The sequence below is a fragment of the Brucella oryzae genome (assembly GCF_041929965.1).
Classification (GTDB): Bacteria; Pseudomonadota; Alphaproteobacteria; order Rhizobiales; family Rhizobiaceae; genus Brucella; species Brucella oryzae.
Genome location: NZ_JBHEEO010000008.1, coordinates 115,344 through 173,014, shown reverse-complemented (window position 1 = coordinate 173,014; position 57,671 = coordinate 115,344). Strand labels below are relative to the sequence as shown.

Here is a 57,671-nt window from a genome sequence, read left to right as displayed (position 1 = left end):
CCCGAACTGATCGGCTTTACGGATCGTCGCGGGACACGGTGGAAGATTTCCGCTATTCCACTTGGCGGCTATGTCAAGTTCATCGGTGATGAGAGTGCCACGAGTTCTCCTGTCGGCGTTGACAATACAAGCTTGAATGAAGACGAGCAGCGCAGGGCATTTCATACGCAACCGGTGTGGAAGCGTGCGGCGACCGTTTTTGCTGGCCCTGCTTTCAATATCATCCTGACGATCGTGATCTTCAGCGTCTTCTTCGCGCTTTATGGGCGTCAGATTTCCGATCCGCTGATCGCTGGCGTCCAGCCGGATAGTCCCGCAGCTGAGGCGGGGTTTGAAGCTGGTGATCGCTTTATCAGTGTTGATGGTGAAAAGATCACGACTTTTTCAGATGTGCAGCGCATCGTGTCCGGTCGCGCGGGAGACAAGCTGAATTTCACTGTTGAGCGCGATGGCAAGATGGTGGATATTCAGGCCGTTCCGGCAATTGTCGAGCGGACGGACCCGCTTGGAAACAAGATCAAGCTTGGTGCCATCGGCGTGGAGACTACCGAAGCAGTCGGTAATTTCCGCCGAATTGAGTATGGTCCTCTCGAATCAGTGGGACAAGCCGTCATGGAGACAGGCTATATTATCGGCCGCACGGGAGAGTTCTTCCAGCGTTTCGCGGTTGGGCGTGAGGACAAGTGTCAGCTTGGCGGTCCGGTCAAGATTGCCAATATGGCCGGGAAGGCGGCGAGTCAGGGGTTTGAGTGGCTCGTTCAACTGATGGCGATGTTGTCCGTTGGTATAGGGCTGCTGAACCTGTTTCCGCTGCCGCCGCTGGATGGCGGCCACTTGGTATTTTATGCGATTGAAGCCATAAAGGGCAGTCCGGTGTCAACGGCAGCGCAGGAAATTTTCTACCGTGCAGGATTCCTTCTTGTTATGGGATTCATGGGGTTCGTACTTTTCAACGACCTGTTTGCCTGCTAGATGACTCTCCGGCTGGCTCAGGTGGTGATCTTGGGGATCGGTGCAGGCTGGAGGGTTCCAGTCAGCTAACTGCTATGATACGCATCTTCTCTGATGAGGATCGGGTAAGGTGTTAAACAGAAGTGAAAATTGGGAGTGACTGCCGGAAAAGCTAAGCGATTTGTTTACCATAACGCTTAAATCGCGTGGCGCGGATGCCACGCTGGTTGCTTAAGTAAACAGAATTTAACCGTGACGCTTGCTTGTATGGAAAAACCGGGTATGACGGTTGTATCTGTACGTGCTTTTCTGGGTTAATCGCCCCGGGGACAGAAAGAAACGAAGGTTCGGAAAGCCTATGACGGCAAGTTCTAAATTCTTTGGCGCCGCTTCTGCGCTCGCCATGTCAGTGGCTCTTGTGGCTTCGGGTACTGCTGCACTCTCACTGGCTTCGGTCAATGTAGCTGAAGCGGCTGTCGTTAGCCGTATCGAAGTGCGTGGTAACACTCGCGTCGACGCACAGTCCATCCGTGACAACATTGATATTCGTCCGGGCAAGGCCTTTACCAGCGCTGATATAGATGCTGCGGTGAAGCGTTTGTTCGCGATGGGGTTGTTCTCGGATGTTCGCATCAATCAGTCCGGCAGCACGCTTGTTGTGAATGTTTCCGAGCGTTCGGTGGTCAACAATGTCCTTTTTCAGGGCAACAAGAAGATCAAGGACCCTGATCTGAACCGCGCTGTTCAGCTCAAGCCGCGTTCGCCTTACGATGCTGCGACGATGGAAGCAGACGTTGAGGCTATCAAGGGTGCCTACGCACATATCGGGCGCAGCGATGCGACCGTTAATGCACGTACCGTTGATCTTGGTCAGGGGCGTGTAAACGTCGTCTATGAAATCAACGAAGGTTCGCGCACGAAGATCGCGAATGTCGATTTCGTCGGTAATCAGGCGTTCAGCGCCCGCCGTCTGCGCGATGTGATCTCGACCAAGCGTTCGAATCCACTTTCGTGGCTGACACGTAATGACGTTTATGATGAAGGTCGTCTGCAGGCTGACGAGGAAACGCTCCGTCGTTTCTATTATAATCGCGGCTATGCGGATTTCCGCGTCATTTCATCGAATGCAGTTCTCGATCCTTCAACGAACGAGTACACGATCACCATCACAGTCGATGAAGGTCAGCGTTATACGTTCGGCAATGTAAGCGTTGAGAGCAACGTTGATGGTGTTGACGGGCAGGCTCTGGATCATCTGGTCAAGACCCGTTCGGGTAAGCCTTACAGCGCCAAGGAAATCGAAGATTCAGTTCTTGCGGTTACCGAAAATGTTGCTGGTAGCGGCTATGCTTTCGCAAAGGTTGAGCCGCGCGGTGATCGTGACTTCGAAAACCATACGATCTCAGTCGTTTATAGTGTCGACGAGGGTCCACGCGCTTACATCCAGCGCATTGAAATCCGCGGCAACGATAAGACCCGTGACTTCGTGATTCGTCGCGAGTTCGACATGAATGAAGGCGATGCCTTCAATCAGGTCATGGTGCAGCGTGCGAAGCGTCGTCTCGAAGCGCTTGATTTCTTCCAGACGGTCAATATTTCGACCGCGCCTGGCTCCGAGCCGGATCAGGTTATTCTGGTCGTCGACGTTGTCGAAAAGTCGACAGGTGAATTCTCGATCGGTGGCGGCTATACGACCGGTGGTGAATCGCCGGGTGCGCAGGTTGAAGCTGCTATCACCGAGCGTAACTTCCTTGGGCGCGGCCAGTACATCCGTATCAGCGCGGGTGCCGGTCAGGACGATATGCGCAATTACGGCCTGTCGTTCACCGAACCATATTTCCTCGGGTACCGTCTTTCGGCTGGTTTCGATGTATTCCGTCGCACGTACCGCGTGAATGACGATTACGACGTCGAACAGACCGGCGGCACCATCCGTTTCGGTCTGCCGATCACGGACAATTTCTCGGCAGGTATCGCGTATAATCTGGTTCAGGAAAAGTATGACCTGTTCCGTTCGAACCGAGATGATTTTTATGCCCCTGCTTTGCTTGAGGCAGCTGAACATAGTCCGTGGCTTCGTTCTTCGATCAGCTATTCGCTGACCTATAACTCCATCGACGACATGAAGAACCCGCATGATGGTCTTTATGGCAAGTTCACTCAGGAGTTTGCTGGTCTCGGTGGCGATGCGAAGTATATCAAGACGACCGCCAAGGCTAACTACTACAAGACGCTTTCGCAGGAAGCCGATATTGTCGGTATGCTGGGCGTGGGTGGTGGGTATATCCACGAGTTTGGAGATGACGGCGTTCGCATCTTCGATTTGTTCAAGAACAATTCGGACATTATTCGCGGCTTCAAGTTTAACGGCATCGGCCCTTATCAGGATTCTGACAGCGGTAGACGCTACTGGCTGGGTGGCACGACCTATTTCAACGGTACGGCTGAAGTTCAGTTCCCGATGCCGCTCGTTCCGGAAAGCCTCGGTATTCGTGGTGCTCTGTTTGCGGATGCAGCAACACTTTACGGCAATAATACCCCAGGCGCTCTTGGCGACGACAAGAAACTTCGCGCTTCGGCAGGTGTAAGCTTGATGTGGGCCTCGCCGTTCGGTCCTCTGCGCTTCGATTATGCGTTCCCGATTGCGAAGGCTGATACCGACAAGGTGCAGAACTTCAACTTCGGTGTTTCGACCAAGTTCTAATAGATTTGCCTTTTCCCGGGGTATAACAACCCCGGGAAAGAAAGTGTTTTGATGGCAGATCCTGTTTTTTTCGCGCCTTCGCGTGAACTCACGATTGGCGATATAGCAGATTTTACCGGTGCAAGCCTTCGCGATCCGAAGCTTGCGCCGCGTTCCGTCGCGCGTCTTTCATCGTTAAAGGATGCGACAGACGATTCGCTTGCATTCGTTGAGGGTAAGAAGAATGCCGACGGTCTTTCTTCTATTAATGCTGCGGGCGTTCTCTGCACGGAAGCTCTTGTAAACAGTGTGCCGTCGCATATAGCGGCACTGGTTACGCGTAATCCGCAACGGGATTTCGCATCTGTTGGCCGAATGCTGTTTCCAGCATCCGTCAGACCTGTCAGTTGGTTTGGAGAAACAGGCGTTTCTCCAGCGGCGATTATTCATTCGACTGCGTATATTGAAGATGGCGCAACCGTCGAGGCGGGCGCAGTCCTTGGCAAGGGAGTAACTGTTGGCAGCGGGACGCTGATCGCCTCAACGGCGGTTATTGGCGAAGGCAGCCAGATCGGGCGCAATAGTTATATTGGCCCAGGCGTCACCGTCCAATGCGCTTTCATTGGTAATCAAGTTTCTCTCCATCCGGGTGTCCGGATTGGACAGGATGGTTTCGGTTATGTTCCGGGTCCTGCCGGTTTGGAGAAGGTTCCCCAGCTTGGCCGCGTCATCATTCAAGACAATGTCGAAATTGGCGCCAATACCACGATTGATCGCGGTTCGTTGAATGACACGGTTATCGGCGAAGGCACAAAGATCGATAATCTGGTTCAGATTGCGCATAACGTGCGGATTGGTCGTTTTTGTATCGTGGCCGCACATTGCGGTATTTCCGGCAGTTGTGTCATTGGCGATCAGACAATGCTGGGCGGGCGCGTGGGACTTGCCGATCATTTGATTATCGGTTCGCGTGTGCAGGTTGCCGCAGCGAGCGGTGTTATGAATGACATACCCGATGGGGAACGCTGGGGTGGTATTCCTGCGCGGCCTATCAAGCAGTGGTTTCGCGATATTGCGAACATACGCAGCATCGGGCAATCGAGAAAGGAACAATCCTCTGATGAGTGATGCAAATCAGACAAAGCTGGAAGCAGCAGATATCCAGGATCTTCTGGCAGTGTTGCCGCATCGCTATCCGTTTTTGCTGATCGACCGGATTGTCGACATCGACGGTGATGTCTCTGCGACGGGCATCAAGAATGTGACAATCAACGAGCCGCATTTCACGGGCCACTTCCCTGAAAAGCCGATCATGCCAGGCGTGTTGATCGTCGAAGCCATGGCACAGACAGCTGGTGCTATATCGCTGCTTCAGCGCAAAACCGGACGTCCTGGCGTGGTATATTTCATGACCATAGACAATGCGAAATTCCGTCGTCCGGTTATACCGGGTGATCGACTTCTACTTCACGTAAAGAAGATCAAGCAGCGTGCAAATATCTCGAAATATGAATGCGTTGCAGAAGTTGATGGTGTAAAGGTTGCGGAAGCTGAAGTCGCTGCCATGATCAGCACAGCTGAAGAAAGCCAGTGAGCATCTCAATGAAAGAAACATTCATTCACCCCACCGCTCTGGTAGAGCAGGGTGTGGAACTGGGGCAGGGTGTGTCTGTCGGCCCCTTCTGTCACATTCAGGCTGGCGCCGTCATCGGCGACAATTCGGAATTAATGAGCCACGTCGTGGTAACCGGTGCGACGGCGCTCGGCGCAGGGGGAAAGGTTTATCCACATGCCGTTCTGGGATGTGATCCGCAGAACAACAAGCATAAGGGGGGCCCTACCAAGCTGAATATCGGCGCGAACTGCCTTATCCGCGAAGGCGTAACCATGCACAAGGGGTCGGACAGTGCGCGGGGTTATACTTCGGTAGGCGATAACTGCTCGTTCCTGGCCTATGCGCATGTAGCCCATGACTGCGATATTGGCGATTACGTTACATTCTCCAACAACGTGATGATTGGCGGTCACACAACAATTGGACACCACGCTATTCTGGGAGGCGGTGCGGCTATACATCAGTTTGTGCGCATTGGGCACCACGCTTTCGTTGGCGGTATGGCTGCTGTTGTAAGCGATCTTATCCCTTATGGTATGGCGATTGGTGTGCATGCCCATCTTGGTGGATTGAACATCATCGGCATGAAGCGCTCGGGTATGGAACGTAAAGAGATTCATAATCTCCGTCACGCTGTTCGGATGCTGTTCGATCGCACAAAACCAATTCGGGACCGTGCCAGGGACGTTCTGATTGCCATACCGGACTCTCCGGCTGTCATTGACATGATCGATTTCATCAATGTCGATACCAAGCGTGCCTATTGTACACCTCCGCTCGATGCGGTCCATGGTGGGGCCGGGCATGACAGCGGCGAAGATTGAGCAAATGACGCGTCTCGCAGGTAATGCGGGGCGTGTTGCGATTATCGCCGGCAACGGCCTGCTGCCGATCAATGTGGCCGAAGCCCTCGCAGTTGCAGGGAAGTCGCCTTTCCTCGTACCATTGCGAGGAGAAGCTGACCCGCTACTTTACAAATACGAACATCAGGAAATTTCGATCGTAGAGTTTGCAAAGCTCGTGCGGTCGATGAAGGCTGCCGGTGTGGATCGGGTTGTCCTTGCTGGTGGAGTGACTAACAGACCCCATGTCAGCGACCTGAAGTTTGACTGGCCTACTTTACGTGCGGTGCCATACGTTTTGCGTGCACTGGGGCAAGGCGATGATGCTTTGTTGCGTGCGTTCATTGGGCTGCTGGAATCCTTTGGTTTCAAAGTTGTCGGATCTCATGAGGTCGTCCCTGATTTGCTTTCGCCATCACCGGCTCAAGTTTTGACTCGAAAGGTGCCAGACGCCCGAGAGCGTCGTAATCTTGAACTCGCGATGGAGTCTGCGCTTCGATTGGGCGATCTCGATGTCGGGCAGGGCGCAATTGCAGTTGGTGGGCGTGTCGTGGCGCTTGAAGGAGCTGAAGGAACAGACCAAATGATTGAGCGTGTGCGCGAGTTGCGGGCTGCTGGCCGCATACCGCGCCGCGGCGGCGTGCTGGTCAAGATGGCGAAGCCGCAACAGGATGAGAGGGCAGACCTTCCGACTATTGGTATCTCGACGGTAGATAATGCAGCGCAGGCTGGATTGTTAGGAATAGCGGTTGAGGCGGGCAGGACATTCATTCTAGGCTTTGGAGAAACCATCGCTGCGGCAAACGATAAAGGCCTCTTTATAGAGACGGTCAGTCGCGAGAGAAAGGACAGTAGGAAGTGAGCACTACCAGCCGGCCGTTGAAAATAGCAATCGTGGCCGGTGAAGAATCCGGTGATCTTCTTGGCGCTGATCTGATTGATGCGCTGCGAGACCAGACGGACCGTCTGGTCGATATTGTGGGGGTCGGTGGCGATCACCTTGCAGCCCGGGGGCTGAAATCTTTCTTTGACCCACACGAGATTGCCCTTATGGGATTGGGAGCAATTCTCAAGAATTTGCCGGGCCTGATGCTGCGTATCAGGCAGACAGCGCAGCGCATTGTTGCGGAGAAGCCGGATTGCGTCCTGCTGATCGATAGTCCCGAATTTACACATCGTGTTGCCAGAAAAATCAGGGCTGCAAATCCGTCAATTCCGATCGTGAAATATATCGCGCCGAGTGTGTGGGCGTGGCGACCGCAACGCGCACGGGCGATGAAGGCCTATTTTGATCACGTGCTGACGATCCTTCCGTTTGAAGTCGAGGTCATGCAGCGGTTGAGCGGGCCGGATGCCACCTATGTGGGACACCGTCTATCGAGCTATGAGCCGATAGTGCAGGCACGCGCCGAGCAAAAAGCCCTTGAGGCGCAGCGAACGGACGAATCCCGGAAGACATTGCTTGTTTTGCCGGGTTCTCGTCGCACGGAAATCCAGATGCTCATGGAGCCATTCGGACAGGCGGTCGGCGAACTTGCCGCTCGGGTTGAAAAGCTCGATGTCATTCTGCCCACATTGCCCCGCATTGAGGAAATGGTGCGGGATCTTTCCAAGAACTGGGCCGTCAAACCGCTCATTGTGCCGGGCGATGAAGAAAAATGGAAAGCCTTTTCCAGAGCAGATGCTGCGCTTGCTGCTTCCGGCACGGTTTCGCTGGAACTGGCACTGTCGCGCATTCCAAGTGTGCTTTCCTATAAGGCGGATTGGTTTGCGCGCAAGTTTCTGATGCCGAAGATTACGATCTGGAGTGCGGCCCTGCCCAATATCATCGCCGATGAACCAGTCGTGCCTGAATATTTCAATGAGTTTGTTCGTCCGGGAATGCTTGCCCGCAATCTCGAGCGGCTGATGCGGCCCGGATCGGCGCGCCAGGCGCAACTGGATGGGTTTGACAGGGTGGCTTCGATCATGGCGACGGAGCAGCCGTCCGGCGAGATTGGAGCGCGGGTCATTCTGGAACTGGCAGGCGTTTCCACGCGCTGATTTGTCGATGCGATAAAGACATGAAAAAACCCGGTTGCTTTTGGCAACCGGGGTTTTCTTGTAGCTCTGGTGCTTATTTACGCTTTGCGAGCGGCACGTAATCGCGTTCGGCAGCGCCGGTATAAAGCTGGCGCGGACGGCCGATTTTCTGCTGCGGATCCTCGATCATTTCCTTCCACTGAGCGACCCAGCCGACGGTACGGGCGAGCGCAAACAGAACGGTGAACATTTCGGTCGGGAAACCGAGAGCCTTCAGGGTGATGCCGGAATAGAAGTCGATGTTCGGGTAGAGCTTCTTCTCGATGAAGTATTCGTCCGTCAGGGCGATCTTTTCGAGTTCCATTGCGACGTCGAGCAATGGATCGTCCTTGATTCCGAGTTCGCCCAGAACCTCATGGCAGGTCTTCTGCATGATCTTGGCGCGCGGATCGTAGTTCTTGTAGACGCGGTGGCCGAAGCCCATCAGGCGGAACGGATCGTTCTTGTCCTTGGCACGGGCAATGAATTCTGGAATGCGGTCAACGGAACCGATTTCCGCCAGCATGTTGAGCGCAGCTTCGTTTGCACCGCCATGGGCCGGACCCCAGAGGCAGGCAACGCCTGCAGCAATACATGCAAAGGGATTAGCGCCTGACGAACCGGCAAGACGTACGGTCGAGGTCGAGGCGTTCTGCTCATGATCCGCATGGAGGATGAAAATACGGTCCATCGCGCGAGCCAGAACCGGATTGACCTTGTAATCTTCACATGGAACGCCAAAGCACATGTGCAGGAAATTCGATGCGAAATCTAGGTCGTTCTTGGGGTACATGAACGGCTGACCGATATGGTACTTGTAGGCCATAGCGGCGAGTGTCGGAACCTTGGCGATCAGGCGAATGGAAGCGACCATACGCTGATGTGGATCGGTAATGTCGGTCGAGTCATGATAGAAAGCCGACATTGCACCAACGCAACCGACCATCACAGCCATGGGATGGGCGTCACGACGGAAACCGGTAAAGAATTTCGTCATCTGTTCGTGAATCATCGTGTGGCGCGTAACACGATAGTCGAAGTCAGATTTCTGGGTTGTGGTCGGCAGCTCGCCGTAGAGAAGCAGGTAGCAGGTTTCGAGAAAATCACCATGCTCGGCGAGCTGATCGATCGGATAACCGCGATAGAGCAGGGTACCTTCATCACCATCGATGTAAGTGATCTTGGATTCGCACGATGCCGTGGACGTGAAGCCCGGATCGTAGGTGAACATCTGGGAATTCTTGTAGAGTGGACCGATATCAACGACGTCTGGCCCGACAGTGCCTTGTCGCACAGGCAGGTCGAATGTTTTGCCTTCTAGTGTAAAGCTGGCTGTCCTATCTGACATCGTGTTTCCTTTCATGTCCACTTTGCCGCCCGCACGACGGCAGAATTGTAATCGTCGTTATAATTTGTCTTTTATCTCTTGTATGGTCCCGGCCTGCGGGGACCATCAGCGTTTCGCGCATTATCCTAACGATTTTGCCCGTCAAACTATCCCAAACGGTTCGTGATGCAATGCGTAATTTGAACTATTTACGCCGGTTTTGTCACGTCAGCGTGAATGTTTCCACCTTAACCGATTTGATCGCGAATACGTCCTAGAGACTCTTCACGTCCAAGGACGAAAAGCACGTCGAACACACCTGGAGAGGTGGCGCGACCGGTCAATGCTGCGCGTAGAGGCTGTGCAATCTTGCCCAGTTTCAGCCCGGTTTTCTCTGCGTGAGTTCGTATGACTGCATCAAGAGCTTCAACGGTCCATTCGCCTGCTGCTTCTATATCCGGGAGCACGGATTTAAGGACTGCGCGGCCTTCTTCATTCAGAAGCGAGGCTGCCTTTTCATCCAGATCAAGAGGACGGGCAGCGAAGATGAACTTCGACCCGTCGGCCAGTTCCACCAAGGTTTTGGCACGATCCTTTAGGCCCGGCATAGCGGCGAGCAATTGTGCTCTTCGCTTTTCATCCAACGCGTCGGCAATTTCTTTACCACCTTCGATTTCCGGCAGAACAGCGATTAGCGCATCATAAAGCGCCTTGTTGTCGCTGGCGCGCATATAGAGGCCATTGATTGCCTCAAGCTTCTGAAAATCGAAGCGAGCCGCACCCTTGTTGATATCCTTCACGTCGAACCATTCGATCATCTGTTCGGTCGACATGATTTCGTCGTCGCCATGGCTCCAGCCGAGGCGTACGAGATAGTTACGCAGGGCTGCAGGCAAATAGCCCATCGCACGGTAGGCATCCACACCCAAGGCGCCATGACGCTTGGAGAGTTTTGCACCGTCCGCACCATGAATAAGAGGGATATGCGACATTTGAGGAATGTCCCAACCCATCGCATTGTAGATGACGGTCTGTCGCGCCGCATTTGTCAAATGGTCGTCGCCGCGAATGATATGTGTCACACCCATATCGTGATCGTCGACAACGACTGCATGCATGTAAGTCGGCGTGCCATCGGATCGCAGAATGATGAAATCATCGAGATCCTTGTTCGGGAAACGTACGTCGCCCTGCACTGCGTCCTGCACGAGGGTTTCGCCTTCCTGCGGGGCCTTGATCCGGATTACCGGCTTTACACCAGCTGGCGCTTCAGACGGATCGCGATCACGCCAGCGACCATCATAGCGCGGTGGACGGCCTTCAGCGCGTGCTTTCTCACGCATTTCTTCCAGCTCTGCTGGCGTAGCATAACAATAATATGCCTTGCCAAGAGCGACGAGTTCTTCCGCCACTTCGCGATGGCGAGGTGCGCGTTCGAACTGCGAGATGGCATCGCCATCCCAATCCAAGCCCAGCCAAGTCAAGCCATCGAGAATGGCAGCCGTCGCAGCGTCTGTGGAACGTTCCCGGTCGGTGTCTTCGATGCGCAGCAGCATCTTGCCACCATTGTGCTTGGCATAAAGCCAGTTGAACAAGGCAGTACGCGCACCACCAATGTGCAGATACCCCGTGGGAGAGGGGGCAAAACGGGTAACAACCGGTTTCGACATGATAGCTCCACTATGTCGTGCGCCTTTTTTAGAGCAGCGGCGAATGCCGGAGACACAGGCGCGAACTTGAATTCCAATGCCTGCGCGAGAATGCCCGGCAGGTAATCGGGGTTCGTGATGAGAACCCTCTCGATTTCGGCTGCGGTTCATGTAGCATAGGCAGCATCATGCGCAAGGGTTTCGCATCTCTTTCGCACCGATGTGCCGTTGTTCTTTCGGGGTATTTCGACGGTCTGGGCTAACTTTTGCGGTCAGGCGGGGGCATGACAGGCATCAGGGAAGCGAGTGATGTAAACGAACGGGCGCTTGTGAAGAACATGCCCGATGGTTTCGTGCGCACCCTGTTGCCCGAAGTGTGGCCCTCCAATGAAACAGGGCCTTCGGCACATTCGGCGCCTGTCCAGCCTCCCGCACCCAAACTGCGTGAACGTCTCCTGTCCGTCCCCCTCATTGCTCGGGAACAGATCAGGACAGCAATCGAAACTGAAGCCGGACGCGGCGCCTTCTTTCTTTTGCTGCCGGTTTTTGCCGGCATTGGCGCGATCATCTATTTTACGCTTTCGTTCGAGCCAGCATGGACACCGCTTCTGTCCATGCTCGGAATTGCTATTCTCTTGCGAGTTGCGACGCGCAGGCATTATGTCGCCGCGCAGTGCATGGCGTTCGCTATTGCGTTGTCGGCCGGTCTTGTAGTCGGCAAATGGGAGACAGAGCGGCGTGCGACGCCGATGCTGGGCTCCGATGTCGCAACACGTATAACGGGCCGGGTGGTTGCGCTTGAATATCAGGATAATGGAAGCTGGCGGATAACGCTCGATGTCCTCCAGACCGAGCGCCCGAAGCTTCGCTTTCCGCCAAAACGCGTTCGTATCAATGCAAGGGATATTCCGGCCTCGACGTCGATCGGCAGCGGGCTTACAGGTTTCGTGCGATTGCGTATTCCGTCGGGTCCGGTTCGCCCCGGCAACTATGATTTTTCGTTTCACGCCTATTTCAATGGTATCGGGGCCAATGGCTTTTTTCTCGGAACACCCAAAGTGGCGGCGGTTTCTCTGCCAGACGAACTGACTGCGGAAATTTCTCAGTGGATCGCCATGTTGCGTGTTCGGGTTTCCGAACGGATTGAAGAGGTTATCGGCGGAGAGGATGGAAGCGTGGCTTCGGCGCTTGTGGCGGGCACGCGTGCGGGGATCAGCGAAAAGACCAATGACGATCTGCGCAAAGCAGGCCTTGCACATATTCTGTCGATCTCCGGTTTGCATATGGCGCTCGCTGCCGGTGTTGTCATGCTGACGCTGCGGTCTCTCTTTGCGCTGTTTCCGGCTTTCAGTGTGCGGCATCCCGTGAAAAAATATGCAGCCTTTCTCTCCCTTTTGAGCTGCACCTTTTATCTTGCCATGTCGGGCGCCGATGTTGCGGCGCAACGAAGCTATGTGATGATTGCAGTCATGCTCGGAGCCTTGCTGGTTGATCGTGCTGCGATAAGCATGCGCAATCTCGCCATCGCAGCCCTTGCCATGATTGCCATTTCACCGCATGAGATATTAGGGCCGAGTTTTCAGATGTCTTTTTCTGCTACGGCCGCCCTGATCGCGGGATATGCGTGGTGGAGCGAGCGTAATGCAAGAAAATATGTCGGCAAGGAAAGGCGTGGAAAGCCCACTCATAGTTTCGGGGGAAAAATCCTGAAGCCGGTCACTGCGGCGGCGGGTACTTCGCTCGTCGCGGGATTGGCGAGCGGAATTTTTGCCGCTTATCATTTCAATAATACTGCGCCGCTGGGCTTGGTGGGGAACGTTCTCGCTGAGCCTGCAATCGCACTTCTCGTGATGCCATTTGCTGTTTTCGGTCTTGTCCTGATGCCGTTGCAACTGGATTGGGTACCATTGCAGATCATGGGATGGGGTATTTTCGCCGTCAGACATATTGCCGCCTTTGTTGCGGCGTGGTCACCTGACGGCAATCCGGGTGCAATGCCTGCACTCACTCTCGTTTTGTGGACTATTGCGCTTGTTCTGGCGGTTGTTCTGTCGACCAGATTGAAGGCGCTGGCACTCCCCTTCATTGTACTTGGTTTTGCTGCTTTCGTCAGGGAGCCTTTTCCGGACATTGTGGTATCAGAAGATGCCAAGCTGGTGGGAGTCCGACTGACTGATGGGAGATTTGCAGTTAATCGGAGCCGTCCGTCGCAATTTACAGTCGACAATTGGAAAACCGCATATCTGGTCGAAGAATTCATCGCACCGCCATCGGGCAAAAACAGAAAACGAACCGATGTGGACGGATTCGAATGCGAAGATGGATTATGTACGATCAGTTTGCGCGATGGTCGCACATTGGTCTACACAGCAGATGTTGCAATGCAAGAAATCGCCTGTAATATCGGCGATGTGGTCATTCTGGCTGTTCCCGGTAAAGAAGCTTCGTGTGGACGCTCCACGACTCTGAGCATCAGTAAACGCGATCTGGCGTTAAAGGGATCTGTAGAGATAAGACTCGGGAAAGCACCGGAGCAAAACCGAGCTCCTGAGGCTTTATCCATAGTTTCTCCTGAAGCGACGGAAGTCGATGTAACACAGCCAATATTTGATCTGCAACGCGACAGCCGAATAACATTTGCAATCAATACGCCGAGCCGTCCCTGGCATATGCATCGCATCCATTCGCGTCCGGCACGTGGTTTGGCCGAGCGCGAATACAAACCAAAACCCCGCCCGCCCAAAAATGCAGTGAATTGTTCATCCGGCGCAGACCGTAACGCAAATCTCTGCGAATGATAATAGAGCGCTTCCAGTTAAAAGAACCATGCCTTCGCTCAATCTTTTTGCTTTGCATTTTCCTGCGCAAAGCCGTTTTTCACTTTGCTGGAAACACCCTAATAGCGGCGGATCAGGCCAACAAGCTTGCCTTGAACCCGCACTCGGTCGGGGCCAAAGATTCGTGTCTCATAGGCGGGGTTGGCTGCTTCGAGTGCGATGGAAGCACCTTTGCGACGAAAGCGCTTCAATGTCGCTTCTTCGTCATCGACGAGAGCGACCACAATTTCACCGGGATTTGCGGATTCGCCACGCTTGATAATGACCGTATCTCCGTCAAAAATTCCAGCATCGATCATTGAATCGCCTCTAACCTCAAGAGCGTAATGCTCACCCGCGCCAATCATTTCTGGCGGAAGGCTCAGGGAATGCGTCTGATTCTGGATGGCTGAAATAGGCACACCAGCAGCGATTCGCCCCATGACTGGCACAGAGACTGTTGCGGATGTGTCGTCATTGGTCGCAACAGAGGTAGGGCGTGACGGTGAAGGCGGCGGTGGTGCTTTGCCCAGGCTGCCTTCGATAACACTGGGAGCGAACTTCTTTTGTGCGTTGAGTCCCGGAGCAATAGAATCCGGCAGACGCAGGACCTCAAGTGCACGTGCCCGGTTTGGCAGCCGACGGATGAAGCCACGCTCCTCCAGAGCGGTGATCAGACGATGGATACCCGATTTCGAAGCCAGATCGAGCGCTTCCTTCATTTCATCGAACGACGGTGGAATGCCCGTTTCTTTTAGACGTTCATGAATGAACAGCAGAAGCTCGTGCTGTTTACGGGTTAACATGCGCGACACCCTCCCGGCCAAGAATTGAGAAAAACAAAACCAGAACGAACACTATATGTTCCAGTCTTGTTCTGCAATGGTTTTAAAAGCATTAACGCTCAAGACGAGATTGAACGGATTGTTTCAGGACGGGCGCATCATCTATGCGCTACTTCAGATACTGATCCGAATAACATATATTCTATCGTGAGTTAGATCAGTTTTCTCATGCTTTAGTGATGGCAGATAACATGCTGAATCTAGAGCATAAGGACACGACAATCATCGCCGAGAGCGGCTGCGGGAGCGTTCTCGTCTCTGATGAGAAGCGCTTTTGAGCCGACGAGTGCCGAAAGCATAGACGAATCCTGAACTGGAAATGGCTTCGCTATCAGTGTTCCGTCCGGAGTTGATTCGACCGTGGCTCGGATATAATCGCGGCGGTAGTCATTCGCAGGCAGGACAGTGCCCAGTTTTGCAGGCCGGATATCGGCGTCGAAGTTAGTTCCGGCAAGCTTGGCGACAAGCGGTCGAAGAAAGACGAGGCTGCAGACGAGGCTGGAAACAGGGTTGCCGGGCAAGCCTATGATATGCACGATTTTGCCGTTCACGCTGATGTGTCCATACATCAGGGGCTTACCCGGCCTCATGGCGATCTTCCAGAAATCGAGATTAACGCCCAATTTTTGAAGCGCGCCGTGCACAAAATCTCGGTCACCGACCGACGCGCCGCCAATCGTAACCAGAATGTCGATGCCGCTTTGCAGGCTATCTGCTATTGCCTGTTCAATCTTGGCAGGATCATCTGGAATGATTCCTTTGTCTTCCGGGCTGCCGCCAGCCCGCCTGATAATTTCAGCGATTCCGACGCTGTTCGATGCAACAATCTGGTCCATTCCGGGTGTTTCACCCGGCGCGACGAGCTCATCACCGGTCGCAACGATTGCCGCCTTTGGTTTTTGAAATACATCGATTCTCGCATTGCCGCTTGCAGCGGCTAACGATAGGGCGGCGGCGTCCAGCTCTCGTCCGCTCGAAATGACGACGTTACCGGGCGAAAAGTCGAGGCCCGCGCGACGTATATGCCGTCCTGGCTCTATTCCTTCATGAACGGTGAGCCGGTCATCCGAACGCTCGGTGTGTTCTTGAATGACAATTGTGTCTGTGCCTTTGGGCAGTGGCGCGCCGGTAAAAATGCGGACCGCCTGTCCGATCCCCAATTCGCCTTCGAATCGATTGCCTGCTGCCGATTCGCCGATGATGTCGAACTCAACAGGATAAGCGATGTTCTCCGGGGCGATCAGGGCATAGCCATCCATTGCCGAGCCGTCGAAAGGCGGCTGTAGAAAATGTGCCAACACAGGTGTTGCAACCACGCGCCCACCTGCATCCGACAAAGCGATTTGCTCTTTACCGTGCGGTTCCGCAGACTTCAGGATGCGGGCCAGTGCTTCATCGACCGGGAGAAGGGACATGGTGTTTCCTCTCGAACTGAATTGTGGACCCGTTTAGAGCATAAAGCCTGTCTGGAAGAATTGATCCAGAACAAGGTTCAGCGATTATGCCGTCCAATCACCGGATTTGCCGCCGCTTTTTTCGGTAACGCGGATGCCGTCGATCTCCATATGTTTGTCGATGGCTTTGGCCATGTCATAAATGGTAAGACATGTGACGGAAACGGCGGTGAGGGCTTCCATTTCCACGCCAGTGCGCCCTTTGAGCTTGGCGAGTGCGCGAACGCGCAGACCGGGCAGTGCCTGATCCGGTTCGATTTCGACAGAGATTTTGGTCAGCATAAGCGGATGGCAGAGGGGAATCAGGTCAGCAGTCTTTTTTGCCGCCATGATGCCTGCCAGACGCGCGGCGCCAATGACGTCACCCTTCGCGGCATTGCCTTCCAGAATGAGCGCCAGCGTTTCCGGCTTCATTCTGACCGATCCTTCGGCTACGGCTTGGCGTTCAGTTTCATCCTTCGCCCCAACATCCACCATATTGGCAGCACCGGTCTGGTCGATATGGGTGAGCTTGGACGTCATCGATCAGGCCCTGCCGGTCAGGAGTTCACGGGTAGCCGCCGCAACATCAGCCTGGCGCATCAGGCTCTCGCCGATGAGGAAGGTCCCGATTCCGGATTTTTCCAAACGCAGGCAATCTTCGTGTGTGAATATGCCGCTTTCACCAACCAGAACACGATCGGAAGGTGCCATTTTCGACAGACGTTCCGAAACGGCGAGATCAACCTCGAATGTGCGCAAATTGCGGTTATTGACGCCGAGTAGGCGGGATGAAAGCTTCAGCGCACGTTCCATCTCGGTTTCGTCGTGCACTTCGATGAGTGCGTCCATGCCAAGCTCGAATGCAGTTTCTTCCAACGCCTTTGCCAGATCGTCATCGACGCTTGCAAGAATGATCAGAATGCAGTCAGCACCCCAGCTACGGGCTTCATGAACCTGATATGTATCGAACAGAAAATCCTTGCGCAGGGCCGGGAGATTGCAAGCGTTACGAGCTGCTGTCAGAAACTCCGGTGCTCCCTGAAAGGATGGCGTATCCGTCAGCACGGAGAGACATGCAGCACCGCCAGCCGCATAGGCTTTTGCGAGTGCTGGCGGATCGAAGTCCGGGCGGATAAGGCCCTTTGATGGGCTTGCCTTCTTGATCTCGGCGATCAGCGCGAATTCATTGGCAGCGCGTTTTGCCTCCAATGCTTTTAGAAAACCGCGCGGCGCTTCCTGATCCTGTGCACGTGCCTTCAAATCGGCGACGGTGCACTCGGTCTTGGCCGCGGCGATTTCTTCGCGCTTGTAAGCCTCGATCTTACGCAGAATGTCGGTGGACATGACTTAATCCTTTCCGTCAGGCCGCTTTGTCGTTCGAAACAGCAATCACTTTCTGCAAGACAGCAAGCGCTGCACCGCTGTCGATGGAGTGCGCCGCGAGTGCGATGCCTTCTTTCAGATCCTTCGCTTTGCCCGCAATGACGAGTGCCGCGCCCGAATTGAGCAGGACGATGTCTCGATAGGCATTTTTATCGCCTTCAAGTACACCCAGAAGAGCTTTTGCGTTCAGCGAAGCTTCGCCACCCTTCAGTTCTGCCGGATCGCAACGACGGAGTCCAACTTCTTCCGGCGTGATTTCAAAGGTACGGATTTGACCATTTTCCAGAGCGGCAACTTGTGTCGTGCCCGCGGTGGTCATTTCGTCAAGCCCGTCGCCATAAACAACCCAAGCTGCTTCGGAGCCTAGTTCCTTGAGCACTTCAGCCAACGGTACGAGCCATTGCGGTGCAAATACGCCAACAAGCTGACGCTTGACACTGGCCGGATTGGAAAGAGGGCCGAGGAGATTGAAAATGGTACGTGTTCCAAGTTCGACGCGGGAAGGTCCAACATGGCGCATGGCGGAATGGTGCATCGGTGCAAACATAAAGCCGAGGCCGGCTTCGGTGATGCTGCGGCCGATGATATTCGCGTCCGCCTCGATATTGATGCCGAGCGCGGCCAGCGCATCGGCGGCACCCGAACGAGAGGAGAGGGCGCGGTTGCCGTGCTTGGCAACGGGGACACCGGCACCGGCGACAACAAACGCTGAGCAGCTTGAGACATTGTAGGAGCCGGATTGGTCTCCGCCGGTTCCAACGATATCGATTGCGTTGGCGGGTGCCGAAACTGCCAGCATTCGTGAACGCATGGACGCAACAGCACCGGCAATTTCCGATACGGTTTCCCCCCGCACGCGCAATGCCATCAACAATCCACCGATCTGCGATGGGGTTGCCTGTCCCGACATCATGATATCGAACGCGGCCCTGGAGTCCTGGAGCGAAAGCGGCTCGCCTGATGCGGCTTTCGCGATATAGGGTTTTAGATCAGCCATTTTGGATGTCCACCGTCCTTAAAACGCCAAAGCGTTGTTGATGACGGTCTGATTTATCTTCACCGGGTACTGCTTCTGCAATTCGCCGACGAGCTGTTCGAGAACATCATCCGAGAGCGAAGTCGCCAGATACTTTTGCTGCTGTTCCGGAATAGCTTCCGGTCCGGCTCCTGCGGGTTCGGTTACTTCAACAACCTTGAACAGAATCTGGGCATCGTCCGAAGGCGCAGCCGCGCTACCGGTGAACCCATTCGGCCCCCGGAAAATCTGCGCTGCGGCAGCCGTTCCGATATCGGCATCATTGGTGGTACGGACAACGCCTCGCTTGGTCTGCTTCTCTACGCCCAGTTCGGAAGCGATCGTGTCGAGTGTCGCACCGCCGTCGAGGCGCTTCTTGAGTTCTTCCACACGCTGGTTGAGACGCTTGACGGCCTCTTCAGCCTTCCATGCGGCTACAACCTTGTCCTTGACTTCATCAAGCGTACGGTCGCGTGCCGGGGTGATGCCATCAACCTGATACCAGAGATAGCCGATATTGCCCATGGTAAGGGCGTCGTTATCAAATCCCTGATCCGCCTGGAAGGCAGCGGACAGCAGTGCTTCGGAATTGGGTAACTGAACGGGATTGCCGGAAGGATCGTTGCCCTCCACATCAACGGCTTCCACCGTGACCGACTTGAGGCTCAGCTTCTTTGCTACATCGGCCATGGAAGCACCGTCAGAGCGTTCCTGCTCATAAGAGTCATGAATGCCGCTGATATTGCTTGCTGCGATATTGTTAGCAAGCGTGGTGCGAATTTCCCCTTCAACTTCGGCAAGCGGCTTCACGTGTGCCGGCTCAATCTGCGTCACGCGCAGGATAACGGGGCCAAAGCTGCCCTTGACGACCGGGCTCACGCCATTTTCCGACAGTGCAAAAGCTGCATCGGCAACGGCCTGATCGGGAATAGCCGACTTCTCGAATGTGCCGAGTTTGAGATCGTCTTCCGTTTTGCCCTGTTCCTTGCCGATATCGACAAAGCTTGTTCCTGCGGCGATTTTCTTCTGGGCAGCTTCAGCCGCAGCGTCGTCGGCAAAGCTCAATTGTTCGATGGTGCGCTTTTCGACCGTGCTGAAGCGGTCCTTGTTCTTTTCATAATATTCGTTGATTTCATCCTGCGTGACGGCAGACGGATCGGCAATATCCGCCGGTTCCAGCTTCACGTAGCTTATCTTCCGGTATTCCGGCGCCTTGTACTCGTCCTTGTGCGCGTCAAAATAGGTCTTGAGCGCATCGTCGGACGGGGCGGGGATAGAATCGGCTTTTTCAGCCTGAATAGTCACATAATCAACGCTGCGGGTTTCGCCCTGATAAAGGGCCAGCGCCTTCAATGCCGCATTCGGGAGCTTGATGCCATCGGTTGCCGCTTCCACGATTTGCTGGCGGCGGGCGACTTTCGCCCGATTATCGAGATAATCCTGTGCGCGGATGCCCGACTGGCGAAGCACTGCATCGAACTGCGCGCGATTGAAGTTGCCGCTTGCATCGTGGAAGGCGGGATCTTCACCGGTCAGCCGGGCAATTCCGTCCTTGGAAAGACCAAGCTGCATATTCCGCGCAGCTTCATCCAGGACCACTCCGGCGGCGAGCTGGGCGAGCACCTGGTTTTCGACGCCGAGCGCCTGGGCCTGTTCACGCGTCAGACGCTGGCGAAACTGCTGTGACAGACGCATCATCTGTTGCTCGTAGGCGAAACGATAATCGGTGGCGCTTACTTCGGAACCGCCAGCCGTCAAGGCCGCGTTGCCTGACAAGCCACCGCGAAAGACATCGGAGATGCCCCAGATCGCAAAGCTCAGTACAAGCAGGCCAAGCAGAAGTTTGGCGACCCAGGATTGAGCGGCGGAGCGCAGGCTGTCGAGCATTGGAAACCCTTCAAGAATAAATCGAAGCTCGGCTTATATAGATAGAGCCAGTCACGGGATAACCTCAAGCCATCCCTATATGCAAGGTCTCATTGCATGTAGGCACTCAAGAACATTTGCATTGCGGCACGAATACGCTTAGTCAGTGGCAAATTTTGGCGCTGGTCCGATCTTGCGAGGTGGCCGCGTCTGCTGTTTTGAACAGGTGAGGAGAATGAAATGACTCCGGGAATCCGTCCGCTGGTTGCTGGCAACTGGAAGATGAATGGTACAGGAGAATCCCTGACCGAATTGCGTGCGATTGCTGCTGGTCTAAGCTCTGATCTTGGTCGCAAGCTCGATGCAGTTATCTGTGTGCCGGCGACACTTCTTTCTCGTGCAGCGGAAACACTTGAAGGCGAAACCGTTGGTCTTGGCGGACAGGACGCTCACCATAAAGTGTCCGGCGCGCATACGGGCGATATTTCTGCGGCGATGCTCAAAGAGGCAGGCGCCACACATGTCATCATCGGCCATTCCGAGCGTCGGACTGACCATAATGAAAGCAATGATGCCATTCGTGCCAAGACCGAAGCCGCATGGGCTGCCGGACTGACCTCTATCGTTTGCGTTGGCGAAACCGCCGATGAACGCAAGGCAGAGCGCACGCTGGACGTGATCGGCACGCAGCTTGCCGGTTCCTTGCCGGATGGTGTCGATGCTGAGAATACGATCATCGCCTACGAGCCGGTTTGGGCAATCGGCACGGGGCTGACGCCGACTGTGCAGGATGTACGCGCCGCGCATGCCTTCATGCGCGAGCAGCTGACCGAACGTTTCGGTTCAAAGGGCGCGCATCTTCGCCTGCTTTACGGCGGCTCGGTCAAGCCTTCGAATGCGATGGAATTGCTCGGTGTTGCCGATGTCGATGGCGCGCTTGTCGGCGGTGCGAGCTTGAAGGCAACCGACTTTCTCGCCATATGCGAAACCTATCGTAATTTGTAACCGGCACATCGCGTCTGTCTATCTTGGTCTCGGGGCTTGGATTATCGGACAATAGCGTGTAAAGAGCCGCTCTAGTTTTAGGGATATAAAGACCGTAACCCATGCAGACCGTAATCATTGTCATTCACTTGTTGATCGTGCTGGCGCTTGTCGGCGTTGTGCTTATCCAGCGTTCGGAAGGCGGCGGCCTTGGCATTGGCGGTGGTTCGGGGTTCATGACGGCTCGCGGCGCGGCGAACGCGCTCACCCGCACGACAGCCATTCTTGCGATCGGTTTTTTCGCGACCTCGCTTATTCTCGGTATCATGGCGCGCTACAGCGAAAAGCCAACCGACATTCTCAATCGTATTCCGGCGGCAACCGGTAGCCAGACTGCTCCGGCGGGCGGCAATGGCGGCGGTATTCTTAACCAGCTGGGTGGTGAGTCCTCGCGTCCTGACGCTAATAAGACAGCACCGGCAGCTCCGGGCAGCGCTACAGCACCGGCAACGCAGCCCGATGCTACTCAACCGCAGGCTCCGGTCGTTCCGGAAACGCCGGCCAATCCGGTCCCAAGCTCTCAGTAAAAAAAGTGAGCTAAATGAGCACAATGCGAAGCCGGCCCTAGAGGCCGGTTTTCTTTTTGTTAACCGTAGAGTCGCAAAGTGTTGCAACCAGGCAATACGCTGCTGCGAATCGTATTGCAGAATGATGGCAGCGAATTGAGAACCTGATGGCTTTGCAGTAAGGAGAGCGAAAGTCTGATCGCACCACTGCGATAGGTGTTTCTCCCTTGTGCTTGAATTTTCGGGAACCGACCATGTTTTCACGCCGTATTCTGATGGCAGGTATTGCTAGTCTCTGCATTGGAGCAACCGCTCCGGCATTTGCAGCCTCGCCGGTAAGCGCTGAAGCGCAGCTCAATGAGGCCGCCGCATCCGTTCAGCAGGTTGCACTTTCAAGCGACGCCAAGGCTAATCCTGAAAAGCCGAAGAAGAAAAAGGCTTCCAATAGCAGCAATGCGGTTAAGGCTAACAAATACAATATTGATCCGAAATATCGTGCTCAGGAAGTCGCATTCAGCGGTTACAAGCCTGGGACCATTGTGATCGATCCTAAAAACTATTTCCTTTACCTAGTCGAGACGTCAACGACTGCGCGCCGTTATGGTATCGCAGTCGGCAAGGTTGGTCTGGAATTCAAGGGTAAAGCTACAGTGAACGCAAAGCGTGAGTGGCCGCGCTGGATCCCAACGAAGGAAATGATAGAACGAAATCCAGCCCATTATGCGCGATTCAAGAACGGCATGGATGGCGGCCCGGGTAACCCGCTTGGTTCGCGCGCCATGTATCTCTTCCAGGGCAACAAGGACACCTATATCCGCATTCACGGAACGGTACAGCCATGGACCATCGGCAGCTCGGCTTCGAACGGCTGCTTCCGTATGACGAATGACGATGTGTTGGATCTTTATGATCGGGTCGGTCTGGGCACCGAAGTGGTTGTTCTCTGATCTGTAAATGACTATGTGAATATGGCCGGGCTTGCGGGCTCGGCCTTTTCTTTTGTGTTTGTCACTATTCTTGCAGGTGGAAGCTGTGGATTTCGAGCTTCGACATGGCTTTATGTGAATAGGGTCGCTAGAGAGTACAGACCTATTCGCTCCGGTGTTTCTGGCACCGGTTTTTCTTTGTGCAACGACGATTACCGCCTGTCTTCGGTGAAAAACACAGCCGGGGTGCATTTTTTTGTGGCGGAATCAATCAAGAAAGTCTAACGAGATAAGCCCATGGCGCGATATGTATTCATCACTGGCGGCGTGGTTTCTTCCCTTGGAAAAGGCATAGCTGCTGCAGCACTGGCTGCACTCCTTCAGGCACGTGGTTACCGCGTGCGTATCCGTAAACTCGACCCTTATCTGAATGTCGATCCCGGCACGATGTCGCCTTACCAGCATGGTGAGGTGTTCGTCACTGACGATGGTGCCGAAACCGATCTTGATCTGGGTCATTACGAGCGGTTCACCGGTCGCCCTGCCAACCAGCAGGACAACATCACCACCGGTCGCATCTACCGTAACATCATCGAAAAGGAACGCCGCGGCGATTATCTCGGTGCGACGGTTCAGGTCATTCCGCATGTGACCGACGAGATCAAGAACTTCGTCCTCGAAGGTAACGAAGATTATGATTTCGTTCTCTGTGAAATTGGCGGCACGGTTGGCGACATCGAAGCTATGCCGTTCCTCGAAGCCATCCGTCAGCTTGGCAACGAATTGCCACGCGGAACGGCAGTTTATATCCATCTGACCTTGATGCCTTATATTCCGGCAGCTGGCGAATTGAAGACCAAGCCGACCCAGCATTCGGTCAAGGAACTGCGCTCTATCGGTATTGCTCCAGATATCCTTCTGGTTCGCGCCGATCGCGAGATCCCTGAATCAGAACGCCGCAAGCTGTCGTTGTTCTGTAATGTCCGTGAAAGCGCGGTCATTCAGGCGCTCGACGTGGCTACGATCTATGATGTGCCGATCGCCTATCACAAGGAAGGCCTTGATTCGGAAGTCCTGTCGGCGTTCGGCATCGACCCGGCTCCAAAGCCGCGTATGGATCGCTGGGAGGAGGTTTCCAGCCGTCTCCACAATCCGGAAGGTGAAGTGACCATTGCCATCGTCGGCAAGTATACCGGTCTCAAGGATGCCTATAAGTCGCTGATCGAGGCGCTTTATCATGGTGGTCTTGCCAACAAGGTGAAAGTCAACCTCGACTGGATCGAGGCGGAAGTTTTCGAAAGTGAAGATCCGGCTCCATATCTGGAAAAGGTTCATGGCATTCTGGTGCCGGGCGGCTTCGGCGAGCGCGGCGCAGAGGGCAAGATTCTTGCAGCGAAGTTCGCTCGCGAACGCAAGGTTCCTTACTTCGGTATCTGCTTCGGTATGCAAATGGCCTGCATTGAAGCAGCACGCAATCTTGTCGGCATAGAAAATGCATCATCGACCGAGTTCGGCCCGACCAAGGAACCCGTTGTCGGTCTGATGACCGAATGGCTCAAGGGCAATATGCTCGAGAAGCGTGCTTCGGCGGGCGATCTTGGTGGTACGATGCGTCTTGGCGCGTATGAAGCAGCATTGACGCCAGGTTCGAAAATTGCGGAGATCTACGGATCGACGGATATTTCAGAACGTCATCGTCATCGCTACGAAGTCAATATCGACTACAAGGATCGCCTTGAAACAGCTGGATTGAGCTTTGCAGGCATGTCACCGGATGGTGTTCTTCCGGAGACAGTTGAGTATTCTGACCACCCTTGGTTTATCGGCGTGCAATACCATCCAGAACTGAAGTCCCGTCCATTTGAACCGCATCCGCTATTCGCTTCCTTTATCGAAGCGGCGATTGAGCAGAGCCGTCTGGTCTAAAACTCTAGCGCGCCTTTCGGGGCGCGTTTTCGTTTCGTCTTTCAGACTGCGGTCTTGTTTTCGAGCCTCCTTTACGCCAGATAAGGTGCCTGCAAGGCATTCAGTATCGAGGTTCACGTCATGGCGACTGCCAATTCATCCGTAAAAATCGGAAATGTTACTTTTTCAAACAGTGCGCCATTCGCTCTGATTGCGGGTCCGTGCCAGATGGAAACGCGTGAACACGCTTTCGATATGGCAGGCCGCCTCAAGGAAATGACCGATAAGCTCGGCATCGGCCTTGTCTATAAATCCAGCTTCGACAAGGCCAATCGTACCTCCTTGAAGGCTGAGCGCGGAATCGGCCTCGAAAAGGCAATGGAAGTTTTTGCCGATCTCAAGAAGGAGTTCGGCTTTCCCGTTCTGACGGATATCCATACCGAAGAGCAATGTGCCGAAGTTGCGCCTGTGGTTGATGTCCTGCAAATTCCGGCATTCCTCTGCCGCCAGACCGATCTGCTGATTGCTGCCGCAAAGACCGGACGTGTCGTGAACGTCAAGAAGGGCCAGTTTCTGGCACCGTGGGACATGAAGAATGTTCTTTCCAAGATTACGGAAAGCGGTAATCCGAATGTTCTTGCGACTGAACGCGGTGTTTCATTCGGTTATAATACGCTTGTTTCCGATATGCGTTCCTTGCCGATCATGGCCGGTCTTGGTTCGCCAGTTGTTTTCGATGCGACTCACTCCGTGCAGCAGCCGGGCGGGCAGGGTGGCTCGACAGGTGGACAGCGTGAATTTGTGGAAACGCTGGCTCGGGCGGCAGCTGCCGTCGGTGTTGCAGGGTTCTTTATCGAAACACATCAAGACCCGGACAACGCACCATCCGATGGCCCGAACATGGTTCCTGTGGATAAAATGCCCGCGCTTCTCGAAAAGCTCATGGCTTTTGATCGTATTGCAAAAGGGCTTTAAACAGTTCTCGAAGAATTTAAAGGGCGGGGGATTTTCCTCCGCCTTTTGTTTCGTCAGAGCGGTTCCGATTCTAACAGAATCGCTGGAACCGCTCTGACGAATTGTTTTGCCGCATTATCCTACGCAAAACCGCTTCGCACTTTTGCTGGAAATGCTCCAAGGCTTAAAAACTGGGCCGGTGCATAATCTTTTCTGAAATGTCTGCAAACTTTCAGGATTATGCGCTATGAAATGACCGCATCGGATTTGTTAAGTGCCTCGCGGATATGGCGGGGCAATCTATAGGGAAGGACTGGTTCCTATGACTGCAATCATCGACATCGTCGGCCGCGAAATTCTCGACAGCCGCGGCAACCCAACCGTCGAAGTGGATGTCGTGCTTGAAGATGGCTCCTTCGGACGCGCTGCCGTTCCGTCCGGCGCATCGACTGGCGCACATGAGGCCGTAGAGTTGCGCGACGGTGGTAGCCGATATCTTGGCAAGGGCGTTGAAAAAGCCGTTGAAGCTGTTAATGGCAAGATTTTTGACGCTATTGCGGGCATGGATGCGGAAAGCCAGCTGCTTATCGACCAGACGATGATCGAGCTCGATGGTTCGGCCAATAAGGGCAATCTCGGCGCCAACGCAATCCTGGGTGTCTCTCTTGCCGTTGCCAAGGCTGCGGCCCAGGCGACCGGTCTTCCGCTCTATCGCTACGTCGGTGGCACAAACGCCCATGTTCTGCCGGTCCCGATGATGAACATTATCAATGGCGGCGCACATGCCGACAATCCGATCGATTTTCAGGAATTCATGATTCTGCCGGTCGGCGCTTCATCCGTTCGTGAAGCTGTTCGTTACGGTTCGGAAGTTTTCCATACGTTGAAAAAGCGCCTCAAGGATGCCGGTCACAACACCAATGTCGGCGACGAAGGCGGCTTCGCGCCGAACCTGAAGAATGCCCAGGCTGCACTCGATTTCATTATGGAATCGATTGAGAAAGCTGGCTTCAAACCGGGTGAAGATATTGCTCTTGGACTCGATTGTGCAGCGACCGAGTTCTTCAAGGACGGCAATTACGTCTATGAGGGCGAACGCAAGACGCGGGATCCAAAGGCTCAGGCCAAGTATCTTGCCAAGCTCGCTGGCGACTATCCTATCGTTACTATCGAAGACGGTATGGCTGAAGATGACTGGGAAGGCTGGAAGTATCTGACCGATCTTATCGGCAACAAGTGCCAGCTTGTCGGCGACGATCTGTTCGTCACCAATTCGGCCCGTCTGCGTGACGGTATTCGCATGGGCGTTGCCAACTCGATTCTCGTCAAGGTCAACCAGATCGGATCGCTGTCGGAAACGCTCGATGCTGTCGAGACTGCTCACAAGGCTGGCTATACTGCTGTCATGTCGCATCGTTCGGGCGAAACCGAGGATTCGACGATTGCCGATCTCGCTGTTGCCACCAACTGCGGCCAGATCAAGACCGGTTCGCTGGCGCGTTCGGACCGCACCGCGAAGTACAACCAGCTTATCCGCATTGAGGAAGAACTGGGCAAGCAGGCCCGCTATGCAGGCCGCAGCGCACTGAAGTTCCTCTAATCTTTTCTGAGAGCCATAAAAGGCGGGCTTCGGTCCGCCTTTTTTCGTTTCAGCATTATGTCCTCAGATATCCGAGCATTTGACCCTATATAATTATATTGATATCAATATTGTTGCATTGGTGTTCGAACCAATGAGGGAACGGCTTGAAACGCAACTGACGAAGCCGTGGGCGGATCTGTCAACGGGAGAGAGAAAATGGCTTACATTGAAGGATTTGTCGTCGCGGTTCCCAAGGCGAACAAGGAACTCTATCGCAAGCATGCCGCGGAAGCGGCTGTATTATTCAAAGAGTTTGGTGTGACGCGCATGGTTGAAGCATGGGGAGATGACGTGCCGGAAGGCAAGGTTACCGATTTTCGCCGTGCAGTTAAGGCGGACGAAGACGAGGAGGTTGTGTTCTCCTGGTTTGAATATCCCGACAAAGCAACGCGCGATGCTGCAAACAGCAAGATGATGAGCGACCCGCGTATGAAGGCGATGGGGGAGCGGATGCCATTTGATGGCAAGCGCATGATTATGGGCGGGTTTTCTACGATTGTTGACGTTTGAACCCTTCAGGCATTTTCATGCCGACAAGAGAGAACGGTTTGTCTTTATGACGAGCCGTTCTCGATTCTCGTCTGAACGGGACAGCTCCTTCCATACTGGCTTTACTCGCCCGGCGTTTACAAAATCAGGATACCCGCTCCCGACATCGCCCTGTGGTAAATCTCTGTTAAGCAAAATAATGCTTCATGGTGAAATTCGGATTGACGCTCTTATCAGGATTCGTCGCAACTCCGAATATCCGGGAAGGAAGTCGAAATGTGGACCAAGCAGAAGCGTAAATCGATCCGTGGGCGGTTTGTGTTGCCCATTCTGACGGCTGCGTTTCTAAGCTATTTCGGCTTTCATGCCTATCACGGCGAATTCGGCCTCTATTCCCGTATCCAGCTTGAAGAACAAAAGAGCCTTCTGACCAAACAGCTCGAACAGGTAACAGCAGACCGCACTGCGCTCGAAAAGCGAGTCGCACTTTTGCGTGATGGCTCTATCGAGAAGGATATGCTTGACGAGCAGGCACGCAGGGCGCTTAATCTCTCCCATCCCGACGAGGTGACAATTATCACCTCCAGGGAAGATAGATCGAATTAACCGAAATCCAGTTAATTGTCTTTTTGTGGTATGTTTTTAAGGGCTTGGCGACATAGCAGCTATGCTCTGAGCGCATATTGTATCTTGTGGTATGCCCGTATAACGTCACAATAGAACGACAATTTAGGGAGCGAGATATGGCACCGAGGGCTAAAAAGTCGCCTGCCGGCAAAACGCAGGCGACTTCTGTGACTGCACCCAAGGCACCTGCGCCTGCAAATTTCGATAAGAAGCAGGAGCTGGACGCTTATCGCGAAATGCTGTTGATCCGGCGTTTCGAAGAAAAGGCCGGCCAGCTTTACGGCATGGGCTTCATTGGCGGTTTCTGTCACCTTTATATCGGCCAGGAAGCCGTAGTGGTCGGCATGCAGATGGCGCTGAAGGAAGGTGATCAGGTTATCACCGCCTATCGCGATCATGGTCATATGCTTGCAGCGGGCATGAGCGCGCGTGGCGTTATGGCTGAACTGACCGGACGTCGCAGCGGCCTTTCCAAGGGTAAAGGCGGCTCCATGCACATGTTCTCCAAAGAGAAGAACTTCTACGGCGGTCACGGTATCGTTGGTGCGCAGGTTTCGCTTGGCACAGGCCTTGCGTTCGCGAATCGTTATCGCGACAACGACAATGTAACGCTGACCTATTTCGGCGATGGCGCTTCCAATCAGGGGCAGGTCTACGAAAGCTTCAACATGGCGTCGCTGTGGAAGCTGCCGGTAGTCTACATCATCGAAAACAACCGCTATGCCATGGGCACATCGGTTTCGCGCTCCTCCGCTGAAACTGATTTCTCGAAGCGCGGTCTTTCTTTCAATATTCCGGGTATTCAGGTGGACGGCATGGACGTTCGTGCGGTCAAAGCTGCTGCCGATCTGGCCGTGGAATGGACCCGCTCCGGCAAGGGACCGATCATTCTCGACATGCAGACCTATCGTTACCGCGGTCACTCCATGTCGGACCCGGCAAAGTATCGCTCGAAGGAAGAAGTGCAGAAGATGCGCTCCGAACATGATCCGATCGAGCAGGTCAAGCAGCGTCTGATCGACAAGGGTTGGGCAACCGAGGAAGAGCTGAAGGAAATCGACAAGGACGTCCGCGACATTGTCGCTGATTCTGCTGATTTCGCTCAAAACGATCCGGAGCCGGATGCATCCGAGCTCTACACGGATATTCTGCTCTAATTCCAGGAAGGTGTTGTCATGCCCGTAGAAATTCTCATGCCCGCACTTTCCCCAACCATGGAAGAGGGCAAGCTCTCCAAGTGGCTGAAGAAGGAGGGCGACAAGGTTACGTCCGGCGATGTGATCGCTGAAATTGAAACCGACAAGGCGACGATGGAAGTCGAAGCTGTCGATGAAGGTACGATTGGCAAGTTTCTTGTCGATGAAGGCACTGAAGGCGTGAAGGTCAATACGCCGATTGCCGTGCTTCTCGGTGACGGCGAAAGCGCTTCCGATATCGGTTCTGCTCCGGCTGCGAAGGCTGAAGCACCGAAGGAAGAGCCGAAAGCCGAAGAAAAAAAGGCTGATTCTGTTCCGGCTGCTCCCAAGGCTCCGGCACTCGAAGTCGCGTCCGACCCGGACATTCCGGCTGGCACCGAAATGGTTTCGATGACAGTTCGTGATGCGCTTCGTGATGCGATGGCAGAAGAAATGCGCCGCGACCCGAACGTTTTCGTGATGGGTGAAGAAGTTGCCGAATATCAGGGCGCCTACAAGGTAACGCAGGGGCTTCTCGATGAGTTCGGTTCCAAGCGCGTTGTCGATACCCCGATCACTGAGCACGGTTTTGCCGGTGTAGGTGTTGGCGCTGCTTTTGCAGGTCTGCGTCCGATCGTTGAATTCATGACTTTCAACTTCGCTATGCAGGCAATCGATCAGATTGTGAACTCCGCCGCCAAGACGCTTTATATGTCCGGCGGGCAGATGGGCGCTCCGATGGTCTTCCGTGGTCCGTCCGGTGCGGCTGCACGCGTTGCTGCTCAGCATTCGCAGTGCTACGCGGCATGGTACAGCCATATTCCGGGTCTCAAGGTCATCATGCCCTACACGGCAGCCGACGCCAAGGGCCTGCTGAAGGCTGCAATCCGCGATCCGAATCCGGTGATCTTTCTCGAAAACGAAATTCTCTACGGTCATCATTTCGATGTGCCCAAGCTTGATGATTTCGTTCTGCCGATCGGCAAAGCCCGCATTCACAAGCAGGGCACGGACGCGACCATCGTTTCGTTCGGTATCGGCATGACCTATGCTATCAAGGCGGCCGAAGAGTTGGGCCAGCAGGGTATCGATGTTGAAATCATCGATCTGCGTACGATCCGCCCGATGGATATTCCAACGGTTGTGGAATCGGTCAAGAAGACCGGCCGTCTGGTGACTGTGGAAGAAGGCTTCCCGCAGTCGTCCGTTGGTACGGAAATCGCCACCCGCGTCATGCAGCAGGCCTTCGATTATCTCGATGCGCCGATCCTGACCATTGCCGGCAAGGATGTCCCGATGCCTTATGCGGCAAATCTTGAAAAGCTGGCGCTGCCGACGGTCGCCGAAGTGGTCGAAGCGGTGAAAGCCGTTAGCTATACCGCTTAAACAGAAAGGGTCTGGACATGCCGATCAATATCACCATGCCAGCGCTTTCTCCGACAATGGAAGAAGGCAACCTGTCGAAATGGCTGGTCAAGGAAGGCGACAAGATCGCTCCCGGCGATGTTATTGCTGAAATCGAGACCGACAAGGCTACGATGGAAGTGGAAGCGGTGGACGAAGGCACGGTTGCCAAGATCGTGGTTCCTGCCGGTTCCGAAGGCGTCAAGGTCAATGCGCTGATCGCCATCCTCGCAGAAGAAGGCGAAGACGTGGCGGCTGCAGCCAAGGGCGCAGCATCTGTTTCGAAGGCTGACGCTCCGAAAGAAGAGCCGAAGCCGGCTGAAGTCCAAAAGGAAGCCGCAGTTCCTGTTGCGGCGCCCACGCCGGCTAAGGTGGAGCCGTCCGCTGCCGCCTCGAATCAGGGGGACCGTGTGTTCGCCTCACCGCTTGCGCGTCGTATCGCCAGGGAATCCGGTGTCGATATCGCTGCCGTGAAGGGTACCGGCCCGCATGGTCGTGTCGTTCAGCGCGATGTGGAAGCCGCTCTGGCTTCCGGTGGGGTCAAGGCTGCTCAGCCGAAGGCGGAAGCTGTCTCTGCTGCCGCTCCAAAGCCGATGTCGGATGATGCCGTTCTCAAGCTTTTTGAAGAAGGCACCTACGAGATCGTTCCGCATGACGGCATGCGCAAGACGATTGCCCGCCGTCTGGTGGAATCGAAGCAGACCGTTCCGCATTTCTATCTGACGATCGATTGCGAGCTGGATGCGCTTCTGGCTCTGCGTTCGCAGATCAATGCTGCTGCGCCGATGGTCAAGACGGAGAAGGGCGAGGTTCCGGCCTACAAGCTCTCGGTCAACGATATGGTCATCAAGGCAACGGCTCTGGCGCTGCGCGATGTCCCGGACGCCAATGTGTCGTGGACCGAAGGCGGCATGGTCAAGCACAAGCGCGCTGATGTCGGCGTTGCTGTCTCCATTCCGGGTGGCCTGATTACGCCTATCGTTCGTCAGTCGGACTCAAAGACATTATCGGCGATTTCCAACGAGATGAAGGACCTTGCCAAGCGCGCGCGTGATCGCAAGCTGAAGCCTGAAGAGTATCAGGGTGGTTCGACCTCCGTGTCCAACCTCGGCATGTTCGGCGTGAAGGACTTTGCCGCGATCATCAATCCGCCCCATGCGACCATTTTCGCAATCGGTGCAGGTGAACAGCGTGCAGTGGTCAAGAACGGTGAAATCAAGGTTGCGACCGTTATGTCCGTAACCCTTTCAACCGATCACCGTGCCGTCGATGGCGCGTTGGCTGCTGAACTTGCACAGGCCTTCAAGCGTCACATCGAAAATCCGATGGGTATGCTGGTCTGATCGATCAACTTCAAGGGCGTCGTGTTCTGCTGAACTCGACGCCTGAGGTTTTTGAATGGCTGGACAACTGAACCTACGCCGGGCCGAACGCCGTGAAGCCGCTGAGATCGCCATTCTTGTCGATATCTCGTCGCACGGTTTTGCGTCATGGCTCTGGTACAGTGCGGTTCTTGACGGACAAACTGAAACGGCCATGGAACGCGGTCGGCAATATATGCGCGCCGACGGCACCGAGGGCTGGCAGAGTACGACTATAGCCGAGTGGGCTGGCGAGATTGCCGGGCTTTCCATCGGCTTTACCGTGGACGAAAGCATTAACGATCAGTCGGCAAAACATCCGGTTATGGATCAGCTGATCGCGATGCAGCGCAAGGTCATTGGGAACCGCTTTATAGACAGCGTTGGCGTTTATCGGGAGTTCCGCGGCAAGGGAATTGGCCGCGCTCTTGTCGCCAACGAGATTGACCTGGCTCGTCGGAACGGCAACCAGACCATCAGCCTGATAACCGAAAGCCACAACGATGTGGCGCTTTCCCTTTACGGCGCCCATGGTTTCAAGGAAATTGAGCGGCTCGAAGCGATAGAACGCGTTGGGCAGGACAAAAGACACGACTGGGTGCTGCTCACCCGAGAAGTGAACTGAGCAAAGGCAGGACAATATGGCCGACATTTACGACGTTATTGTTATCGGCTCGGGCCCGGGTGGTTATGTCACCGCAATCCGCGCTGCGCAGCTTGGCCTCAAGACGGCTATCGTCGAGCGTGAACATCTGGGCGGAATCTGCCTCAACTGGGGCTGTATTCCCACCAAAGCGCTTTTGCGCTCGGCTGAAATCCTGCATTTTGGCGAACACGCCAAGGATTACGGTCTGAAGCTAGAAGGCACGATTACACCTGATGTGAAAGCTGTGGTTCAGCGGTCGCGTGGTGTGTCGGCCCGTCTCAACGGCGGCGTCGGCTTCCTGATGAAGAAGAACAAGATCGATGTGATCTGGGGTGAGGCAAAGCTGGTAAAGGCTGCTTCGGGTAGCAATCCTGTTGAGATTTCGGTTGGCAAAACCTCAAAGCAGCCGATGCAACCGCAGAATCCTGTCCCGAAGGGCGTTCTAGGTGAAGGAACCTACAAGGCGAAGCACGTCATTGTCGCCACCGGCGCTCGTCCGCGCGCTTTGCCGGGCATTGAGCCGGATGGCAAGCTGATCTGGACCTATTTCGAAGCAATGGTTCCACCGGAACTGCCGAAGTCCATGCTCGTGATGGGGTCGGGTGCGATCGGTATCGAATTCGCTTCTTTCTACAATGACATGGGCGTCGATGTGACGGTCGTGGAACTGATGCCGCAGATCATGCCGGTTGAAGACGCAGAGATTTCCGCATTCGCGCGCAAACAGCTTGAAAAGCGCGGTCTGAAGATCATTACCGATGCGAAAGTTACCAAGGTCGAGAAGGGCGCAAGCAATGTGACCGCCCATATCGAGACCAAGGACGGAAAGATGCAGTCGTTGACGGTGGACCGCATGATTTCGGCGGTTGGCGTGCAGGGCAATATCGAAAATCTTGGCCTGGAAGTGCTTGGCGTCAAAACGGATCGCGGATGCATCGTCATCGATGGTTATGGCAAGACCAATGTTGCGGGCATCTATGCTATCGGTGACGTTGCCGGGCCGCCGATGCTGGCGCACAAGGCCGAGCATGAAGGCGTTATCTGCATCGAGAAGATTGCAGGTCTTCCGAACGTTCACCCGCTCGACAAGAATATGATTCCGGGCTGCACCTATTGTAACCCGCAGGTCGCTTCCGTCGGTCTGACAGAAGCAAAAGCCAAGGAAAAGGGTTACGATATCCGCGTCGGTCGTTATTCGTTTGCCGCAAATGGCAAGGCGATTGCACTTGGAGAAGATCAGGGGCTGGTCAAGACTATCTTCGACAAGAAGACGGGACAGTTGCTCGGCGCCCATATGGTCGGCGCTGAGGTGACCGAGCTCATCCAGGGCTTCGTGATCGCCATGAATCTCGAAACGACCGAGGAAGAACTGATGCATTCGGTCTTCCCACACCCGACCCTTTCGGAAATGATGAAGGAAAGCGTTCTGGATGCGTATGGTCGCGTGTTGAATGCATAAGACGGAGGGACGCTCATTCCGCTGATCGAAAACGGAGGGCCATGGCGGCGTGCCGCCTGGCCCATCATCAAATGGTGTACCGTGGGAGGGCTGGTGCTGGGGTTTGCAGCCGGCACTTTGAGTGTTCTTGGCGGCAACACCATATCGGTCAACGGAATGGCCCTAACTGGCTGGTACGGTGTCTGGGCGCTTACATTGGCGCTCGGCACTGCGGGCTTGGTGTTTGGCTTGATATGGGCATTGGTTTTCCGGGCTCTCGGACTGGCGGCGCGGCGATGAGTAGCAAATCGCTTAAGTTGACAGGGTAGAGAGCAGGGATTAGGACCGAACCGAATTTGGAAGCATTTCATGAAAATGCTTCGGATAGGCAGGGAAAAGCATGGTTACAGTTCTCGACCTGGTGAACCAAGGCAAGCGTGAACGGCATCCCGAGAAGGCGCATCGTCCGGACAATGTTGTCCTGAAGAAGCCTGACTGGATTCGCGTCAAGGCTCCTGTCTCGCGCGGCTACAGTGAAACGCGCGATATTGTTCGGTCGAACAAGCTGGTCACGGTTTGCGAAGAAGCTGGTTGCCCGAACATTGGTGAGTGCTGGGAAAAGAAGCACGCGACCTTCATGATCATGGGCGAGATCTGCACGCGTGCCTGTGCCTTCTGTAACGTCTCGACCGGTATTCCGACAGCGCTCGATCCGAACGAACCCGAGAATGTTGCCAAGGCCGTCAAGCAGATGGGCTTGACGCATGTGGTCATCACATCGGTGGATCGCGACGACCTTGCCGACGGTGGCGCGCAGCATTTTGCTGAGGTCATTCAGGCGATCCGTGAAGCTACTCCTGCGACCACGATTGAAATCCTGACGCCGGATTTCCTGCGCAAGGAAGGTGCTCTTGAAGTCGTGGTCAAAGCCCGTCCGGACGTGTTCAACCACAATCTGGAAACTGTGCCGTCGAAATATCTCAAAGTTCGCCCCGGCGCGCGTTATTTCCATTCGATCCGCCTGCTGCAGCGTGTCAAGGAACTGGACCCGACTATTTTCACCAAGTCCGGCATCATGGTCGGTCTCGGCGAAGAGCGGAATGAAATTCTTCAGCTGATGGATGATCTGCGTTCGGCGGATGTGGATTTCATGACCATCGGTCAGTATCTCCAGCCGACCCGCAAGCATCATCCTGTCATTCGCTTTGTGACCCCTGACGAATTCAAGTCGTTCGAAACGATTGGCCGGACAAAAGGCTTCCTGCTGGTTGCGTCCAGTCCGCTGACGCGTTCCTCGCATCACGCTGGCGATGATTTCGCCAAGCTGAGGGCAGCGCGCGAAACGCAGATTGCTGCGCGGGCCTGAGATAGGAAATGCCGCAGTTTACGACCGTCAGGCGGGTGCATCACCGGGCAGATCAGATGTTCGGCCTCGTTGCGGATGTTGAGAAATATCCGCAGTTTCTGCCCATGTGTGAGGCTTTGTCGGTTCGCTCCCGCAAGGAGCGTGACGGGAAGGCCCTTCTCATTGCTGACATGACGGTTGGTTACAAACTTATACGCGAGACTTTCACCAGTCAGGTGCTGCTGAAGCCCGAGGAAAGCGTCATTGATGTGAAATATCTCGACGGGCCGTTTCGCTATCTCGACAACCGCTGGACTTTCAAGCCGGTGGGCGATGGAAGCGAATGCGATGTCGAGTTCTTCATCGATTATGAGTTCAAGAGCCGTACCCTTGGCCTCCTTATGGGAACGATGTTCGATCTCGCTTTCAAGAAATTTTCAGAAGCCTTCGAGAAACGGGCAGACCAGATTTTCGGTCTGGCCTGAAAAACCGTTTTACCCTTTTCTGGATGTGCCTTTACTGCGCTGTATAGCCGCCATCGACCAGTATGGATGCTCCAGTGACGAAGGAAGCTTCGTCACTTGCCAGAAAAAGAACAACGCTGGCTACTTCTTCGGCGCGACCGAGACGACCTATCGGATGCAAAGCCACGAGCGCCTGTTTTTTGTCGTCCGGAATATCCTTGAGAAGAGGCGTATCGATATAGCCGGGGCAGACTGCGTTCACCCGGATGTTTTGCGCGCCGTAATCAATGGCGAGCGTCTGCGTTAAAAGTTTTACGCCGCCCTTTGCTGCCGCATAAGCGGTGACAGCTGATTTCCCGACGTGACTGTGAATCGAGCCGCAGTTCACGATCACGCCGCCACCCTGCGAGCGCATCTGATCGATCGCGTATTTATCGCAGAGATAGACGCCGGTGAGGTTGATATCGATGGTTTTTTGCCATACAGCTTCATCAAGCTCGTCTATCGGGCCGTCTGCGGCAATGCCTGCATTGGCGAACATGATATCGAGGCGGCCATAGGTTTCGACGGTTTTGGCAATCAGTGCCTGTACAGCTTTCGTATCGGTCACATCGGTTTTGACGAATATTGCCCGCTCGGTGCGGCCTGCAAGCTCGTTGGCCAGTTGCTGGCCATGTTCCGAATAATCCGCAATGACGACATTTGCTCCCTCGCGAACGAAAGCCCGAACAGTCGCTTCACCGATGCCGCTTGCTCCACCTGTAACGATTGCCACCTTACCATCGAAACGCATCACCATGATCTCCTTGCCTGGACAAAGACAAGGATAGGGCACCGTAGATAAAAGTATAAGCTCTAAATTTACCGAAGGTTTTCCAGAACGAGGTCCAGTGCGGCGATAACCGTCGCGTGGCGAATTTCAGCTCGGGTTTTGGGACCGAAACGACATTCGCGATGAAGGGTCGGGCGGCCTTTTCGTGCCGATGCAATGTGAACGAGACCGACGGGTTTTTCATTGGAACTGCCGCCAGGACCGGCAACTCCTGTAACTGCCACAGTTACACTGGCGCGGGAGTGAGAAAGCGCCCCTTCAGCCATGGAAAGCGCGACTTCCTTCGAGACAGCGCCAACGCGATTGATCAATTCCATCGGAACGCCGATCATTTCGGCTTTCGCTTCGTTGGAATAGGTCACGAAGCCGCGATCTACGACATCGGACGATCCGGCGATGTCGGTCAAGGCTCCGGCTATAAGCCCGCCTGTGCAGGATTCAGCCGTGGCGATCATTACACCGGCCTTGCGGCAGGCTTCCAGCGCGACAATGGCTTTTTCTTCTGCGATGAGTGCGCTCATTCGGGAACCTCACCGGGGTAGATGACGGTTGCCGTTGCAATGGCAGCGATACCCTCGCGGCGCCCAACGAAGCCGAGCTTCTCATTGGTGGTCGCTTTGACGGAAACCCGGTCTGCGGCAATTCCCAGCATATCGCAAAGCGCTTCTGTCATTGCTGCGCGGTGTGGACCGATCTTCGGTGCTTCGCTGATAAAGGTCACATCGACATTGGCGATACGCCCACCTGCTTCACGTACGATATTGGCGGCGTGTTCGACAAAGATGCGGGAGGCTGCACCTTTCCACTGCGGGTCGGAAGGAGGGAAATGCGTGCCAATATCACCCGCTCCTCGCGTCGCAAGCAGGGCGTCGGTCAGCGCATGAAGTCCGACATCGGCGTCTGAATGACCATTGAGTTTTGCTTCATGGGGGATTTTCACACCGCACAGCGTCACATGATCGCCGGGTTCAAAGGAATGAACGTCGTAGCCATTGCCGGTGCGAATATCGGGAAACGAAACGTGTTCTTGCCGCAGGCGCTTGTCAGCCATTTCAATATCCTTTGCCCAGGTAAGCTTTGTATTGTCTGCCGATCCTTCGATGATGCGGACGGCGATATTTTGCCATTCGGCGATAGCAGCGTCGTCCGTGAAATCAGAGCGATTGATCGTGAAGGCTTTTTCATGTGCATCGAGGATCGGCGCATAGGGAAAAGCTTGTGGTGTTTGCGCCGCAAACAGGCCAGCGCGAGGCACCGTCGTTTTTACTGTTCCGTCCGCAGCTGATTGCTTGAGCGTGTCCGAAACTGCCAGAGCCGGTAGCACGCCTTCATCGGGTGCGAGAGTTTCCACGATGCGCGTCAACAGATCCTGGCTGATAAATGGTCTCACGCCGTCATGAATCATGACATATTGCGGCGCCTGATCTTTCAGAGCAAGAAGACCAAGACGAGTTGATTCCTGACGTGTGGGACCACCATTTACGACGCGAATGTCGTCCCGGCTTTCTGGAAAGGCGCTTTCGTAAAGCTTATGGTCATCAGGGTGAATGACGACAACGATGCTGTCAACGAGCGGACATTCGATGAAAGCGCGTAAAGTGCGGGCAAGAACGGCTTCGCCACCGATGCGCCGGTATTGTTTCGGCCCTTCGACGCTCTGACCGGAGCGCTCGCCACGGCCAGCCGCCACGATGACTGCTGCTATCTTTGAAATGGTTGTCACCTCTGCCAACTATTGCATTTCCAAGCCGAATAATGCCTTGCGCGGATAAATGCCAGACGGCAATTGATTTATCGTGATTTTGCGCCGCTTTTCCTTGCGTTGAAATGTGAGGCTGATTAATGTATGTGCTAATTGCACTATGCACATCAAATAGGCATTTTATTGGTGATTTTTCTTGATCAACCTTTGAGCATAAACGGTGTGGCGCTTGCCAACCGTGTCTTTCTTGCGCCGATGTCGGGCGTTTCGGACCTTCCATTCCGCAGGCGCGCAGCGGAGGCTGGCGCGGGCATGGTCGTGTCTGAAATGGTCGCCAGCGCCGAACTTTGTAACCGTCACAAGGAAAGCCTTCTGCGCCTCTCAGGCGAGGGACTTGGAACGCATGTCGTGCAGCTCGCGGGACGCGAAGCGCATTGGATGGGCGAGGCAGCCAGGATCGCCGCAGGCGAAGGTGCTGATATCATCGATATCAATATGGGCTGCCCGGCCAAGAAAGTGACAGGCGGTTATTCCGGGTCTGCGCTGATGCGCGATCTCGATCACGCAATGACCCTCGTTGAGGCAACTGTCAATGCGGTCAGCGTTCCGGTTACGCTCAAGATGCGGCTGGGGTGGGACGAGAAAAGTATCAATGCGCCTGAACTGGCAAGGCGTGCGGAAGATGCCGGTATCGCCATGGTGACTGTCCATGGGCGTACGCGTTGTCAGTTCTATGAAGGCAAGGCGGACTGGGATGCAATTCGCGCTGTTCGCGACGCGGTCAGGATCCCACTGGTTGCCAATGGAGATATGGCGTGTCGAGGTGATGCTGAGGAAATTATGCGCCGCTCTGGAGCTGATGCCGTGATGGTCGGGCGTGCCTCTTATGGGCAACCGTGGCTGGCCGGTGCAATTGCAGGAAGTGACTTTGCCCCACAGTCTCGAAATGAAGTTCTTGATTATATTATAAAGCATTACGAAGATATGCTCGAGCATTATGGAAGCGCGACGGGCATCCGTCATTCCCGCAAACATCTCGGCTGGTATCTTGATCGTCACGCTGGCGCTACATGTACGCCTGCCGAGAAAGCGGAAGTGATGACCCTGACCGAGCGGCAAGCCGTCATCGACGCTTTGCGTCGTATATTCATGCGCGAAGCTTCAGAATCCGCGCTCAAAGAGGTTGCCTGATGCGCGAGAGAACTGAAACGAACGGCATTCCATCGGTCGTGCTCGATGCCATCAGCCAGCCGGTTATCATGGTTAGCGCCGAGAACTGTATCGCCTATGCAAATCTGGATGCAGAACAGTTCTTTCGTTCCGGCTCGTCCATTCTGGCGCGCAACCGGCTGGAGTCCTTTCTGCCCTTTGGTAGTCCGTTGTTGGCGCTGGTCGATCAGGTTCGCACCAGTCAGATGCCGGTGAACGAATATCGCGTCGATGTCTCGTCGCCACGTCTTGGGGCGGAGCGTATCGTTGATATTTACGTAGCGCCGGTAGCGGAGCTGCCGGGCGCTGTGGTCATCCTCTTCAAGGAAAAGACGATGGCCGAAAAGATCGATCGCCAGATGACACATCGCGGCGCGGCGCGGTCCGTGACCGGGCTGGCATCGATGCTGGCTCATGAAATCAAGAACCCTCTCTCTGGTATCCGTGGTGCGGCACAATTGCTGGAACAGGTTGTCGGCGATGAGGATCGTGCGCTTGCGCGTCTTATTACCGATGAAACGGATCGGATCGTTTCACTGGTTGACCGCATGGAGGTTTTCTCGGATGAGCGCCCCATCGAGCGCTCTGCCGTCAATATTCATGCGGTTTTGGATCATGTGAAGGCGATTGCGAAGAACGGGTTCGCACGGAAAATCCGTTTTGTGGAAGATTATGATCCTTCTCTCCCACCAGTTTTCGCCAATCGAGACCAACTCGTGCAAGTTTTCCTCAATCTGCTGAAGAATGCTTCGGAAGCCATAGGCGACCGTGAAGGCGGCGAGATTGTCCTATCCACGGCTTATCGTCCGGGCATTCGTCTGCAGGTGCCGGGTGCGCGGGACAGGGTGGCGCTGCCTCTCGAATTCTGCGTGCATGACAACGGACCGGGTGTGCCGCAGGACATGCTGCCGCATCTGTTCGATCCCTTCGTGACCACGAAGACCAATGGGTCGGGACTGGGATTGGCACTCGTTGCGAAGATCATTGGCGACCATGGCGGTATTATCGAATGCGACAGCCATCCTTCGCGAACGACTTTCCGTATTCTGATGCCCGCATGGAAAAATACGGAACTGGCAGCTGGAAATACTGGAGATAACGCATGACCGCAGGACGTCCGACAGGAACCATATTGGTGGCGGATGACGATGCAGCTATTCGGACCGTGCTGAACCAGGCATTGTCGCGAGCAGGCTACGATGTGCGTGTGACTTCTAATGCTGCCTCGCTTTGGCGCTGGGTGGCTGCAGGCGACGGTGATCTGGTCATTACTGACGTTAATATGCCGGACGAGAATGCCTTCGACCTCCTGCCACGCATCAAGAAGATGCGTCCTGACCTGCCAGTTGTGGTCATGAGCGCGCAGAACACATTCATGACGGCAATTCGGGCATCCGAGGCGGGAGCCTACGAATATCTGCCGAAGCCATTCGATTTGACGGAACTCATCAATATCGTCGGTCGGGCTCTGTCTGAACCAAAACGTAAGCCCATTGCCGCTTTATCGGATGAGCAGGCCGATAACATGCCGCTGGTCGGCCGTTCGCCTGCGATGCAGGAAATCTACCGTTTGCTGGCCCGCATGATGCAGACGGATTTGACCCTCATGGTTACGGGGGAATCCGGCACAGGCAAGGAACTGGTTGCGCGTGCCCTGCACGAATACGGGCGTCGCCGAAAAGGCCCGTTTGTTGCGATCAATATGGCGGCGATCCCGCGCGATCTGATCGAGTCCGAGCTGTTCGGGCACGAGAAGGGTGCCTTTACCGGCGCGCAGAACCGCTCAAGCGGCCGCTTTGAACAGGCAAATGGCGGAACACTGTTTCTCGACGAGATCGGCGATATGCCGATGGAAGCACAAACCCGTCTTTTGCGCGTGCTGCAGCAGGGCGAGTATATGACAGTCGGCGGACGTACGCCGATCAAGACCGACGTGCGCATCGTTGCCGCGACCAACAAGGATTTGCGGCAACTGATAGCGCAAGGTTTGTTCCGTGAGGATCTTTATTACCGGTTGAATGTCGTGCCCCTGCGCTTGCCGCCGCTTCGCGAGCGCAGCGAGGACGTGGCCGATCTTGTGCGCCATTTTTTCAAACGCGCTGCCGAAGAGGGGCTGCCGGAGAAGCGTATCAGCACCGCTGGCCTGGAAATGATGCGCCGGTATCCATGGCCAGGAAATGTGCGTGAACTGGAAAATCTCGTCCGGAGGCTTTCGGCGCTTTATCCGCAAGAGGAAATATCGCCGGAAATCATCGAAACGGAATTGAAGTCTGAACTGGCCAAGCCGGATGTCGTTCCCGTCAGTGGGGGCGATATGGAGAATATTTCCATATCGCAGGCCGTCGAGCAGAATATGCAGCGTTACTTTGCATCATTCGGTGCCGATCTGCCGCCGCCGGGGCTTTATCACCGGGTTCTGGCGGAACTGGAATATCCCTTGATCCTCGCATGTCTTACGGCAACACGTGGAAATCAGATCAAGGCGGCAGATCTTCTGGGATTAAATCGGAACACGCTGCGCAAGAAAATTCGCGAGCTCGGGGTCAATATCTACCGCGGAAACAAGGGAAGCTGAACGATAACCATGCGCTAATAACGCATTAACTACGTTATTTAATGAGCAATTAAGTCTGTTCGACTACTGTTGGTTGCATGAGAAATCAGCAATCCACGCGAAGCAAGAAAACCCGGCGTATTCTCGAACCGGCTGTAAGGAGCGGCATTCTTGCCGCGCCTTTGATATTGATGCTTGCAATCGTCGTCATTTTGTCAGGAGCAGAGCCGAGGCTCTCCGCGATGATCGATCAAACCTTCACCGGTTCGATTAGCCCCATCATAAAGTAATTACCAGTTGGCCTTGAATAAGATGCCTGCATTCCTACTCTTTTAGCATAGCTAAAGGAGATAATCATGCGTCTTGTTGCTACGACTTTGTTTCTTGGTTTGTCTGTTGCTGCGGCCTATGCCGCTCCGCCACCGGAAGGCACCAAGCTTTCGGAAATAATCGCCAAAATCGAACAGAACGCGGATACCGCTTTCATTGATGAAGTCGACTGGAATGATCGCGGCTATTACGAGATCGAATATGTCACCAAGGCTGGCGCCAAGGTTGAGGTGAAGGTCGATCCGAAAACCGGAGAAAATGTTCGGTGATTTTCAACCTTCTCAGGAACGATTATGCTGGAGCGGGTAGCGGGAATCGAACCCGCGCGTTCAGCTTGGGAAGCTGACAAGCTACCATTACATCATACCCGCAAACTGTAATGTATTTCAGCTAATTAGCGACAAGTTTGATGAGGCCGCATTAGAAAGTTTTACAGTTGGTTTTGCCAAACTATGTTCTCTTTCTGGTCTCGTCAAACTGTTTTGTCGGAAGGTCGCCCGTACCGTTACGTTCCGTCTCAAGACTTCACGAAACACTACAGTATCGTGACAAATTTTTCATGAACCGTTCCATTGATATCCAGGATTGAGAAGCCATCTGCAGATAACGCTTTCAACCATGCAGCCAGATTTGCAGGCTGTTGCAGATGACAGGAAATCCATGGGCAAGACCACAAAGCGCCGGGCACTGCTTATCGTAAATCCACATGCCCGAAATGGCAGGGGATATGGCGTGGATATTCGTTCTGCGTTGGAACGCGGCGGCCTCCAGCTCATCGAACGAAATCCGCAGGACGACGAGACGATCTCAGATCTGATCCTTCGTGAAAAAGATTGTGATCTCGTTATTGTCGGTGGTGGCGATGGGTCGCTGAATGCTGCAGCCAAGGGGTTGATGGAGACGGGAATGCCACTTGCAATCCTTCCGCTTGGAACTGCGAATGATTTCGCCCGGACCATAGGCATTCCTGCCGATCCGGTCGAGGCGGCGCGTCGCCTTTCTTCCTATGAAATACAGCCCATCGATCTCGGTGAGGTGAACGGCCACCTTTACTTCAATGTCGCGAGCATCGGTTTCAGTGCCGAACTGGCGCAGCAACTCAGCTCTGCGGCAAAGAAGAAGTGGGGAAAGCTCGGCTATGCGATCGTTGCGGCACGTATCCTCATGCGTTCGGAGCTTTTCACAGCCTATCTGGAACACGACGGCATGACGGAGAAAATCCGTACGTTGCAGGTCTCTGTCGGGAACGGAAAATTCTATGGCGGCGGCATGGCTGTCGAGAAGGACGCTACAGTGGATGATGGCAGGCTGGATTTTTATAGTCTGGAAGTCGATCACTGGTGGAAACTTTTGCGTCTGCTTCCAAGTCTGCGCCGTGGCACCCACTCCAAATGGGATGGCGTGCGCGCTTTTCCGACGACCGAGGTCATTGTGCGCACCAAGAAACCGCGTGCTGTAAACACAGATGGCGAGCTGTCGACGTGGACACCAGCCCATTTCCGCCTGTTGCCCAAGGCGATCAAAGTTTACATGCCTGATCCGGTATTGAGGCCGTGATATTGAGGAGGCAAAAAGAGACCCGCTTTGTTGGAGCGGGCCTAATCCATGACGTTAGGTGACTGGCTCGGAGGTCATTAGAGCCGTATAGGTAACGACTGAAAGGCCTGAACGTTCCATATTTAAAAGAAAAAATACCAGATTAGCAGCACGACAACGAGTGGAACGCCCATCAGCCAAAGGATCATTGCTCTCAACATTCTTGTTCTCCTTCCTGTTGAAAATTCAACGCGTTGAATGAACGATGGTTCCACAGGACTGAGTGATACGGCTCGTCGGAGGTAAGCGAATGCCAAGCAGCGCGACTCAAAATATGCGGAATGTCAAAAGCTTTAATGATCCGTCAATGAATCGGTGACATCACTAAAATCTAAAAAGGCGCAACCAGCGTTTTCGGTTGTGTTGTTGAGTAACGGGCGTGTGGCGTATGGATTCGAAACGAGGGCTGAAACATTCGGTCAACGGCAGGGCAGTGAAGCTGCGCGGTAAACGTGGTTCCGTTGCCATGTTGTCTTTCATTGCTATAGCTGTCGCCTTGGCTGGCTGTGCGTCGGCACCTCAGCCGAAGTCGAAGACAAAGCGCTCAAAGGAATATTTTGCCGAATCCAAATATGGCGTGAAAGCCAGCCCTCGCGTGGCTTTTTCGAAGGGAAAGCCGCTGCCACGTGGCGGCGGGCGCGATCAGACCGGACAGCCCTACAAGGTCAAAGGGCGCTGGTATTATCCGAAGGAAGACAAGAACTACGTCAAGGTCGGCCACGCTTCGTGGTATGGCGAAGCTTTCCACGGCCGCCTGACGGCCAATGGTGAAGTCTACGACATGGCGCATCTGACAGCTGCGCATCCAACCATGCCGTTGCCGAGTTATGCCCGTGTGACTAATCTTGCCAATGGCAGTTCGGTCATCGTACGCGTGAATGATCGTGGTCCCTATGAATTCGACCGTGTCATCGATCTCTCCCAGAAAGCTGCCGAAATGCTTGATTACCAGCATCACGGCACGGCGAATGTGAAGGTCGAATATGTCGGCAGAGCGCCATTGGATGGCAATGACGATGCATTCCTGATGGCGTCTTATCGTCCGGCGGGTGGCGATATGATCGGTCAGCCCGCAACCGGCGTCATGATGGCGATGAACGGGCCGACGCCGACCTCGCCGAAGTCACGCGTTCCTATGCCTGTGATGGATGCTGTTCCGGTCTCTGCGCCCATACCTGAAAATTCACCTTTTTCCGTCGATCCTGCTTATAGCGATCCGTCCGGCGGACCAGCTCCGTTGTTGCCAGCGAATGTGCCTGTGCCGTCGCAACGCCCCGGTTCAAGCTTCGGAGTGGCGAGTGCGGCAGGTGTGAGCGGTCTTGCCGGCTACGCGTCTGACCGGCTTGCTGCAACGGCTTATACCGAGGAGCGCACCTATGGCAGCATCCTGACCAAGGACGCGATTTCAAGCGCCTGGAAGCGCCGCGAGGCTGAGGAGCATGGCGAATATGTCGAGCTTGGCACATTCAAGACGCTTGAAGAGGCAAGGCAGCTTCAGGCGTCGTTGCCACGCTCGACCCGATTTACGCTAACCAAGATTCCAACCGACACCAGCGAGTCTTACGAGCTGACAGCCGTGGCAGAGAAAGGCGGAAACGATGCCCTGCTGCGCGCGGCCTGGAAGGCGGGCGCAGTGAATGCGTTTGTCGTTCGTCTCGATTGATTGCTCACATTACGGTGATACACGCTGGCATATTGATTTTGGTCGGATTCGTTGCGTAAGCTCTATCTCATTGCTCACGTAACGGGATTTGCATGGGGCTGATTTCAAAAACATTGGTATTTGCGCGCGCGGCCTCTGTGGGCGTTTCGCTGGCTGCATTCGTGCCGGTTTTAAGTCAGGCGGCACCTGTTGAGGCGGCATTCGTTTCAAAGGCGCCGCAGGTGTTGCTTATCGATGACCGAAGCGGAACGGTGCTTCTTTCCAAGAATGCCAATGTTCCCATTCCGCCCGCATCTCTTGCCAAGCTGATGACGGCCGAAGTGGTTTTCGAAGCCCTTGATAAAGGCGCGACGACACTCGAAACGCCTTACATCGTCAGTGAGAATGCCTGGAGAACCGGTGGTGCCCCCTCGGGAACATCAACGATGTTCGCACGCATCAAGTCGGCGCCAACGGTCGCTGATCTACTGCAGGGGATGATTGTTCAGTCGGCGAATGACGGCGCCATCGTACTGGCAGAAGGGCTGGCGGGCAGCGAGGAGGCTTTTGCAAAGCGCATGAATGATCGTGCGCAGGAGCTTGGTTTGACCGGCTCCAAATTTGTAAACTCGACGGGTTTGCCCGCCGAAGGGCAGGCGGTCTCGCTGCAGGATCTGGTCAGATTGGCGCGACATATCCGGACAGCCCATCCCGAGTATTATAAATATTATGCTCAACCTGCCTTCACCTGGAACAACATCATGCAACGCAACCGCAACCCCTTGTTGCGGCTTGATGTCGGGGCTGACGGGATGGGAACGGGTTTTACGGAAGCATCAGGTTTTGCGCTGGTCGGATCGGCGGAACAGAACGGCCGCAGGCTTTATCTGGCGATGAGCGGTCTTGCCAGCATCAAGGAGCGTGAAGAAGAAGCAAAGCGTCTCCTGCAATGGGGGATGACGGCCTTTGACGATGTTCAGCTTTATCCTGCGAACGAAATTGTGGGTGAGGCGCAAGTTTTCGGCGGTGCGCTCACGCATGTGCCGTTGAAGGTCAGGGATCGTGTCGAGCTGCTGCTACCGAAGGACGGTCGCGACAAGCTCAAGGCCCGGATTGTCTATAAGGGGCCGCTCGATGCCCCTGTCGCCGACAACCAGCAGGTCGGTATTCTTCAGTTGGAGCTTAATGGTAGCATTCTTCGTGATATCCCTGTTTTCACGGCGCAATCTGTCGAGGAAGGTAGTCTCTCGAAGCGCGCCTTGGGGGCGGCGATGGAGCTCTCCACCGGCTGGCTGCGGAAGTATCTTTAGCCTGCGTTGGGTGTATTCCAGGCTCGACCTGATAGCCAAAGGCCGATAATAACTTTCACAGAAGTCCGTTCGGGCATCGATTCAAACATTTTGGAAGTTGGTTTGTCGGGATTGTTCATCACATTCGAAGGCGGCGAAGGAGCGGGCAAGTCAACGCAAATCGCGTTGCTGGCCAAGCACCTGCGTGCATGCGGCTTCGATCCTGTCATCACGCGAGAACCGGGCGGTTCTCCTGGTGCGGAAGCAATTCGCCATGTCATACTGAGCGGCAATGCTGAAAACTATGGCCCAGCGATGGAAGCCCTGCTGTTCGCAGCTGCAAGGGCAGACCATGTGGACCAGCTTATCCGCCCGGCGCTGAACGAGGGGCGAGTGGTGCTTTGTGACCGTTTCATCGACTCAAGCCGTGCCTATCAGGGCGTTACCGGCAATCTCGACAGCACCTATATGGCGGCGGTGGAACGCATTTCCATAGACGGCGCCATGCCTGACATGACGATCATTCTCGACATTCCCGCGGAGAAAGGTCTGTCGCGTGCTGGAAAACGGCGTGGCAGCGAAACTGCGGACCGGTTCGAGAAAGAAGATATTGCTGTGCATGAGGCGCGACGGCAGGCCTTCCTCGCGATCGCCGAAGCGGAACCTGAGCGATGCAAGGTCATCGACGCTGACCGCTTGCAAGACGCGATTGCGGGCGATATCGCAAAAGAAGTTGATCATGTTCTGACGAAAAGGGGGCTTTTGTGATCGAGGAACTCGACGTCCCTAAAGCCCACGATTCCATTGAGGGTGTGCCAGAACCATCTGCGAGTGATTATATCGCCGGGCACCGGGAGATCAGTGATTTTCTGGCGCAAGCCTATCGGGAGGGGCGTATGCATCATGCGCTGCTCTTTGAAGGCGCGCAGGGGATCGGCAAGGCAACGCTCGCCTTTCATCTGGCAGGCCATATGCTGGCTCATGGCAATAATGGCGAGGCACCGGAGCATATTGCTGCGCCAGATTTTGCGAAACCGCTCTGGCGGCAGATTGCAGGTGGCATGCATCCGGCTGTCCTGCATATCAACCGCCCATTCGATCAGAAGACCGGAAAATTCAAAACGGGTATTCCCGTGGAGGAAATTCGCCGGATCACGCATTTTCTGACCAGAACGGCATCGGACCACGCCTGGCGTATCGTTATTGTCGACCCTGCCGATGATATGAACCGCAATGCCGCCAATGCGCTCTTGAAAACTTTGGAAGAGCCTCCCGCGCGGGCGCTCTTTATCCTGATTTCTCATTCGGCGGGGCGGTTGCTCCCAACAATCCGGTCGCGCTGCCAAAGCATCGGCTTCAAGCCGCTTGACGATGGATCGCTGACGGATGCTCTGGCACATGTCGGTCCCGGTGTCGGAATGGGGTCCGACGCCGTAACGCAAACACTGCTTCAGCGATCCGAAGGCAGTGTGCGCAAGGCACTTTTGCTGGTGGCGAATGGCGGTATTGAAATCGCCGACACGGTCGATTCCCTTCTTGAAGGGCAGACTTTCGATTTGCCGAAAGCGCAGACGCTCGCCGGCATATTGAACGGGCGTGAGTCGGAGGTTCAGTATGAGCTGTTCCGTGATCATCTGCTGGGGCAGGTTGCGACTGAGGCGCGTCGTCGTGTCGAGGCTGGACAACTCCATGATGCAGACCGCTGGTCGCGGTTCTGGAGCGATCTGTCACGTGAAATCGTGGATGCCGAAACCTATAATCTCGACAGGCGGCAAGCTGTGGTAATTCTTCTGGAAAAAACGAATCGCGCTTTTCGTTCCGGTCGGCCTCCGCTTGCGTGACATGGCCGCTGACATGCGTTATGTCACCGCTGATAATTTTCTCCTCGTGTGTCTGCTAGTCATTCAGGCGCGCTTTCAAACTTCGAAAGACCGGGTCCATAATGAGCCGCGAAAAATATTACATCACCACCGCGATTGCTTATCCAAACGGAAAGCCGCACATCGGTCACGCGTATGAACTGATCGCGACCGATGCAATGGCGCGTTTTCAGCGCCTGAACGGCAAGGATGTTTTCTTTCTGACCGGTACGGACGAACATGGCATCAAGATGCTGCAGAGCGCGCGTAAGGAAGGCATTACGCCGCGCGAGCTTGCAGATCGCAATACGGCTGCGTTCCGCCGGATGGCGGATGTGCTGAATAGCTCGAATGACGAATATATTCGTACATCGGAAGAGCGCCATTACAAGGCCAGTCAGGCCATCTGGAAAGCGATGGCCGACAATGGCGATATCTACAAGGGTGGATATGCCGGTTGGTACTCCGTGCGTGACGAAGCCTACTATGGTGAAGAGGAAACGGAAGTTCGCGAAGATGGCGTTCGTTACGGCCCACAGGGTACGCCTGTCGAATGGGTCGAGGAGGAAAGCTATTTCTTCCGTCTCTCAGCCTATCAGGACAAGCTGCTCGATCTTTACAAGAATAATCCGGGCTTCATCATGCCTGCGGAACGCCGCAACGAGATCGTGAGCTTCGTCAAGTCGGGCCTGAAAGACCTGTCGATTTCGCGCACGACCTTCGACTGGGGTATTCCGGTGCCGGGCGATGAAAAGCACGTCATGTATGTCTGGGTCGACGCCCTGACCAACTACATCACAGCACTCGGCTATCCAGATACGACGAGCGACAAGTGGGCCTATTGGCCGGCCGACGCCCATATTATCGGCAAGGACATTTCGCGTTTCCACGCCGTTTACTGGCCAGCATTCCTGATGTCGGCAGGTATTCCGCTGCCGAATCGCGTGTTTGCACACGGCTTCCTGTTCAACCGCGGTGAGAAGATGTCGAAGTCGCTCGGCAATGTGATCGATCCGTTCGGTCTCGTTGAGCGTTATGGGCTCGATCAGCTGCGCTATTTCCTGATGCGCGAAGTGCCGTTCGGTCAGGACGGCAGCTACAGCCATGACGCTATCGTCAACCGCACCAACGCTGACCTGGCGAATGATCTCGGCAATCTTGCGCAACGTTCCCTGTCGATGATCGCCAAGAACTGCGAAGGCAAGGTCCCGGTTCCGGGCGAGTTTTCGGATGCGGATAAGGCCATTCTCGATCAGGCCGATGCAGCGCTTGATACCGCACGCAAGGCAATGGACGATCAGGCGCTGCATCTTGCGCTCGGAGCGATCTTTGCCGTTGTTGCCGAGGCCAACCGCTATTTTGCGGGGCAGGAGCCTTGGGCGCTGCGCAAGACCGATCCGGCGCGCATGGGCACTGTCCTTTATGTGACGGCCGAAGTGATCCGGCGCGTGGGCATCATGGTGCAGCCGTTCATTCCGCAATCGGCGGAAAAGCTTCTCGACATACTGGCTATTCCTGCCGACAAGCGCCAGTTTTCAGACGTTGCGGCTAGCCAGCTTGTCGGTGGCACCGATCTGCCGGCCCCGCAGCCGGTGTTCCCGCGCTATGTGGAAACAGAAGAGCAGAACTGAGTTCGATGATGCTTGTCGATAGCCATTGTCACCTCGACTTTGCCGATTTCGAGCCGGAGCGCGATGATGTCGTTCAGCGCGCTCTGGATGCCGGGGTTAGGCGCATGGTGACGATTTCCACGCGTGTCAGGAAGTTCGACACGATCCGTGCGCTCGCTGAAACCTATGATTCCGTTTATTGTTCGGTTGGAACCCATCCGAACAATGCGCATGAAGAACTGGACGTGACCGCCGATGATTTTGTGCGTCTGGCCGAACACCCGAAAGTGGTGGCCATCGGCGAGGCGGGGCTCGACTATCACTATGATTATGCGCCGCCCGAAGCCCAAAGGCAGGGCTTTCTTGTGCACATCGAGGCGGCGCGCCGTACTCAATTGCCGCTGGTTATTCATGCCCGCAGTGCGGATGAAGACATGGCCGAGATTCTGGAACGTGAGACGGAGAAGGGTGCTTTTCCGTTTATCCTGCACTGCTTCTCTTCCGGTCGTGCTCTGGCTGAAAAGGGCATTGCGCTTGGCGGTTACGTCTCTTTCTCAGGCATTCTGACTTTCAAGAACTCAGCCGAAATCCGCGAAGTTGCTTCCATCGTCCCGCGTGATCGTTTGCTCGTCGAGACGGATGCTCCTTATCTGGCGCCGGTTCCTTATCGTGGCAAGCGCAACGAGCCTTCTTTCGTGCAGCATACCGCCGCCGTACTTGCCGAGACGATTGGTGTGAGCAGGGAAGAAATTGCGCAGATTACCAGCGAAAATGTCTTCCGCCTGTTCTCCAAGATGCCCATGCCAGAAGAGTTGGCCGCAAAAGGAAATTGATCGTGACAGCGCCGCGTAACTGCCTGCGTTTTACGCTTCTGGGCTGCGGGTCGTCTCCCGGCGTACCGCGTATCAACGGTGATTGGGGCGGTTGTGATCCCGATAATCCGAAAAACAGGCGTCGCCGTGCATCTCTCCTGGTCGAACGATTTGACAATGCCGGTAATAACACAACGGTCGTGATTGATACGGGGCCGGATTTCCGCGCCCAGATGATCGATGCCGGAGCGCATAGCCTCGACGCGGCAGTCTATACCCATCCGCATGCAGACCATATTCACGGTATTGACGATCTTCGCACTTATGTTGTTGAAAATCGTCGGCTCATGGATGTCTATGCCAATCGGCTGACGCGAAATCGGCTCTTCGAGGCATTCGGCTATTGTTTCGAAACACCTGCCGGGTCGAATTATCCACCAATCCTCAGCATGCACGACATTGCTCCTGAAACCCCGTTTTCCATATCGGGCGCGGGAGGTTCAATCCGCTTCGAGCCATTCAGTCAGGTGCATGGCGATATTGAATCGCTGGGCTTTCGCATAGGTTCTGTCGTTTATTGCACGGACGTGAGTGCTTTTCCCGAATCAAGCCTCAAGCATTTGGATCACGCCGAGGTGCTCATCATCGATGCGTTGCAATATCGTCCACATCCAAGCCATTTCTCGCTTGGCGAAGCACTTGAATGGATAGAGAAGCTGGCACCCAAACGCGCCATTCTCACGCATATGCATGTTCCGCTCGATTACGAAACCGTCATGCGCGAGACACCGGACAATGTCGAGCCGGGATATGATGGGCTTCGTTTCGAGATGTCGCTTTGAGTCTCAAGCTTACAATCGAAAGTCCGCAATGAGATCATCGTAGACTTTCTTTCAAAGGTCTGTTGCTTAGCCAACAGCTCCCTTGGACGGGAAGGGCATCACATTGCTGCCCTCGATAGCTTTGGGTGCCGTGTCTTCCAGTTTCAGGCCGCCGACACGTAGGAGGTCTGTAAAGCGACCGCCGCGTGCGGCAAGTTCATCGAAACTGCCGCTTTCGACCAGATGTCCCTTGTCCATAAACAGGACCAGATCAGCTGAACGGACTGTTGAAAGACGGTGCGCGATGATGAAGGTTGTGCGATTGTGGCTGAGGTCGTCGACCGCCTGTTTCACCTTCTCCTCGGTTTCGACGTCAAGCGCACTCGTGGCTTCGTCAAGAACGAGGATAGGGGAATCCTTGAGGATTGCTCGCGCAATCGCAAGACGCTGACGTTCGCCACCCGAAAGTTGCGAGCCGCGTTCGCCAACAACCGTATCGTAGCCATCGCTCTTGGCCAGAATGAAGTCATGAGCTGCGGCCGCGCGGGCTGCGGCATGAACTTCATCATGTGTCGCACTTTCACGGCCGACGCGAATGTTCTCTTCGACAGAGCGGTTGAACAGACCGGCATCCTGAAAGACGGTTGCAATGGCATGGCGCAGCGAGCGACGGCTGACGGTACGCGTATCCGTCCCGTCAATCATGATGCGGCCTGCCGCAGGATCGAAGACACGCTGCAACAGATTGATGAGCGTGGTCTTGCCTGCGCCGGTAGGACCGACAATAGCCACAGTCTGCCCCGGCTTGATTTCAAAGGACACGTCGTAGACGCCCTGACCGGAGTTGGGGAACTCGAAGGTAACATTGTCGAAAACGATGTCACCCTTAACGTCGGTCAGGTCAGAAACGTTCTGCGGTTCCTGACGGTCAGCTGTGGCGTCTTCCATCTGGAAGAATTCCTCAAGCTTGGCGCGGGCCGTGACCGTTTGGTTGATGAACGCACTGATCTGATCAAGACGACCGATCATCAGCTGAGCGAAGCCGATAAAGGCGATCACGTCGCCGACACGCATCTGGCCTTTGGTGACAAAATAGGCGCCGAGAACGAGAACAACCACCATTGAGAAGGTCGATGCCATACGGTTCAAGCCGCTGGCAAGCGCCCACCAGTTGAGAACGGGGAACTGTACCTTTTCAAGATTCTTGGCATAATCGCGCAAAGACTGGGTTTCCGAGGCGATGCGATTATAGCTCTGCACGACCGAGACGTTGCTGATCGTATCGCTGACATGCTCGAACAACTTGTGGTGATGCTTTTCGACGGCGGTTTGGCCATCTTTAGTCTTGCGCATCACAAGCTGACCAATCATCACATAGATGACGCCCAGCACGATCAGCACCAGCGACATGCGCATATCCATGTTCATTGCGACGGGTATAAGCGTCGCCAACGCCACGATCGTCGTCAAATGCTGGCGCATGAATTCGAGCCAGAGCGTGAAAAGCGAGTCTGTTGCACGGATCAGCGTATGGAGTGCATTGGATGTGCCGCGCTTCTGGTGCCACGAAAGCGGCATTGTAATGAGACGCTCGTAGGAATCGATCATCACGCCCAGACGGCGACGGTGTGCGAGACGGTCTGCTCCGCGTGCCACAAAGACTGCGGCAACAATGTTGAAGCCGCCAAGTGCAGCCCACATCGCAAGAGGCGAGAAAATATCGCCCTTGTCGGAGATAGCCTGAATAACTCGACCGAACAGAATTGGTTCGGCAAGGGTAACCAGGGCAACCAGTACGCTGGCGACACACATGGTAATCGTTGCGGCCTTCTCGACCGCCAGGTATTCCATGGCTCGCCAGTAGATTTTGAGCAATGACACTTTCGCACTCCCGCTCGTTCTATTTCACGGGACTAAATGGTATAGCCCCGTTGTTCTATCAATATCTGATGGCGGCGAGAAGTGGCGATTGGGTGTCAAGATCGACCATAAATTAAAAATGCATGTAACCGAGTGTGAAGATTCAGCGGCCGAAATCGAATTCTTTCGAGAGTGCTGGAGCAGTTTCGGCTAAAGCAGCCAAATTGCAGTTTTCAGGAATTCTGCCTAGCAATCGTCCGAACTCGCGTCTATTGACAGGATTAAGCGATCGGTGCGCGATGAGTACGTGCCGTATTAGGAAGAGTTGATCGGGTTTCTCAATGGCAGGCGTAGAACAGAAGATTGTGGATGCAGGCGAAGCGGGCATGCGGCTCGATCGCTGGTTCAAGGTCCATTATCCGGGACTCGGTTTTGGCCATCTGCAGAAGCTTCTGCGGTCGGGGCAGGTTCGCATCGATGGTTCCCGGGCCAAGGCCGACACGCGTATTCAGGCCGGGCAGACTGTTCGTATTCCACCTCTGGATGTCGATGAAAAAGCAAAAGGACCGGTTACGGCGCGGACAATCCGCAGCCAGCAGGACGGTGACGTGCTTTCACAGATGCTTCTCTATGAAGACCCGAAAGTTTACGTCTTCAACAAGCCGGCAGGTCTCGCCGTTCAGGGCGGTTCGGGCGTATCGCGACATGTTGATGGAATGCTGGAAGCATGGCGCAACAAGAAGGGCGAAAAGCCGCGCCTTGTGCATCGTATCGACCGCGATACATCAGGCGTGCTGGTTGTGGCGCGTACGCGTGGTGCAGCACAGGCGTTGACAGCTGCATTCCGTGAACGTGATACCAAGAAGACTTATTGGGCCTTGGTGAAAGGCGTCCCGCGCAAACGCGAGGACAAGATTTCCACGTGGCTCGTCAAGGAGCAGACACCAGACGGTGACAAGATGCGCGTGTGTCAGCATGGTGAACCGGATTCCGATCACGCGGTCTCATATTATCGCATCATCGAGAAGGCAGGAAATAACCTGACCTGGCTCGAAATGGAACCTTTTACTGGCAGAACCCATCAGCTACGCGTGCATGCGGCCTATATCGGTCATCCTATCATCGGTGACCCCAAATATTTTGAGGCTGACCAGAATTGGGAGTTTCCAGGCGGGATACAAAAGCGTTTGCATCTTCATGCACGCCGCATTCGTATTCCGAACCCGTCAGGTGGCGTTATTGATGTGACGGCTCCATTGCCGCCACATATGGTGCAGTCATGGAACCTGCTTGGCTTCGATGAGGAAAGTGCGGAAGATTAAAAATGTCAGGCGAAGCGGGGGGATCGTCCGAAGGACGAGTTTCGTTCGATGGGCTAGCCATCATGCTGGTCATGTTCATCATGTTCAGCTGGGGGCTCAATCAGGTTGCCATCAAAATAGGCAATCGGGGGTTCAATCCCATGCTGATGGCCGCGGGGCGTGCCGCGCTCGGTAGCCTATGCGTTTTTCTCTGGTGTTATTGGCGCCGTATTCCGCTTTTCAATCGTGATGGCACGCTCTGGGCAGGAATCGCCGCCGGGCTGTTGTTCGGGAGCGAATTCGTCCTGATTTTTCTGGCGATGGAGATGACGAGCGTGGGGCGTGTCACGCTCATGATGAATATCATGCCATTCTGGGTCGCCATCGGTAGCCATTTTCTTCTGGGAGAGCGGATGTCTGTCCGGGCTTTCATTGGCATGTGCATTGCGTTTCTAGGTGTCTTTCTGGTCTTTTCCGATCATGTCAGCCGACCGGGACCGTATGCGATCTATGGCGATATGCTTGCGCTGGTGTCAGGTGTGTTGTGGGGACTTACCACGCTGGTCATCAAGCGAACGCGGCTTGCTTATACAGCGCCGGAGAAGACACTACTTTATCAACTGGTCGTAGCGACACTGGTGCCACTGCCATTCATTGTGTTGAGTGGCCCTCTGCTTCGTAGCCCGGATGTACTGTCCATATCTGCCTTCCTCTTTCAGGCTATATTCGTGGTGGCCTTTACCTATCCGCTCTGGTTCTGGATGGTGCGCCGATATCCCGCATCGAAGCTTTCGAATTTTGCCTTCCTCACGCCAGCTTTTGGCGTGCTCTTGAGCGGCCTCATCCTGAATGAGCCTTTGAGCTGGAAAATATTCGCGGCTCTCGGACTGATCGGTTGCGGACTGATGATTATCAACAAACCGGTGAAGGTCTCCAACGCCCGATGAAACTAGTACTCTTCGATTGCGACGGAACATTGGTCGATAGTGGTGATTTCATTCACAGATGCATGGCAACCAGTTTTGCCGACGCTGGCCTGCAACCTCCAGCAATCGAGGCGACACATTCGATTATCGGCTTGTCGCTGCATCTGGCAATTGCGAAGCTTTTGAAGCGCGAACCGGACGAACAGGTGCATTGGCTCACACAACGCTACAAGGAAAATTTTGTAATGTTGCGACAGGCTCCCGATTTCGCAGAGCCGCTCTACGATGGAATTCTACCGCTTCTGACCGAGCTTGGGGCAAGGGACGATCTTCTACTCGGCATAGTAACCGGCAAGTCTCAGCGGGGCGTCCGCTCCGTCTTCGAGCGTCATGGCATCGGGCATCATTTCGTGGTGACACGTACTGCTGACGACTGCCCATCGAAGCCGCATCCCGCCATGGTCCTTGAATCCTGCGTGGAGATGGGAATAGAACCCGACCGAACGATTGTAATTGGCGACGCTGTTTATGATATGCAGATGGCGCGCGCAGCGGGCGCTATGGCGGCTGGGGTCTCTTGGGGGTATCATAACAGGCAGGGACTGATAGAAGCTGGCGCCCATCACATTCTGGAAGCGCCATTCGAACTTCATGCATTGCTGCATGGTATGGACGAACGGCTTCAGTAGAATCCGGGCCTTCTGCCAAGGCAACGACGAAGAATTGGACTGATCTATGCGTGATATCTTAAGTGATCTCGAAACAGGAAAGCAGCTTTCGGACGAGAATCCGATCGTGCGGGCACAAAAGCAGATGTTGGCGCAGCTGCCCAAACGCTTCTACAAAAAGGTGGAAGTGGCGGAAGTTGAAGGCGGTTTTGCGGTCCATCTGGATGGTCGTCCGGTCAAGACGC

The 57,671-nt window shown here is 54.8% G+C and carries 52 protein-coding genes and 1 tRNA gene (2 of these 53 cut by a window edge); 40 read left to right on the top strand and 13 right to left on the bottom strand.

Translation table 11 applies throughout. The annotated features are described in order from the left end of the window. The 7 genes from rseP to lpxB all read left to right on the top strand — a co-directional run. Positions 1 to 972: the 3' portion of an RIP metalloprotease RseP gene (gene rseP, locus JNC70_RS11120; RefSeq protein WP_104756359.1), read on the top strand. 168 nt of this gene lie to the left of the window's left edge; only the last 972 of its 1,140 coding nucleotides appear in the window; its start codon lies beyond the left edge, outside the window; its stop codon occupies positions 970 to 972. A gap of 337 nt (positions 973 to 1,309) precedes the next feature. Further along, complete coding sequence (gene bamA, locus JNC70_RS11115) at positions 1,310 to 3,655, top strand: outer membrane protein assembly factor BamA (protein ID WP_104756358.1); 2,346 nt, start codon at positions 1,310 to 1,312, stop codon at positions 3,653 to 3,655. 51 nt (positions 3,656 to 3,706) lie between these two features. After that, a complete protein-coding gene (gene lpxD, locus JNC70_RS11110) occupies positions 3,707 to 4,762 on the top strand; it encodes a UDP-3-O-(3-hydroxymyristoyl)glucosamine N-acyltransferase (RefSeq protein WP_104756357.1) in 1,056 nt (351 codons plus the stop codon). Then, positions 4,755 to 5,228, top strand: coding sequence for a 3-hydroxyacyl-ACP dehydratase FabZ (gene fabZ, locus JNC70_RS11105; RefSeq protein WP_104756356.1), 474 nt, complete (start codon positions 4,755 to 4,757; stop codon positions 5,226 to 5,228). Before lpxD ends, fabZ begins: the two co-directional genes overlap by 8 nt. Before the next feature lie 8 nt (positions 5,229 to 5,236). Further along, complete coding sequence (gene lpxA, locus JNC70_RS11100; protein ID WP_104756355.1) at positions 5,237 to 6,073, top strand: acyl-ACP--UDP-N-acetylglucosamine O-acyltransferase; 837 nt, start codon at positions 5,237 to 5,239, stop codon at positions 6,071 to 6,073. Next, positions 6,054 to 6,953 (top strand): LpxI family protein, encoded by a 900-nt coding sequence (locus JNC70_RS11095; protein ID WP_104756429.1) that lies wholly within the window; start codon positions 6,054 to 6,056, stop codon positions 6,951 to 6,953. The genes lpxA and JNC70_RS11095 overlap by 20 nt, the downstream gene beginning before the upstream one ends. Beyond that, positions 6,950 to 8,134, top strand: coding sequence for a lipid-A-disaccharide synthase (gene lpxB, locus JNC70_RS11090; RefSeq protein ID WP_104756354.1), 1,185 nt, complete (start codon positions 6,950 to 6,952; stop codon positions 8,132 to 8,134). The genes JNC70_RS11095 and lpxB overlap by 4 nt, the downstream gene beginning before the upstream one ends. Positions 8,135 to 8,207: 73 nt before the next feature. Here the strand turns inward: lpxB and gltA are convergent, their stop codons facing one another. Both gltA and gltX read right to left on the bottom strand, forming a co-directional pair. After that, the gene (gene gltA, locus JNC70_RS11085; RefSeq protein ID WP_104756428.1) at positions 8,208 to 9,500 is read right to left on the bottom strand and encodes a citrate synthase; all 1,293 of its coding nucleotides are present in this window, start codon (positions 9,498 to 9,500) and stop codon (positions 8,208 to 8,210) included. 227 nt (positions 9,501 to 9,727) lie between these two features. Then, positions 9,728 to 11,149 carry a glutamate--tRNA ligase gene (gene gltX, locus JNC70_RS11080; protein ID WP_104756353.1) on the bottom strand — a complete coding sequence of 474 codons (1,422 nt, stop codon included), beginning with the start codon at positions 11,147 to 11,149 and terminating at the stop codon, positions 9,728 to 9,730. 263 nt (positions 11,150 to 11,412) lie between these two features. On the opposite strand from gltX, the gene JNC70_RS11075 reads away from it, so the two are divergent. Continuing rightward, a complete protein-coding gene (locus JNC70_RS11075) occupies positions 11,413 to 13,926 on the top strand; it encodes a ComEC/Rec2 family competence protein (RefSeq protein ID WP_104756352.1) in 2,514 nt (837 codons plus the stop codon). Positions 13,927 to 14,024: 98 nt separating this feature from the next. On the opposite strand, the gene lexA is transcribed toward JNC70_RS11075, so the two are convergent. The 6 genes from lexA to JNC70_RS11045 form a co-directional block, all read right to left on the bottom strand. Beyond that, positions 14,025 to 14,750, bottom strand: a complete 726-nt coding sequence (gene lexA / locus JNC70_RS11070; RefSeq protein WP_104756351.1) for a transcriptional repressor LexA — start codon at positions 14,748 to 14,750, stop codon at positions 14,025 to 14,027. 239 nt (positions 14,751 to 14,989) lie between these two features. Next, on the bottom strand, positions 14,990 to 16,204 hold the full coding sequence (locus tag JNC70_RS11065; RefSeq protein ID WP_104756350.1) for a molybdopterin molybdotransferase MoeA: 1,215 nt from the start codon (positions 16,202 to 16,204) through the stop codon (positions 14,990 to 14,992). 84 nt (positions 16,205 to 16,288) lie between these two features. Next, a complete protein-coding gene (gene moaC, locus JNC70_RS11060; protein WP_104756349.1) occupies positions 16,289 to 16,765 on the bottom strand; it encodes a cyclic pyranopterin monophosphate synthase MoaC in 477 nt (158 codons plus the stop codon). Between the two features lie 3 nt (positions 16,766 to 16,768). Continuing rightward, complete coding sequence (gene trpC, locus JNC70_RS11055; RefSeq protein ID WP_104756348.1) at positions 16,769 to 17,569, bottom strand: indole-3-glycerol phosphate synthase TrpC; 801 nt, start codon at positions 17,567 to 17,569, stop codon at positions 16,769 to 16,771. Between the two features lie 16 nt (positions 17,570 to 17,585). Then, complete coding sequence (trpD, locus tag JNC70_RS11050) at positions 17,586 to 18,605, bottom strand: anthranilate phosphoribosyltransferase (RefSeq protein WP_104756347.1); 1,020 nt, start codon at positions 18,603 to 18,605, stop codon at positions 17,586 to 17,588. Between the two features lie 18 nt (positions 18,606 to 18,623). Next, a complete protein-coding gene (locus JNC70_RS11045) occupies positions 18,624 to 20,510 on the bottom strand; it encodes a peptidyl-prolyl cis-trans isomerase (RefSeq protein WP_104756346.1) in 1,887 nt (628 codons plus the stop codon). Between the two features lie 219 nt (positions 20,511 to 20,729). On the opposite strand from JNC70_RS11045, the gene tpiA reads away from it, so the two are divergent. The 16 genes from tpiA to JNC70_RS10965 all read left to right on the top strand — a co-directional run bounded on the left by tpiA (position 20,730) and on the right by JNC70_RS10965 (position 36,436). Continuing rightward, a complete protein-coding gene (gene tpiA / locus JNC70_RS11040; protein WP_104756345.1) occupies positions 20,730 to 21,494 on the top strand; it encodes a triose-phosphate isomerase in 765 nt (254 codons plus the stop codon). A gap of 101 nt (positions 21,495 to 21,595) precedes the next feature. Next, positions 21,596 to 22,060 carry a preprotein translocase subunit SecG gene (gene secG, locus JNC70_RS11035; protein ID WP_104756344.1) on the top strand — a complete coding sequence of 155 codons (465 nt, stop codon included), beginning with the start codon at positions 21,596 to 21,598 and terminating at the stop codon, positions 22,058 to 22,060. A gap of 233 nt (positions 22,061 to 22,293) precedes the next feature. Continuing rightward, entirely contained in the window at positions 22,294 to 22,986 is a 693-nt protein-coding gene (locus JNC70_RS11030) for a L,D-transpeptidase (protein WP_104756343.1), read from the top strand. 276 nt (positions 22,987 to 23,262) lie between these two features. Beyond that, positions 23,263 to 24,891 carry a CTP synthase gene (pyrG, locus tag JNC70_RS11025; protein ID WP_104756342.1) on the top strand — a complete coding sequence of 543 codons (1,629 nt, stop codon included), beginning with the start codon at positions 23,263 to 23,265 and terminating at the stop codon, positions 24,889 to 24,891. 120 nt (positions 24,892 to 25,011) lie between these two features. After that, a complete protein-coding gene (gene kdsA / locus JNC70_RS11020) occupies positions 25,012 to 25,845 on the top strand; it encodes a 3-deoxy-8-phosphooctulonate synthase (RefSeq protein ID WP_104756341.1) in 834 nt (277 codons plus the stop codon). Positions 25,846 to 26,146: 301 nt separating this feature from the next. Continuing rightward, positions 26,147 to 27,424 (top strand): phosphopyruvate hydratase, encoded by a 1,278-nt coding sequence (gene eno, locus JNC70_RS11015; RefSeq protein WP_104756340.1) that lies wholly within the window; start codon positions 26,147 to 26,149, stop codon positions 27,422 to 27,424. A gap of 198 nt (positions 27,425 to 27,622) precedes the next feature. Further along, positions 27,623 to 27,976: a DUF1428 domain-containing protein gene (locus JNC70_RS11010; RefSeq protein WP_104756339.1), complete on the top strand. Its 354-nt coding sequence runs from the start codon at positions 27,623 to 27,625 to the stop codon at positions 27,974 to 27,976. 255 nt (positions 27,977 to 28,231) lie between these two features. Further along, complete coding sequence (locus JNC70_RS11005) at positions 28,232 to 28,561, top strand: FtsB family cell division protein (RefSeq protein ID WP_104756338.1); 330 nt, start codon at positions 28,232 to 28,234, stop codon at positions 28,559 to 28,561. Positions 28,562 to 28,698: 137 nt separating this feature from the next. Continuing rightward, positions 28,699 to 29,739 carry a pyruvate dehydrogenase (acetyl-transferring) E1 component subunit alpha gene (gene pdhA, locus JNC70_RS11000; protein WP_104756337.1) on the top strand — a complete coding sequence of 347 codons (1,041 nt, stop codon included), beginning with the start codon at positions 28,699 to 28,701 and terminating at the stop codon, positions 29,737 to 29,739. A gap of 18 nt (positions 29,740 to 29,757) precedes the next feature. Continuing rightward, positions 29,758 to 31,143, top strand: a complete 1,386-nt coding sequence (locus JNC70_RS10995) for a pyruvate dehydrogenase complex E1 component subunit beta (RefSeq protein ID WP_104756336.1) — start codon at positions 29,758 to 29,760, stop codon at positions 31,141 to 31,143. Positions 31,144 to 31,160: 17 nt separating this feature from the next. Continuing rightward, positions 31,161 to 32,504 carry a pyruvate dehydrogenase complex dihydrolipoamide acetyltransferase gene (locus tag JNC70_RS10990; protein ID WP_104756335.1) on the top strand — a complete coding sequence of 448 codons (1,344 nt, stop codon included), beginning with the start codon at positions 31,161 to 31,163 and terminating at the stop codon, positions 32,502 to 32,504. Between the two features lie 55 nt (positions 32,505 to 32,559). Continuing rightward, positions 32,560 to 33,147, top strand: a complete 588-nt coding sequence (locus tag JNC70_RS10985) for a GNAT family N-acetyltransferase (RefSeq protein WP_104756334.1) — start codon at positions 32,560 to 32,562, stop codon at positions 33,145 to 33,147. A 16-nt stretch (positions 33,148 to 33,163) separates the two neighbouring features. Continuing rightward, a complete protein-coding gene (gene lpdA, locus JNC70_RS10980; protein ID WP_104756333.1) occupies positions 33,164 to 34,627 on the top strand; it encodes a dihydrolipoyl dehydrogenase in 1,464 nt (487 codons plus the stop codon). A gap of 81 nt (positions 34,628 to 34,708) precedes the next feature. Continuing rightward, on the top strand, positions 34,709 to 34,906 hold the full coding sequence (locus JNC70_RS10975) for a hypothetical protein (RefSeq protein WP_104756332.1): 198 nt from the start codon (positions 34,709 to 34,711) through the stop codon (positions 34,904 to 34,906). Positions 34,907 to 35,006: 100 nt separating this feature from the next. Continuing rightward, positions 35,007 to 35,972 carry a lipoyl synthase gene (gene lipA, locus JNC70_RS10970; protein ID WP_104756331.1) on the top strand — a complete coding sequence of 322 codons (966 nt, stop codon included), beginning with the start codon at positions 35,007 to 35,009 and terminating at the stop codon, positions 35,970 to 35,972. An 8-nt stretch (positions 35,973 to 35,980) separates the two neighbouring features. Further along, positions 35,981 to 36,436, top strand: a complete 456-nt coding sequence (locus JNC70_RS10965) for a type II toxin-antitoxin system RatA family toxin (protein WP_104756330.1) — start codon at positions 35,981 to 35,983, stop codon at positions 36,434 to 36,436. A gap of 31 nt (positions 36,437 to 36,467) precedes the next feature. Here JNC70_RS10965 and JNC70_RS10960 read toward each other — a convergent pair whose 3' ends face one another. The 3 genes from JNC70_RS10960 to JNC70_RS10950 all read right to left on the bottom strand — a co-directional run bounded on the left by JNC70_RS10960 (position 36,468) and on the right by JNC70_RS10950 (position 38,979). Continuing rightward, a complete protein-coding gene (locus tag JNC70_RS10960) occupies positions 36,468 to 37,208 on the bottom strand; it encodes an SDR family NAD(P)-dependent oxidoreductase (protein WP_104756329.1) in 741 nt (246 codons plus the stop codon). A gap of 68 nt (positions 37,209 to 37,276) precedes the next feature. Further along, the gene (locus JNC70_RS10955) at positions 37,277 to 37,768 is read right to left on the bottom strand and encodes a CinA family protein (RefSeq protein ID WP_104756328.1); all 492 of its coding nucleotides are present in this window, start codon (positions 37,766 to 37,768) and stop codon (positions 37,277 to 37,279) included. Continuing rightward, complete coding sequence (locus JNC70_RS10950; protein WP_104756327.1) at positions 37,765 to 38,979, bottom strand: bifunctional 2-C-methyl-D-erythritol 4-phosphate cytidylyltransferase/2-C-methyl-D-erythritol 2,4-cyclodiphosphate synthase; 1,215 nt, start codon at positions 38,977 to 38,979, stop codon at positions 37,765 to 37,767. The genes JNC70_RS10955 and JNC70_RS10950 overlap by 4 nt, the downstream gene beginning before the upstream one ends. Positions 38,980 to 39,135: 156 nt before the next feature. Between JNC70_RS10950 and dusB the strand changes: the two genes are divergently transcribed. From dusB to JNC70_RS10930, 4 genes are all read left to right on the top strand, one after another. Continuing rightward, positions 39,136 to 40,140, top strand: coding sequence for a tRNA dihydrouridine synthase DusB (gene dusB, locus JNC70_RS10945; protein ID WP_208623470.1), 1,005 nt, complete (start codon positions 39,136 to 39,138; stop codon positions 40,138 to 40,140). Next, positions 40,140 to 41,264, top strand: coding sequence for a two-component system sensor histidine kinase NtrB (locus JNC70_RS10940; RefSeq protein ID WP_104756325.1), 1,125 nt, complete (start codon positions 40,140 to 40,142; stop codon positions 41,262 to 41,264). The genes dusB and JNC70_RS10940 overlap by 1 nt, the downstream gene beginning before the upstream one ends. Then, positions 41,261 to 42,733, top strand: coding sequence for a nitrogen regulation protein NR(I) (ntrC, locus tag JNC70_RS10935; RefSeq protein ID WP_104756324.1), 1,473 nt, complete (start codon positions 41,261 to 41,263; stop codon positions 42,731 to 42,733). Before JNC70_RS10940 ends, ntrC begins: the two co-directional genes overlap by 4 nt. Before the next feature lie 335 nt (positions 42,734 to 43,068). Next, positions 43,069 to 43,311, top strand: coding sequence for a PepSY domain-containing protein (locus tag JNC70_RS10930; RefSeq protein WP_104756322.1), 243 nt, complete (start codon positions 43,069 to 43,071; stop codon positions 43,309 to 43,311). A 28-nt stretch (positions 43,312 to 43,339) separates the two neighbouring features. Here the strand turns inward: JNC70_RS10930 and JNC70_RS10925 are convergent. After that, a tRNA-Gly gene (locus tag JNC70_RS10925) sits at positions 43,340 to 43,413 on the bottom strand. Positions 43,414 to 43,702: 289 nt separating this feature from the next. Here JNC70_RS10925 and JNC70_RS10920 point away from each other — a divergent pair. From JNC70_RS10920 to JNC70_RS10885, 8 genes are all read left to right on the top strand, one after another. Next, complete coding sequence (locus tag JNC70_RS10920; protein ID WP_104756427.1) at positions 43,703 to 44,599, top strand: lipid kinase; 897 nt, start codon at positions 43,703 to 43,705, stop codon at positions 44,597 to 44,599. Positions 44,600 to 45,026: 427 nt separating this feature from the next. Further along, complete coding sequence (locus JNC70_RS10915) at positions 45,027 to 46,301, top strand: septal ring lytic transglycosylase RlpA family protein (RefSeq protein ID WP_104756321.1); 1,275 nt, start codon at positions 45,027 to 45,029, stop codon at positions 46,299 to 46,301. A gap of 92 nt (positions 46,302 to 46,393) precedes the next feature. Beyond that, positions 46,394 to 47,590 carry a D-alanyl-D-alanine carboxypeptidase family protein gene (locus JNC70_RS10910; RefSeq protein WP_104756320.1) on the top strand — a complete coding sequence of 399 codons (1,197 nt, stop codon included), beginning with the start codon at positions 46,394 to 46,396 and terminating at the stop codon, positions 47,588 to 47,590. Positions 47,591 to 47,692: 102 nt separating this feature from the next. Beyond that, entirely contained in the window at positions 47,693 to 48,337 is a 645-nt protein-coding gene (tmk, locus tag JNC70_RS10905; protein ID WP_104756319.1) for a dTMP kinase, read from the top strand. After that, a complete protein-coding gene (locus tag JNC70_RS10900; protein ID WP_374788592.1) occupies positions 48,334 to 49,410 on the top strand; it encodes a DNA polymerase III subunit delta' in 1,077 nt (358 codons plus the stop codon). Before tmk ends, JNC70_RS10900 begins: the two co-directional genes overlap by 4 nt. Positions 49,411 to 49,511: 101 nt before the next feature. After that, positions 49,512 to 51,059, top strand: a complete 1,548-nt coding sequence (gene metG / locus JNC70_RS10895) for a methionine--tRNA ligase (protein ID WP_104756317.1) — start codon at positions 49,512 to 49,514, stop codon at positions 51,057 to 51,059. A gap of 8 nt (positions 51,060 to 51,067) precedes the next feature. Next, entirely contained in the window at positions 51,068 to 51,871 is an 804-nt protein-coding gene (locus JNC70_RS10890) for a TatD family hydrolase (RefSeq protein ID WP_104756426.1), read from the top strand. 2 nt (positions 51,872 to 51,873) lie between these two features. Further along, the gene (locus tag JNC70_RS10885) at positions 51,874 to 52,692 is read left to right on the top strand and encodes an MBL fold metallo-hydrolase (protein ID WP_104756316.1); all 819 of its coding nucleotides are present in this window, start codon (positions 51,874 to 51,876) and stop codon (positions 52,690 to 52,692) included. Between the two features lie 66 nt (positions 52,693 to 52,758). Here the strand turns inward: JNC70_RS10885 and JNC70_RS10880 are convergent, their stop codons facing one another. Further along, positions 52,759 to 54,552, bottom strand: a complete 1,794-nt coding sequence (locus JNC70_RS10880; RefSeq protein WP_104756315.1) for a glucan ABC transporter ATP-binding protein/ permease — start codon at positions 54,550 to 54,552, stop codon at positions 52,759 to 52,761. 320 nt (positions 54,553 to 54,872) lie between these two features. Between JNC70_RS10880 and JNC70_RS10875 the strand changes: the two genes are divergently transcribed. The 4 genes in view from JNC70_RS10875 to JNC70_RS10860 are tightly spaced (at most 46 nt apart) and all read left to right on the top strand, a layout consistent with a single transcriptional unit that may run on beyond the window. Next, positions 54,873 to 55,853 carry an RluA family pseudouridine synthase gene (locus JNC70_RS10875; protein ID WP_104756314.1) on the top strand — a complete coding sequence of 327 codons (981 nt, stop codon included), beginning with the start codon at positions 54,873 to 54,875 and terminating at the stop codon, positions 55,851 to 55,853. Between the two features lie 2 nt (positions 55,854 to 55,855). Beyond that, positions 55,856 to 56,779: a DMT family transporter gene (locus JNC70_RS10870; RefSeq protein ID WP_104756313.1), complete on the top strand. Its 924-nt coding sequence runs from the start codon at positions 55,856 to 55,858 to the stop codon at positions 56,777 to 56,779. Next, on the top strand, positions 56,776 to 57,447 hold the full coding sequence (locus JNC70_RS10865; protein WP_104756312.1) for an HAD-IA family hydrolase: 672 nt from the start codon (positions 56,776 to 56,778) through the stop codon (positions 57,445 to 57,447). The genes JNC70_RS10870 and JNC70_RS10865 overlap by 4 nt, the downstream gene beginning before the upstream one ends. A gap of 46 nt (positions 57,448 to 57,493) precedes the next feature. Further along, positions 57,494 to 57,671 carry the start of an ATP12 family chaperone protein gene (locus JNC70_RS10860; protein ID WP_104756311.1) on the top strand. It continues 605 nt past the right edge of the window, so the window shows 178 of its 783 coding nt (coding positions 1–178); the start codon lies at positions 57,494 to 57,496; its stop codon lies beyond the right edge, outside the window.

What these genes read in the sequence shown, in the direction of transcription:
- trpC (WP_104756348.1), bottom strand. Translation starts at nt 17,569, where the DNA reads ATGTCCACCGACATTCTGCGTAAGATCGAGGCTTACAAGCGCGAAGAA.
- secG (WP_104756344.1), top strand. Translation starts at nt 21,596, where the DNA reads ATGCAGACCGTAATCATTGTCATTCACTTGTTGATCGTGCTGGCGCTT.
- lpxA (WP_104756355.1), top strand. Translation starts at nt 5,237, where the DNA reads ATGAAAGAAACATTCATTCACCCCACCGCTCTGGTAGAGCAGGGTGTG.
- trpD (WP_104756347.1), bottom strand. Translation starts at nt 18,605, where the DNA reads ATGGCTGATCTAAAACCCTATATCGCGAAAGCCGCATCAGGCGAGCCG.
- bamA (WP_104756358.1), top strand. Translation starts at nt 1,310, where the DNA reads ATGACGGCAAGTTCTAAATTCTTTGGCGCCGCTTCTGCGCTCGCCATG.
- fabZ (WP_104756356.1), top strand. Translation starts at nt 4,755, where the DNA reads ATGAGTGATGCAAATCAGACAAAGCTGGAAGCAGCAGATATCCAGGAT.
- JNC70_RS10920 (WP_104756427.1), top strand. Translation starts at nt 43,703, where the DNA reads ATGGGCAAGACCACAAAGCGCCGGGCACTGCTTATCGTAAATCCACAT.
- JNC70_RS10930 (WP_104756322.1), top strand. Translation starts at nt 43,069, where the DNA reads ATGCGTCTTGTTGCTACGACTTTGTTTCTTGGTTTGTCTGTTGCTGCG.
- JNC70_RS10870 (WP_104756313.1), top strand. Translation starts at nt 55,856, where the DNA reads ATGTCAGGCGAAGCGGGGGGATCGTCCGAAGGACGAGTTTCGTTCGAT.
- JNC70_RS11045 (WP_104756346.1), bottom strand. Translation starts at nt 20,510, where the DNA reads ATGCTCGACAGCCTGCGCTCCGCCGCTCAATCCTGGGTCGCCAAACTT.
- JNC70_RS11095 (WP_104756429.1), top strand. Translation starts at nt 6,054, where the DNA reads ATGACAGCGGCGAAGATTGAGCAAATGACGCGTCTCGCAGGTAATGCG.
- lpxD (WP_104756357.1), top strand. Translation starts at nt 3,707, where the DNA reads ATGGCAGATCCTGTTTTTTTCGCGCCTTCGCGTGAACTCACGATTGGC.
- JNC70_RS11030 (WP_104756343.1), top strand. Translation starts at nt 22,294, where the DNA reads ATGTTTTCACGCCGTATTCTGATGGCAGGTATTGCTAGTCTCTGCATT.
- JNC70_RS10955 (WP_104756328.1), bottom strand. Translation starts at nt 37,768, where the DNA reads ATGAGCGCACTCATCGCAGAAGAAAAAGCCATTGTCGCGCTGGAAGCC.
- JNC70_RS11075 (WP_104756352.1), top strand. Translation starts at nt 11,413, where the DNA reads ATGACAGGCATCAGGGAAGCGAGTGATGTAAACGAACGGGCGCTTGTG.
- lpdA (WP_104756333.1), top strand. Translation starts at nt 33,164, where the DNA reads ATGGCCGACATTTACGACGTTATTGTTATCGGCTCGGGCCCGGGTGGT.
- JNC70_RS10915 (WP_104756321.1), top strand. Translation starts at nt 45,027, where the DNA reads ATGGATTCGAAACGAGGGCTGAAACATTCGGTCAACGGCAGGGCAGTG.
- JNC70_RS10875 (WP_104756314.1), top strand. Translation starts at nt 54,873, where the DNA reads ATGGCAGGCGTAGAACAGAAGATTGTGGATGCAGGCGAAGCGGGCATG.
- JNC70_RS10985 (WP_104756334.1), top strand. Translation starts at nt 32,560, where the DNA reads ATGGCTGGACAACTGAACCTACGCCGGGCCGAACGCCGTGAAGCCGCT.
- JNC70_RS11010 (WP_104756339.1), top strand. Translation starts at nt 27,623, where the DNA reads ATGGCTTACATTGAAGGATTTGTCGTCGCGGTTCCCAAGGCGAACAAG.
- JNC70_RS10960 (WP_104756329.1), bottom strand. Translation starts at nt 37,208, where the DNA reads ATGCGTTTCGATGGTAAGGTGGCAATCGTTACAGGTGGAGCAAGCGGC.
- JNC70_RS10910 (WP_104756320.1), top strand. Translation starts at nt 46,394, where the DNA reads ATGGGGCTGATTTCAAAAACATTGGTATTTGCGCGCGCGGCCTCTGTG.
- lipA (WP_104756331.1), top strand. Translation starts at nt 35,007, where the DNA reads ATGGTTACAGTTCTCGACCTGGTGAACCAAGGCAAGCGTGAACGGCAT.
- metG (WP_104756317.1), top strand. Translation starts at nt 49,512, where the DNA reads ATGAGCCGCGAAAAATATTACATCACCACCGCGATTGCTTATCCAAAC.
- pdhA (WP_104756337.1), top strand. Translation starts at nt 28,699, where the DNA reads ATGGCACCGAGGGCTAAAAAGTCGCCTGCCGGCAAAACGCAGGCGACT.
- eno (WP_104756340.1), top strand. Translation starts at nt 26,147, where the DNA reads ATGACTGCAATCATCGACATCGTCGGCCGCGAAATTCTCGACAGCCGC.
- gltX (WP_104756353.1), bottom strand. Translation starts at nt 11,149, where the DNA reads ATGTCGAAACCGGTTGTTACCCGTTTTGCCCCCTCTCCCACGGGGTAT.
- JNC70_RS11065 (WP_104756350.1), bottom strand. Translation starts at nt 16,204, where the DNA reads ATGTCCCTTCTCCCGGTCGATGAAGCACTGGCCCGCATCCTGAAGTCT.
- kdsA (WP_104756341.1), top strand. Translation starts at nt 25,012, where the DNA reads ATGGCGACTGCCAATTCATCCGTAAAAATCGGAAATGTTACTTTTTCA.
- JNC70_RS10995 (WP_104756336.1), top strand. Translation starts at nt 29,758, where the DNA reads ATGCCCGTAGAAATTCTCATGCCCGCACTTTCCCCAACCATGGAAGAG.
- gltA (WP_104756428.1), bottom strand. Translation starts at nt 9,500, where the DNA reads ATGTCAGATAGGACAGCCAGCTTTACACTAGAAGGCAAAACATTCGAC.
- lexA (WP_104756351.1), bottom strand. Translation starts at nt 14,750, where the DNA reads ATGTTAACCCGTAAACAGCACGAGCTTCTGCTGTTCATTCATGAACGT.
- JNC70_RS11005 (WP_104756338.1), top strand. Translation starts at nt 28,232, where the DNA reads ATGTGGACCAAGCAGAAGCGTAAATCGATCCGTGGGCGGTTTGTGTTG.
- JNC70_RS10890 (WP_104756426.1), top strand. Translation starts at nt 51,068, where the DNA reads ATGCTTGTCGATAGCCATTGTCACCTCGACTTTGCCGATTTCGAGCCG.
- JNC70_RS10990 (WP_104756335.1), top strand. Translation starts at nt 31,161, where the DNA reads ATGCCGATCAATATCACCATGCCAGCGCTTTCTCCGACAATGGAAGAA.
- pyrG (WP_104756342.1), top strand. Translation starts at nt 23,263, where the DNA reads ATGGCGCGATATGTATTCATCACTGGCGGCGTGGTTTCTTCCCTTGGA.
- tpiA (WP_104756345.1), top strand. Translation starts at nt 20,730, where the DNA reads ATGACTCCGGGAATCCGTCCGCTGGTTGCTGGCAACTGGAAGATGAAT.
- moaC (WP_104756349.1), bottom strand. Translation starts at nt 16,765, where the DNA reads ATGACGTCCAAGCTCACCCATATCGACCAGACCGGTGCTGCCAATATG.
- JNC70_RS10940 (WP_104756325.1), top strand. Translation starts at nt 40,140, where the DNA reads ATGCGCGAGAGAACTGAAACGAACGGCATTCCATCGGTCGTGCTCGAT.
- JNC70_RS10865 (WP_104756312.1), top strand. Translation starts at nt 56,776, where the DNA reads ATGAAACTAGTACTCTTCGATTGCGACGGAACATTGGTCGATAGTGGT.
- JNC70_RS10965 (WP_104756330.1), top strand. Translation starts at nt 35,981, where the DNA reads ATGCCGCAGTTTACGACCGTCAGGCGGGTGCATCACCGGGCAGATCAG.
- ntrC (WP_104756324.1), top strand. Translation starts at nt 41,261, where the DNA reads ATGACCGCAGGACGTCCGACAGGAACCATATTGGTGGCGGATGACGAT.